45 protein-coding genes and 1 pseudogene (1 of these 46 running past the window's edge) are annotated in these 57,671 nt (G+C 61.1%); 15 read left to right on the top strand and 31 right to left on the bottom strand.

Annotation, left to right across the window (positions count from 1 at the left end):
* A protein-coding gene (locus tag VJ811_RS00810; RefSeq protein ID WP_324070230.1) for a TonB-dependent receptor crosses the window boundary here: on the bottom strand, positions 1-1,800 show its 5' portion. Its footprint begins 561 nt before the window's first position; the window shows 1,800 of its 2,361 coding nt (coding positions 1-1,800); it begins with the start codon at positions 1,798-1,800; the stop codon falls past the left edge of the window.
* Between the two features lie 299 nt (positions 1,801-2,099).
* A complete protein-coding gene (locus VJ811_RS00805) occupies positions 2,100-2,816 on the bottom strand; it encodes a GntR family transcriptional regulator (RefSeq protein ID WP_324070228.1) in 717 nt (238 codons plus the stop codon).
* A gap of 166 nt (positions 2,817-2,982) precedes the next feature.
* Between VJ811_RS00805 and VJ811_RS19385 the strand changes: the two are divergent.
* Positions 2,983-3,186, top strand: a pseudogene (locus tag VJ811_RS19385) (IS5/IS1182 family transposase); the annotation flags it as partial.
* A gap of 1,405 nt (positions 3,187-4,591) precedes the next feature.
* On the opposite strand, the gene VJ811_RS00795 reads toward VJ811_RS19385, so the two are convergent.
* A complete protein-coding gene (locus VJ811_RS00795; protein ID WP_324070226.1) occupies positions 4,592-5,362 on the bottom strand; it encodes a TetR/AcrR family transcriptional regulator in 771 nt (256 codons plus the stop codon).
* A 17-nt stretch (positions 5,363-5,379) separates the two neighbouring features.
* Here VJ811_RS00795 and VJ811_RS00790 point away from each other — a divergent pair, with 17 nt between their 5' ends.
* The 3 genes from VJ811_RS00790 to VJ811_RS00780 all read left to right on the top strand — a co-directional run bounded on the left by VJ811_RS00790 (position 5,380) and on the right by VJ811_RS00780 (position 12,181).
* Entirely contained in the window at positions 5,380-7,518 is a 2,139-nt protein-coding gene (locus VJ811_RS00790; RefSeq protein ID WP_324070224.1) for a TonB-dependent receptor, read from the top strand.
* Between the two features lie 180 nt (positions 7,519-7,698).
* A complete protein-coding gene (locus VJ811_RS00785) occupies positions 7,699-8,577 on the top strand; it encodes an ABC transporter ATP-binding protein (RefSeq protein ID WP_324070222.1) in 879 nt (292 codons plus the stop codon).
* Positions 8,578-8,587: 10 nt separating this feature from the next.
* Positions 8,588-12,181 (top strand): ABC transporter permease/M1 family aminopeptidase, encoded by a 3,594-nt coding sequence (locus tag VJ811_RS00780; protein WP_324070220.1) that lies wholly within the window; start codon positions 8,588-8,590, stop codon positions 12,179-12,181.
* A 727-nt stretch (positions 12,182-12,908) separates the two neighbouring features.
* On the opposite strand, the gene VJ811_RS00775 is transcribed toward VJ811_RS00780, so the two are convergent.
* The 6 genes from VJ811_RS00775 to VJ811_RS00750 form a co-directional block, all read right to left on the bottom strand.
* Positions 12,909-13,565 (bottom strand): TetR/AcrR family transcriptional regulator, encoded by a 657-nt coding sequence (locus tag VJ811_RS00775; RefSeq protein WP_324070218.1) that lies wholly within the window; start codon positions 13,563-13,565, stop codon positions 12,909-12,911.
* Positions 13,566-13,684: 119 nt separating this feature from the next.
* On the bottom strand, positions 13,685-15,016 hold the full coding sequence (locus VJ811_RS00770) for a 3-hydroxyacyl-CoA dehydrogenase (RefSeq protein ID WP_324070217.1): 1,332 nt from the start codon (positions 15,014-15,016) through the stop codon (positions 13,685-13,687).
* A 35-nt stretch (positions 15,017-15,051) separates the two neighbouring features.
* Positions 15,052-15,804, bottom strand: a complete 753-nt coding sequence (locus VJ811_RS00765) for an enoyl-CoA hydratase-related protein (protein ID WP_324070215.1) — start codon at positions 15,802-15,804, stop codon at positions 15,052-15,054.
* 22 nt (positions 15,805-15,826) lie between these two features.
* Positions 15,827-17,047, bottom strand: coding sequence for an acetyl-CoA C-acyltransferase (locus VJ811_RS00760; protein WP_324070264.1), 1,221 nt, complete (start codon positions 17,045-17,047; stop codon positions 15,827-15,829).
* A 28-nt stretch (positions 17,048-17,075) separates the two neighbouring features.
* Positions 17,076-17,918 (bottom strand): NAD(P)-dependent oxidoreductase, encoded by an 843-nt coding sequence (locus VJ811_RS00755; protein ID WP_324070213.1) that lies wholly within the window; start codon positions 17,916-17,918, stop codon positions 17,076-17,078.
* Between the two features lie 12 nt (positions 17,919-17,930).
* Positions 17,931-19,781: an acyl-CoA dehydrogenase gene (locus VJ811_RS00750; protein WP_324070211.1), complete on the bottom strand. Its 1,851-nt coding sequence runs from the start codon at positions 19,779-19,781 to the stop codon at positions 17,931-17,933.
* A 165-nt stretch (positions 19,782-19,946) separates the two neighbouring features.
* Here VJ811_RS00750 and VJ811_RS00745 point away from each other — a divergent pair, with 165 nt between their 5' ends.
* Complete coding sequence (locus VJ811_RS00745) at positions 19,947-20,672, top strand: GntR family transcriptional regulator (protein WP_324070209.1); 726 nt, start codon at positions 19,947-19,949, stop codon at positions 20,670-20,672.
* A 103-nt stretch (positions 20,673-20,775) separates the two neighbouring features.
* On the opposite strand, the gene VJ811_RS00740 is transcribed toward VJ811_RS00745, so the two are convergent.
* Positions 20,776-22,008, bottom strand: coding sequence for an MFS transporter (locus tag VJ811_RS00740; RefSeq protein ID WP_324070262.1), 1,233 nt, complete (start codon positions 22,006-22,008; stop codon positions 20,776-20,778).
* Between VJ811_RS00740 and VJ811_RS00735 the strand changes: the two genes are divergently transcribed.
* Positions 21,937-22,113: a hypothetical protein gene (locus VJ811_RS00735; protein ID WP_324070269.1), complete on the top strand. Its 177-nt coding sequence runs from the start codon at positions 21,937-21,939 to the stop codon at positions 22,111-22,113. The two genes, VJ811_RS00740 and VJ811_RS00735, sit on opposite strands and share 72 nt — an antisense overlap.
* 17 nt (positions 22,114-22,130) lie before the next feature.
* Here the strand turns inward: VJ811_RS00735 and VJ811_RS00730 are convergent, their stop codons facing one another.
* Positions 22,131-23,249, bottom strand: coding sequence for a phosphotransferase (locus VJ811_RS00730; RefSeq protein ID WP_324070207.1), 1,119 nt, complete (start codon positions 23,247-23,249; stop codon positions 22,131-22,133).
* A 153-nt stretch (positions 23,250-23,402) separates the two neighbouring features.
* Here VJ811_RS00730 and VJ811_RS00725 point away from each other — a divergent pair, with 153 nt between their 5' ends.
* Together VJ811_RS00725 and VJ811_RS00720 are read left to right on the top strand one after the other, a co-directional pair.
* Positions 23,403-24,659, top strand: a complete 1,257-nt coding sequence (locus tag VJ811_RS00725) for an acyl-CoA dehydrogenase family protein (protein WP_414711899.1) — start codon at positions 23,403-23,405, stop codon at positions 24,657-24,659.
* A gap of 69 nt (positions 24,660-24,728) precedes the next feature.
* A complete protein-coding gene (locus tag VJ811_RS00720) occupies positions 24,729-25,853 on the top strand; it encodes a cupin domain-containing protein (RefSeq protein ID WP_324070203.1) in 1,125 nt (374 codons plus the stop codon).
* 343 nt (positions 25,854-26,196) lie between these two features.
* Here the strand turns inward: VJ811_RS00720 and VJ811_RS00715 are convergent, their stop codons facing one another.
* From VJ811_RS00715 to VJ811_RS00675, 9 genes are all read right to left on the bottom strand, one after another.
* Positions 26,197-28,425: a TonB-dependent receptor gene (locus VJ811_RS00715; protein ID WP_324070202.1), complete on the bottom strand. Its 2,229-nt coding sequence runs from the start codon at positions 28,423-28,425 to the stop codon at positions 26,197-26,199.
* Positions 28,426-28,466: 41 nt separating this feature from the next.
* A complete protein-coding gene (locus tag VJ811_RS00710) occupies positions 28,467-29,282 on the bottom strand; it encodes an alpha/beta hydrolase (protein ID WP_324070201.1) in 816 nt (271 codons plus the stop codon).
* A gap of 9 nt (positions 29,283-29,291) precedes the next feature.
* Entirely contained in the window at positions 29,292-29,825 is a 534-nt protein-coding gene (locus VJ811_RS00705) for a cupin domain-containing protein (protein ID WP_324070200.1), read from the bottom strand.
* The gene (locus tag VJ811_RS00700) at positions 29,825-30,877 is read right to left on the bottom strand and encodes an aromatic ring-hydroxylating dioxygenase subunit alpha (protein WP_324070199.1); all 1,053 of its coding nucleotides are present in this window, start codon (positions 30,875-30,877) and stop codon (positions 29,825-29,827) included. The genes VJ811_RS00705 and VJ811_RS00700 overlap by 1 nt, the downstream gene beginning before the upstream one ends.
* On the bottom strand, positions 30,874-32,046 hold the full coding sequence (locus tag VJ811_RS00695) for an alcohol dehydrogenase catalytic domain-containing protein (protein ID WP_324070197.1): 1,173 nt from the start codon (positions 32,044-32,046) through the stop codon (positions 30,874-30,876). The genes VJ811_RS00700 and VJ811_RS00695 overlap by 4 nt, the downstream gene beginning before the upstream one ends.
* A 108-nt stretch (positions 32,047-32,154) precedes the next feature.
* Positions 32,155-32,565: a hypothetical protein gene (locus VJ811_RS00690; protein ID WP_324070195.1), complete on the bottom strand. Its 411-nt coding sequence runs from the start codon at positions 32,563-32,565 to the stop codon at positions 32,155-32,157.
* Positions 32,562-34,307 carry an FAD-dependent monooxygenase gene (locus tag VJ811_RS00685; RefSeq protein ID WP_324070259.1) on the bottom strand — a complete coding sequence of 582 codons (1,746 nt, stop codon included), beginning with the start codon at positions 34,305-34,307 and terminating at the stop codon, positions 32,562-32,564. The genes VJ811_RS00690 and VJ811_RS00685 overlap by 4 nt, the downstream gene beginning before the upstream one ends.
* 227 nt (positions 34,308-34,534) lie before the next feature.
* Positions 34,535-35,278 (bottom strand): short-chain dehydrogenase/reductase, encoded by a 744-nt coding sequence (locus VJ811_RS00680; protein WP_324070193.1) that lies wholly within the window; start codon positions 35,276-35,278, stop codon positions 34,535-34,537.
* On the bottom strand, positions 35,275-36,174 hold the full coding sequence (locus VJ811_RS00675; protein ID WP_324070191.1) for an alpha/beta hydrolase: 900 nt from the start codon (positions 36,172-36,174) through the stop codon (positions 35,275-35,277). Before VJ811_RS00675 ends, VJ811_RS00680 begins: the two co-directional genes overlap by 4 nt.
* A 177-nt stretch (positions 36,175-36,351) precedes the next feature.
* On the opposite strand from VJ811_RS00675, the gene VJ811_RS00670 reads away from it, so the two are divergent.
* The 3 genes from VJ811_RS00670 (at position 36,352) to VJ811_RS00660 (ending at position 39,892) form a co-directional block, all read left to right on the top strand.
* The gene (locus VJ811_RS00670; protein ID WP_324070189.1) at positions 36,352-37,371 is read left to right on the top strand and encodes a fumarylacetoacetate hydrolase family protein; all 1,020 of its coding nucleotides are present in this window, start codon (positions 36,352-36,354) and stop codon (positions 37,369-37,371) included.
* A 130-nt stretch (positions 37,372-37,501) separates the two neighbouring features.
* Positions 37,502-39,232 (top strand): FAD-dependent monooxygenase, encoded by a 1,731-nt coding sequence (locus VJ811_RS00665; RefSeq protein ID WP_324070187.1) that lies wholly within the window; start codon positions 37,502-37,504, stop codon positions 39,230-39,232.
* Positions 39,233-39,256: 24 nt separating this feature from the next.
* Positions 39,257-39,892 (top strand): glutathione S-transferase family protein, encoded by a 636-nt coding sequence (locus VJ811_RS00660; protein ID WP_324070185.1) that lies wholly within the window; start codon positions 39,257-39,259, stop codon positions 39,890-39,892.
* Between the two features lie 7 nt (positions 39,893-39,899).
* Here the strand turns inward: VJ811_RS00660 and VJ811_RS00655 are convergent, their stop codons facing one another.
* From VJ811_RS00655 to VJ811_RS00625, 7 genes are all read right to left on the bottom strand, one after another.
* Positions 39,900-40,703, bottom strand: a complete 804-nt coding sequence (locus VJ811_RS00655; protein ID WP_324070183.1) for an SDR family oxidoreductase — start codon at positions 40,701-40,703, stop codon at positions 39,900-39,902.
* 4 nt (positions 40,704-40,707) lie between these two features.
* Complete coding sequence (locus VJ811_RS00650; protein WP_324070181.1) at positions 40,708-41,907, bottom strand: cytochrome P450; 1,200 nt, start codon at positions 41,905-41,907, stop codon at positions 40,708-40,710.
* A 43-nt stretch (positions 41,908-41,950) separates the two neighbouring features.
* Complete coding sequence (locus tag VJ811_RS00645; protein ID WP_324070179.1) at positions 41,951-43,126, bottom strand: CoA transferase; 1,176 nt, start codon at positions 43,124-43,126, stop codon at positions 41,951-41,953.
* Between the two features lie 2 nt (positions 43,127-43,128).
* Positions 43,129-43,941 carry an enoyl-CoA hydratase gene (locus tag VJ811_RS00640; RefSeq protein WP_324070177.1) on the bottom strand — a complete coding sequence of 271 codons (813 nt, stop codon included), beginning with the start codon at positions 43,939-43,941 and terminating at the stop codon, positions 43,129-43,131.
* A gap of 101 nt (positions 43,942-44,042) precedes the next feature.
* On the bottom strand, positions 44,043-44,918 hold the full coding sequence (locus tag VJ811_RS00635) for a LysR family transcriptional regulator (RefSeq protein WP_324070175.1): 876 nt from the start codon (positions 44,916-44,918) through the stop codon (positions 44,043-44,045).
* Between the two features lie 50 nt (positions 44,919-44,968).
* Positions 44,969-45,934 (bottom strand): fumarylacetoacetate hydrolase family protein, encoded by a 966-nt coding sequence (locus tag VJ811_RS00630; RefSeq protein WP_324070173.1) that lies wholly within the window; start codon positions 45,932-45,934, stop codon positions 44,969-44,971.
* A 213-nt stretch (positions 45,935-46,147) separates the two neighbouring features.
* Positions 46,148-46,879, bottom strand: coding sequence for a GntR family transcriptional regulator (locus VJ811_RS00625; RefSeq protein ID WP_324070171.1), 732 nt, complete (start codon positions 46,877-46,879; stop codon positions 46,148-46,150).
* A gap of 280 nt (positions 46,880-47,159) precedes the next feature.
* Here VJ811_RS00625 and VJ811_RS00620 point away from each other — a divergent pair, with 280 nt between their 5' ends.
* From VJ811_RS00620 to VJ811_RS00610, 3 genes are all read left to right on the top strand, one after another.
* The gene (locus tag VJ811_RS00620) at positions 47,160-48,320 is read left to right on the top strand and encodes an alcohol dehydrogenase catalytic domain-containing protein (RefSeq protein WP_324070169.1); all 1,161 of its coding nucleotides are present in this window, start codon (positions 47,160-47,162) and stop codon (positions 48,318-48,320) included.
* Positions 48,321-48,544: 224 nt separating this feature from the next.
* The gene (gene hglS, locus VJ811_RS00615; protein ID WP_324070168.1) at positions 48,545-49,930 is read left to right on the top strand and encodes a 2-oxoadipate dioxygenase/decarboxylase HglS; all 1,386 of its coding nucleotides are present in this window, start codon (positions 48,545-48,547) and stop codon (positions 49,928-49,930) included.
* Between the two features lie 56 nt (positions 49,931-49,986).
* Complete coding sequence (locus VJ811_RS00610; RefSeq protein WP_324070166.1) at positions 49,987-52,860, top strand: FAD-binding and (Fe-S)-binding domain-containing protein; 2,874 nt, start codon at positions 49,987-49,989, stop codon at positions 52,858-52,860.
* Positions 52,861-52,875: 15 nt separating this feature from the next.
* Here VJ811_RS00610 and VJ811_RS00605 read toward each other — a convergent pair whose 3' ends face one another.
* The 3 genes from VJ811_RS00605 to VJ811_RS00595 all read right to left on the bottom strand — a co-directional run bounded on the left by VJ811_RS00605 (position 52,876) and on the right by VJ811_RS00595 (position 56,115).
* Positions 52,876-53,241 (bottom strand): nuclear transport factor 2 family protein, encoded by a 366-nt coding sequence (locus VJ811_RS00605; protein ID WP_324070164.1) that lies wholly within the window; start codon positions 53,239-53,241, stop codon positions 52,876-52,878.
* A 69-nt stretch (positions 53,242-53,310) separates the two neighbouring features.
* On the bottom strand, positions 53,311-55,707 hold the full coding sequence (locus tag VJ811_RS00600; protein ID WP_324070162.1) for a TonB-dependent receptor: 2,397 nt from the start codon (positions 55,705-55,707) through the stop codon (positions 53,311-53,313).
* A gap of 99 nt (positions 55,708-55,806) precedes the next feature.
* The gene (locus VJ811_RS00595; RefSeq protein ID WP_324070267.1) at positions 55,807-56,115 is read right to left on the bottom strand and encodes a hypothetical protein; all 309 of its coding nucleotides are present in this window, start codon (positions 56,113-56,115) and stop codon (positions 55,807-55,809) included.
* Here VJ811_RS00595 and VJ811_RS00590 point away from each other — a divergent pair.
* The gene (locus VJ811_RS00590) at positions 55,996-57,006 is read left to right on the top strand and encodes an NADP-dependent oxidoreductase (RefSeq protein ID WP_324070258.1); all 1,011 of its coding nucleotides are present in this window, start codon (positions 55,996-55,998) and stop codon (positions 57,004-57,006) included. The two genes, VJ811_RS00595 and VJ811_RS00590, sit on opposite strands and share 120 nt — an antisense overlap.
* A gap of 205 nt (positions 57,007-57,211) precedes the next feature.
* On the opposite strand, the gene VJ811_RS00585 is transcribed toward VJ811_RS00590, so the two are convergent.
* Positions 57,212-57,671 (bottom strand): alpha/beta hydrolase family protein (locus VJ811_RS00585; RefSeq protein ID WP_324070160.1); only part of this gene is annotated, 460 nt, incomplete at its 5' end.

Raw genomic sequence — 57,671 nt, 5'->3', positions numbered from 1 at the left:
CTCGAGGTCGAAACCGCGCTGCTTCAGACTCCCGGCATTGTTGATCGTATAGGCGATCAGCGCCGGATCATAGGTGTTCACCTGGAGATCGTTGAACTCATAGGCAAAAAGATTGGCGGTCAGGCTGAGGGCATTATCGAAAAAGCGCCCCTTCGCGCCAAGTTCGAACCCCTTTGCCGTCTCCGAGTTGAAATCGACCGCGCCGATCGTGGTCGATCGCTGGAGAGGATTGGTCATCCCAAAGCCGCCCGACTTGAAGCCGGTGCGATAGGCGAGGAAGACCGTATGATCGCCATCAGGGCGCCAGGTCAGGGTCACTTCGGGAGACAGATTCTCGTCCTTGAACCGGCCTTGCAGGACGCCGGGCTCGCTCGAACCCGGGAAGTTCGTCGTGGCAACGTTGAAGTTCCCAAAGCCGTAGAGGCCGACCTTTCGGAAGCGCTTCTTCTCCTGCGTCCAGCGAAGGCCGCCGGCAAGCTCAAGCGCGGGGACAAATTCCCAGATGAGCTGGCCAAAGGCAGAGACCGTGTCGCCCGGTTGCGTCGCGTAATTGTGAAAGCCCGTGTACCGGTTCTGGGCGAGGTTATACTGCCCGTCATTCAGCTTGTTGTCATTCTCGACGCTGCGAAAACTGTGCTGGTAGAAGCCGCCGAGCAGGAAGTTGAAATTATCTTCGAAATCGCTGCTGAGCCGGACTTCCTGGCTGAAGTCGCGCTGAACCTGATCCTCGTAGACCGTGAGCTGCGAAAATGTCGTCTGATCAGCGCCCGAGAAATAACGGTAGCGCATGTTGCTGAGACCCGTCAGCGAAGAAATCGTCAGCGGCCCGGCATGGTAGCGAAGGTCGAGCGAGCTCAGCCAGAGCTTCATCTTGCCACCCGGCGAACCATCGGGATTGACGCCGCGCCCACGGATCGTGCTGGCAATATGAGCCGGCACGTCGCCGGAGGTCACGCGATTGTCGGGAACGCATTCGCCGAACGGATCGGCAACACCGCTCACGCGTGGATTGGGGCCCGAGCAAGGGCCAATATTCTGGGTTGCGATGCCTGCCCCGCTATCGTCCGAATAGTTGGCCGCCACCTTGAGCGTTGCGGTAAAGTCCGATGACGGTTCGAACTTCAGCGTCAGGCGGCCCAGAAGTTCGGATTCGCCCGGACGCGTATCTGACGCGCCTGGCAAGGTGGCAACCGACGCGGGCGCGCCCGTCGCGGGATTGTAGAAAGGGTTGGCGATCGGGCGCGCGAGATTGCGCAAATAGCCTTCCATATTGCGGTAGCGGACCGCCAGACGTGCACCGAGCGTGTCCGTGATCGGCCCGGATATGGCCGCCTCGGTGATCAGCTCATCCGCGCGAAATTCATAGCCGGCACGAAGCTTCACCTGGAGATCGGGCGTCGGCCCGGCCGTTGCGATCGAGATGACGCCGGCCGTGTTATTTTTTCCGAAAAAGAGGGCTTGCGGCCCCTTCAGGACCTCGACCTGCTGAAGGTCGAAAAAGCCGAGCTGTGTCACTTGCCCGTTACTGCTCTGAATGCCGTCTATGGCGACCGAAACTGCTTGCTCGAACCCGACCTGTGTCGCCGGGGTGCTTATGCCACGAATTGCGATCGAACCGCCGCCGTTGAGCTTATAGTCCGCCACGATAACGCTTGGCGTAAGTTCGCCGATCGCACCGAGGTCGGTCGCATTATAGCGCTTGAGCGTTTCTGATGAAAGCGCGGTAACCGCCACAGGGACCGACATCAGCGTTTCGTCGCGCCGCCTTGCCGTGACCACGATGTCCCCATCGCCGATCACGTCGCCGGATGCCGCGCCGACCTTTGATGCGGCAACTGCACCCGGATCCTCCTGCGCCGTTGCGCCGGTCGAGCAAAAAACTGTCGTTGACGCCAAAAGAATGGCACGCACGCCCATAAACCGCATCTCATCTCTCCCACTCATCTTTATATATTACATGCAATATGTAGTTAGGAGAGAGCTGTGTCAACAGCCTTCCGGAAGCAGGGCCTCAACCGAACCGAAGGCGTGCGCCGTCGACTTCAGATGGATCCTAACCAACTGAAATAAATAGGGTGCTGCTATGGTTCAGTGCAAAATCAGCAGCAAATAGGGGCTCTGGCACTCTCGTGATCGGCATGGGCAGCCGATGCAATCATGTCCGCCGAGGCGAGCATATGCCGCTCCATCAGGTGCCGCACTGCCGTCGAATCGCCTGCGCCGAAAGCCGCTGCGATCTCCTCGTGATGAGAGCAAACCAGCTCGCGATAATCGCCCTCCGTCCAGAAGGAATCGCTGAACGATCGGGGCAATTCTAGCGAATCCAGGAAGCGGATCAGCGTGAGGCTCCCGGAGGCCAGCCATATCGTGCGGTGAAACTCGTTGTTGAGTTCAGCGATCGTGCGGAGCTTCTTCGGAGTCATCTTGCCCGGCGATTCAATTTCCCGCCGCACGCGGCTGCAATTCTTTTCGAGAACCGAGGCAATCTCCGGGCCTCTGTTCAGACAGGCTTGCTCGGCGGCGTAACCCTCAAGCATGCTGCGGATTGCATAGCGATGATCAATTTCACGCCATGCCAGCGGCTCGACGATTGCGCCCCGATGCGCCTCGATCCGAACCATGCCCTCCATCTCGAGTGCCTTTAACGCTTCTCGAACAGGAGTCCGGCTGATGCCGAACATTTCGGAAACGCGCTCTATATTGATCTTCTCACCGGGTCGCAGCTTTCCCTCCATGATCGCGGCGCGCAGGCGATCGCGCGCTAGATCCGAGAGTGAAGCATTCTTGAGACGACCTTCCCCTGCATCCGCTACCATATTTTCCTATGCTCCGATCAGGCTCATTACCTTATCTATAACTGTCGATTTTTCAACAACCTACATTTTACGTGTAAAATGCCGTGCTTCCTCGCGGGAGACCTCGCCAAGGGTCTAACTTGATTTGCGGCGACGACTGCAATTCAGGCGGATGTGAGAGGCCTGAATGAATAGCAAACTGTTTTGGCTGATGGATGAGCAGATGGCCCATCTTCAGCCGTATTTTCGCAAGAACCATGGCCGTGCGGGTCGATGGCCGGCGCATTCTAAGCCGTATCGTTTAGTCAATCGCAATAGGATGAGGTGGCGCAGCGAGGGAGCATGGGCGCAATCAGTAAAAAAGCGGACGCTGGCTCTTCGATGGCGTCAGCAAGACGGCGAGCGTTGCTCGACGTGAAATGGCGTCTGGTTTGCAGGCCGCCCACGAGCGAATTGGGGTGTTTCATGCCCATATCCGACGCGAGAAGTGAGCTCGATAGCCTAGAAAACCGCGGTCAGATAGACCGACAAGACGCGTCCGGCGGCCATGGTGTAGGAACCGGTACCGCGCAGTTCAGAACATTTCCCGCAGCGCACGGCGCCGAGGAGAGCAAGGAGGCCGCCTGCTCCATAGGTCGTCGAGCTTCGCTAGCATCGCCGCGATGCTGTCGACACGCACAGCGCCAGTCGACCATCTGTCGGTCTCGACCGAAATCCGCAGCGCTGCTTCCGCGCTTACGGCGAATCCAGCTCGATCGAGCGCTCGGCGTGTCCATGCGGCCCGAACGCCCTCCCCCTTCAGGCCACCCGGCGGCTCGCCGGACGCTGCAGTTCGAAATGTCCCGCATCCTCGTCGAGGCTGACGGCTTCATCCACATCGTCTCAATCCGCCTGCGGATGCGTGAACTTGTCAACACCTCCTAGGGTGCGCTGAGGTCTATATTGCGGCACTAAAGGCGACCGACAAGCAAGCCCGGCAAGTCGTCCTCGACAACGAAACGCGGTTCGAATTCGATTGACTGATCCTCGCAACCGGGCCGGTCTAAAAATATGTAGTGCACGCCCACTGGCAGTGCAACGCGCCATCGCCAAAAACGACCAACGATGCCCGCAAAATCCGGGCACGCTTGTTACAGAAATTTGAGGACGCCGAGAAAAGCACGACCCCAGTCCGCCGCACCACACTGCTCACCTTCATAGTCGTCGTCGGTGGCCCGACCGGGGCGAGATGGGAGGAACAATCGCGGAACTCGCCCGGCACCCGCTTTGGGACAATTGCCGGCAGTTTGGCGCGCGTCCTTCTCGTCGAAGGTAGACCCCGGCTGCTGACGGCTTTCCCCCAAGGATCTGTCCGACTATACGGCCGCGACACTGCGTAAGAAGGGTGTGAAGGTGCGGCTCGGCGGCGCCTTCGAAGAGATCGACAACAATGGCGGCAAGCTTGCCGGGGCGCAAATCGACGCCGCGACTGAATCTGGGGGCGGCTATAAGAGCTGCGGCTGGTGCCGACTGGATCGAGGGAGAAGCTGAACGGTCTGGTCGCGCCATTGTAGAGCCGAACCTTCCGCTCCCGGGCACTCCCCACATCTACGTCCCTATTGCTTCGTCGCGATGCTGACGGTGCAGGTAGCGCCGACAAGCCTTCAGACTAGTCCGGCGATGCCGACACTCGGTCGAATAGGCGGAATGATTGTAGCTGGAAATCGCACCACGATTTTCGACGATGGCGCACTCGCAGTCACGAACGCATGTGATCCTATCAATGCCTTCGATCAAATGTGCTCTCAAGCCGATTCCTAAGGGTCTTCTTTCCGCCTGAGTTTTTTGGGGGGCGGGACGTCAGCAATTTGTTCAGGGGCTTCAAGCATTTCTGCGCCGACTGGCCACCTTGGCGCAACCAGCATTTCCATGACTGAAACCTTTTCAGTCCATGCTTTGAAGAGATCGAGGCTCGGACTTGCCAAATAATCTTGCGCGCTGCCGAGCGCTATCCATCGGATGGCGCTTCGCGTGGCCTGCAGGCCGAGTGGCATCTCAATCTCACCACTCTCCTGTAGCTTCAACAAAGAATCGCCGAGCAACTCCTCGTCCTTCTCGCGGATCGCGCGCAACTGGGGCGACTCGTCGCCCGAGGTCACAATCGATCCGAGGAATTCCAGTTGGAGCCTGGCATATTGGCGAGCGGCGTCCGACTGGATGGTGAAATGACGCAAACGCAGCAACTCGACGAGGTCATTCCAAGTAGCGAGCGACGGTAGCGCGGCAGCACCTTCGACGATGGATTCAATAGCGGCAACGATGATGTCGCGCTTGCTTGCAAAATGGACGTAAACTCCCCCCATACTCATGCCCGACCGCTTGCAAATGTCTCGAATGGACGTGTCGGTGACACCCTTCTCGAACAATACTTCTGCGGCGGCAGCTGCGATCCTGCGCCGGTCGCGCTGCATATAATCGGTGTCTCGAACTGGCATGAACTCTCCTCGGTTCCGGGCATACGGATGAAAATTTTGCTTGCCAAGCATGAAAAACGAACACATGCTCGTTTTAATAAAAAACGAGCGCACGCTTTTAGGGAGGGGTTATGAGGATTTCCCAGTCGATTCCACGGCCGATCTTGGTTGTCACAGCGTTGTTGGCCACTCCGGCATTCGCGCAAGGTGCCCAGCCGTCCGGCGTCGTTACCGAGCCGGGCGCAACCGTTGCGCGGAGCCGCAGCCAGCCACAAAAAGATACAAACGAAATTGTCGTTACAGCGAGAAAGCGCGCGGAACGCGCGATTGACGTGCCCATCGCCGTCACCGCCATTTCCGGCCAGTCGCTCGAAGAGCGAGGTGCGCGAAACCTTGCCGACGTTCTTCAAGAGGCTCCGGGTGTCGGCATCTATGATTCGGGCAGTGGCGCGTCGAAGATCACGATCCGCGGCATCTCGACTTCACTTGGCGCGAACGAGAATGGTTATTATCTCGACGATCTTCCGTTTACCGGCGTAACGGTGCCGGTTACGCCGGACGTCCGTACATGGGACCTCGATCGCGTCGAGGTGCTGCGGGGCCCGCAGGGCACGCTTTTCGGCGAGGGGTCGATGGGCGGAACCGTCCGCATCCTCACCCGCGGGGCCGATCTCAATGATTGGGAACTGAAGGGTTCCGGATTCCTGTCGAGCACAGAGGACGGTGGTATCAATTTTGGGCTGCGCGGTGCCGCCAATGTGCCGATCATACCTGGCGTGCTTGCCGCACGCGTCGCTGGCACTCACGAGCGGTTCGACGGCTGGATCGATGATCCGACCACCAATCGCCGGAACGTCAATACGCAGGACTTCGACACTGTCCGGGCGAAAGTGCGGTTCGATCCGGTCGAAGGCTTGTCGATCAATGGCAGCTACTGGCTATACGACGCGGATTTTCCTGCCGGTGCTGCATCTGCATCCGATGCAGGCAATGTGCCGCTGACCAACGCTCTGACGAGCAAGGCACGCTACGAACTGTATGGCGCCAATGCTCGGTATGATTTCGGCTTCGCCGAAATCTTCTACGGCTATGCGCACAACGACTTTACGCTTCCGACGCGCGGCGCTCTGCTGGGCGGAACATTGCTATCGGGCGTCGGGGTGCAAGTGGATTCCCACGAACTTCGGATGGCGTCCAATCCCGGCCCTGCGCTGCAATGGACGATTGGTGCCTATCTGCGTGAGTCCAAACGCAACGACACGGTCGTGTTCGCGCTGTTCGGCATCAACAATGGCACCGAGACACGCAGCACCGCGAAATCGCTGTTCGGCGAGGCGACCTACAGCATTAGGAGCATCGGCATAGATTTGACCGCCGGCCTGCGCTACTTCGCCGACGACTTGCGCGGCTCCGAGACCAATGGCGGCGTCGCGGCGAACGTGCCGGGCGACAAGTTCGACTCGTTCAATCCGCGCTTCTCAATCGCTTGGCACCCGGCGCGCAACACGACGATCTATGCCAGCGCCGCGAAGGGCTTCCGCTCCGGCCAACTCCAGCCACTGGTCGCAGTGTCGCTCGGACAACTTTTTGGCCTCAATTTGCCGGCTGCGCTCGGAGAGGATTCAATCTGGACCTACGAGCTGGGCGCCAAGGCGGAGCTCATAGATCGTCGCGTGACGATAGAGGGTGCTGTATTTCACAGCGATTGGGACGACGTAACCGTCCGTATTCCGATCGCGACGACCGGCCTCAATGGATTGATAAACTCGCCCGGCACGCGAACCAATGGCGTCGAGCTCAACTTGGTCGCTCGTCCCGTCTCCGGGCTGAGCCTGCAGGCAGGCGGCGCCTATATCGATGCTGACTACAAGGGCACTGTGCCAGGCACCGGCATCGTCAACGGCGCTCGGGTCGAGGATGTCGCTAAGTTCACATTCAATGCCTCCGGCGACTATCGCTTCGATATCAGCTCCACCGTGCGAGGAAATGCTCGGATCAGCTGGCAGCACACTTCGCCGCGCGATAGCGAGCTGTCGCCGCAGTTCGTGTCGGGGGACACGATAGATCGCATCGACGCGCGACTTGGCATTGATGTCGGCCAAATCAATCTTGCATTGTTTGTAGACAACCTGACCAACGAGAACGGCGCGACGAGCTTCCGTACCGTCCAGCCACTCGCACCGGGGATCAACGACATCACTGCGTATCGACTGCGCCCGCGGACTTTCGGGATCGAAGCGAATCTCCGCTTCGGAACGGCAGTACGCTAGGTAGCGGTGGCAATGCGGGCGGTTATTATCGCAACAGCACCGAGGGTCCGGGCCGCGCAAAGCCCGGCTCCGCCCCGGCTGCACGCGACGTTACGATGCTGGTACGGGCCCAGCATTTGGGAGCGCCCCCTATGCTCGACAAAACCATCCTAGTTTCTATGATTTTTAAGGAAATCCGTAATGCTGAAGCTTAGCAACGTCAGCCACATCTATCCTAACGGTACGCGCGCGCTGGACGACGTAACGCTATCCATTTCGCGGGGCATGTTCGGGCTTCTGGGTCCCAATGGCGCCGGGAAGTCGACCTTGATGCGAACCTTGGCCACGTTGCAGACCCCGACGAAGGGTCAGATTCGGTTTGGAGAGGTCGACGTGATCGGCGAACCCGAGAAGCTGCGGCGGACGCTGGGATATCTGCCGCAGGATTTTGGGGTTTACCCCCGCGTGTCAGCCTATGACATGCTCGAGCACATGGCGGTGCTGAAGGGGATCAGCGCCAGGAACGAGCGCAAAGCGGCCGTCGAGGACCGGCTTCACCAGGTTAACCTGTGGAATGTACGCCGAAAGGCGATTGCCGGCTTTTCGGGCGGCATGCGTCAGCGTTTCGGTATCGCGCAGGCCCTGATCGGCAATCCCGAGTTGATCATCGTCGACGAACCGACCGCCGGCCTCGATCCCGAAGAGCGGAACCGCTTCCACAATCTGCTCGCCGAGATCGGCGAGAATGTCGTCGTCATTCTCTCGACCCATATCGTCGAAGACGTGGCCGATCTGTGCCCGCAGATGGCGGTGCTAGCGGGCGGCCGTATCCTGCTGGAGGGCGCGCCGCTTGCGCTGATCGAGAAGACTCGCGGTAGCATCTGGACGAAGATGATCGATCGGGCGGAACTCGACGCCTATGGGAGTCGCTACCAAGTGATTTCGACCCGGCTGTTCGCTGGAAGGACGGTCATACACGTGCTCGCCGAGACCGATCCGCGCAATGGCTTCGTTGCGGCCCAAGGCGGACTTGAGGACGTCTATTTCTCCACGCTCGCGCAAGCGCGCCGCGCGGCCTGAGGCGAGTCCGATGCTCAACAAGATCGCGGCGTTCGAGGTCCGCTACCAACTCAAGAACCCGGTCGTCTGGGTCGCGACCTGCCTTTTCTTTCTGTTCGCGTTCTCAATCCTCGCCAACGATCGAATCTCGGTAGGAAGCGGAGGTGGGAATACACACGAGAACGGGCCATTCATGATCGCGCAGGCTCAATTGATTCTGTCGGTTTTCTACATGTTCGTGACGGCTGCATTCGTCTCGAATGTCATCGTCCGTGACGATGACACGAGGTTTGGGCCGATCGTTCGATCCACGCGGATCACGAAGTTCGACTATCTGTTCGGCCGCTTCTTGGGCGCGGTGACGATCGCGGCGATCGGCTTTTTGGCGATCCCGCTGGGCCTTTGGCTCGGCTCCTTGATGCCGTGGGTGGATCCCGAGACCTTGGGGCCAAACAACCTCGCCTATTATCTGCAACCCTATCTGGTCCTGGCATTGCCAAACATCTTCGTGACAGGCGCGATCTTCTTTGCCCTCGCCACTGCGACGCGATCGATGATGGCGACCTATCTCGGCGTGGTCACCCTGCTGGTGCTGTGGGTCGTGATCTACGCCTCTCTGGCACAGCTTCCCGAATATCAGCAGCCCGTCGCGATCGGGGATCCCTTCGGCTTGACAGCCGCCAATTGGATCATGCGTTACTGGACCGTATCGGAGCGCAATAGCGAGCTAGTCGAGCTGTCAGGACTGATCCTCTGGAACAGGCTGCTGTGGATCGGAATAGCGCTGGCGTTTCTAGCGCTCGCCTATTCGGTGTATCGCTTCGCCGACAAAGGTGTCTCGCCGCGTCAGAGCGAGAAGGAGCGGTCGAAGGCCGAGACCGAGGCGATCGAACAGCGTTTGTGGTCGAACGCTGTCGTCCAAGCCGCGCCGCGATATGACCGTGCCACCGTGCTCACGATGTTTTCGGCTCGTGCGCGCCTTGAGATGCGTCAGGTCTTCAGGAGCCCGGCCTTCATCGTCCTGATGGCCCTTGGCCTTTTCAACGCGGCAAGTGTGCTATGGGTCGGGGGCGACCTGTATGGTACGCCGACCTATCCTGCGACATTTGCTGTCATTCCTATGCTGCAAAGGGCGTTCGCGCTGATCCCGATCGTGGTCGCGATCTACTATGGCGGCGAACTCGTCTGGTGCGACCGCGACCGCAAGATGCACGAGATCATCGACTCGACGCCGCTCCCGAATTGGATCCTTGCCGTTCCGAAAATCCTCGCCGTGAGCACGGTATTGCTTGCTACGCTGCTAATGAGCGCCTTCACTGCTGTGCTGGTCCAACTGCTCAAGGGGTTCCAGGATTTGGAAGTCCTCGAATATCTTCTCTGGTACCTGATCCCCTACGGCTTCGATGTCATCCTGATCGCCGTCCTGTCCGTGTTCGTCCAAGCGATGAGTCCTAGCAAATATCTCGGCTGGGGAATCATGACGCTCTATATCGTCTCGACGCTCGTCTTTCCGAGCATCGGGCTGGAGCATGGACTCTTCCTCTACGGACAGCATCCCGACGAGCCGCTGTCGGCGATGAACGGTGCCGGAATCTACTGGATCGCGGCATGGTGGTTCCGGCTTTTCTGGGGCGGAGTCGCCGTCATCCTGCTCGTCGCCGCGCACCTGCTCTGGCGGCGCGGCAGCGAGACCCGGCTGAAGTCGCGGCTTCGCTTGGCTGCCGCGCGGATGCGCGGCACGCCGGGTGCAATCGCCGGGATCGCGTTCGTCGTCACGGTCGCGAGCGGCGGATGGATCATCTACAACACGAACGTCCTCAACACCTATCGCACGGCAAAGGATACCCAACGCTATCAGGCGGAATATGAACGCCGTTATCTACGCTTCGAGCAGGTTGCGCAGCCGTCGATCAGCAACGTGGTTCTCAACGTCGCGCTGTATCCGGAGGACATTCGCGCAGACATCACCGGGCGCTATCGACTGACCAACCTGACCGGCCAACCGATCAGCGAAGTTTATGTCCGCAATCCAGACCGGGACCTCAAGCTTCTTGCCATCGACTTCCACGGAGCGCAGCTCGCTTCGTACGACGAGAAGTTCGAATTCAGAACCTATCGGCTCGACCGACCCATGGCTGCGGGTGAGAGCCGCGAGCTGGGATTCCGCACGCGCCGTCAACAAGTCGGTTTCCGCAACTCAGGTGTCGACAAAAAGCTGGTCCCGAACGGCACATTCTTAAACAATACCGAGTTCGCGCCCGCGATCGGGATGGATCGCGGCGGACTGCTGCAGGATCCCGCGACGCGGCGCAAATATGGCTTGCCACCGGAGGTGCGTCCCGCCCGGCTGGAGGATCCCTCAGGTATCCGACGCAACTACGTGGGGCTGAGCTGGACCACTGCCGACATCACGGTGTCGACCGTCGCCGACCAAACGCCGATCGCGCCCGGCCGCAAGGTTTTCGATCGGGTAGAGGGTGGACGCAGGACGGCGCGCTTCGTCTCCGATGTGCCGATCCTTGCCTTCTTTTCGGTTCAATCCGCTCGGTACGCCGAAGCCCATCGTAGCTATCAGGGCGTCGATTTGGGCGTTTATTACCACCCCGCGCACGCCTGGAATGTCAGTCGCATGCTCGACGCGATGCAGCGTTCGCTTGACTATTTCCAAGCCAATTTCGGGCCTTATCAGTTCAAGCAGGCGCGGATTATCGAATTCCCTGGCTACCAAGTCTACGCGCAGGCGTTCGCGAATACGATGCCCTATTCGGAGGCGCTAGGCTTCCTCGCCGACAACTCGAACCCTGATGCGATCGACTATGTCAGCTACGTAACGGCCCACGAGTTCGGTCACCAATATTGGGCGCACCAGATCATCGGCGCCGACAGTCAAGGCAGCACGATGCTCAGCGAGACCTTGGCGCAATATTCCGCGCTGATGGTGATGAAGCATCAATATGGCGACGATAAAATCCGGCGCTTCCTACAGTTCGAGCTCGACAGCTATCTTCGCCGCCGCGGCGGCGAGGGCATTGAGGAGCTGCCACTCTTCCGTGTCGAGAACCAGGCATATATCCACTACAACAAGGGCGCGGTGGTGATGTACCTGCTTCAGCAGCGGCTGGGCGAAGCGGCAGTCAACCGAGCACTTTACCGACTAATCGAGCAGTATCGCTTTCGCAGCGCGCCCTATCCGCGGTCGACCGACCTTATTCGTCTGCTTCGCGAGGAGGCACGCACCCCCGCCCAGCAGATGCTCATCACCGACTTGTTCGAGCTGATCACCGTCTATGATCTGCGTATGGAACAGGCAAGTGCACGCCAGCGGCCGGATGGCCGCTGGGACGTCACGCTCGCGGTCCACGCGCGCAAGCTCTACGCCGATGGGCGCGGCGTCGAGCGCGAGGTGCCGCTGAACGAAGGCATCGAGGTCGGGTTGTTCACGGCGATCCCCGGCCGGGGTGCCTTCAGCCAAGCCAACGTGCTGCTGATGGAGCGCCGACCGATTCATGTCGGTCGGCAGGTGCTGCGCTTCGTCGCTAGCCGTCGTCCGATTTACGCCGGTGTGGACCCATATAATTTCTACATCGACCGTAATTCGGCCGACAACGTCATAGCGGTAAAATAGGCGAAAACATGTGCTCGATGCTGTCACGATCTTTGTCGCTGCGAAGTCGAGATGATCGGGCACGTTGCGGTTCGAGCGCGGCGGGATGATGGATAGGGATGCCATGGATCAGCGGGTTCACCGCAGGGGTCCCCTCCCTGTGTCCGCCAGCGGTGCTCTAGGCGTCCTTGCGGAAATTTGCCTCAGCGGTCTGGGGCCTGTCCTTAATTTCGCGCGGGGCCGATTTTGGCGCTTTCGCCTCGAACCAATCGCGCTACGTCGGTTTCCATACCTTGGCTGCGTGATTTAGACGAGATATCTAGCGGCTTTATCACGACTTGGTCACTTGGGAGTGTGCAAAGTTCTCCCTTGTTGTCGGTCAGCTTGCCTTCCACGGATGCGGTGTGACGCCCGATCGTCCGATCGTCATGATGCGACCTTCGGCTCGCACCGGTCCGCTCGCTTCAGTAATCGCACGACGATACGAAACCTTGAGTTCAAGCGTCGTGTAAGGTTGTCCTCCTCAAGCTTCGAATGAACGGCACAGGCGCACGCACTGTCGAGGATGCTGCAGCATATCCGCCTTGTGCGTTAACCTCCGCGTTATAACCATAAGGCATCGGCATACCCTAGTAGAGTTGCGGCACCGTTGCGCCCGATGTCGCTCCATAACGGCGCCATCTGCCCCACACTCCGGGCAAAGGCCGCGAATCTTGAGCCTTACAGCTGCGTCCGCCGTCTGTCGGTGTTAGCTCGCGCGCCCGTCATGCTGGAGAGGCTCGTTAGACCAAAATGCGAGAAAGACGGTCACGGCGTCCGCGACCTCCTCCGAGCTCTCGCCGCTATCGTCCGACTGACCTAGGAGCTGGAGGTGAAACCGGTCTCTCTGGACGAGACCGACAAATTGGGCGGCAGCCCGTCCAGGGTCGCCGTCGCGAAGGCGACCAAGAGCCATCAAACTCATAAAATAGTTCTTGAGGCGGGCCCTGCCCCGCCGCAACCCTTTTTCGTAAAGCACTTGCGCCAAGGCCGGAAAACGTTCGGCTTCACCGATAACCAGGCGGTGAAGCCTGAGGACTGGTTGAGACGCCATTGTCGCGACAAGAGCATAGCCAAATCGCTCAAGTACAAGCTGAGGCGGCTCGTCGACAGGCAGCGGAACCGAAAGGGCCGCCCCGTAAAGCTCGATAATGTCATCGACGACGGCCGCGAACAGCTGCTCCTTCGAAGAAAAATACGACCAGAGGGTGGTTTTGGATCCCCCGACACGCGCGGCGATCCCCGACATCGTCGTTCCGCCATAACCGTGGGTGAAAAACGCGTCCCTCGCCGCCGCTATGAATGCTTGGCGGCGCCGGGCGGCCGCTTCGGACAGACGGGATCCATATGCGTTTTTGTTACCCACCGTCCACGCAGACTCCAAAGGGAACACGCGCATACCAGGTCATACGCACCATCCTCATCCTCGCAGCTACCCAAATGGCAAGGGATCGAGGTGACGAAACTAGACCTCTATTCATCCCATCAGGCTGCCCCGGCCAGAACCTCGTCGAGACCGCGCCCCTCCTTTGCTCCCTTCGACAATAGCGACCCAAGAACCCAATCTTCCGCCGAGAAGCGGACCTGGAAATCGAGAATTGCCTCCACAATCTTTGCCAGGCCTACCTGCTCCGCCCAGAACATCGGGCCACCGAGATCTTTCGGAAAACCATATCCCGCAGTCCAGACAACGTCGATGTCTCCTGGCCGATATGCAATTCCGTCTTCGAGAATTCGGCAGCCTTCGTTGACCATCGCGTAAAGTAGGCGCGAAACGATCTCGTCGTCCGGGATGGCCTCGCGGCGGATGACCCCGTGCGCGTTCGCGAGCCCTTCGATGATCGGGTCCAAATCCGGATCCGGCACCGCAGTCCGCTCCTCGTAACGATAATAGCCAACGCCAGTCTTTTGGCCATGCCGTCCGCGACGAAACAATTCGTCGACAACGACTCTATAGCTAGGGTTGGTAGGCGCCCGTCCGGACTTTTTCCATTCGATCACGGTTTTCGCGCCAACGTCGATCCCCGCCATGTCGAGCATCCGGCAGGGCCCCATGGCAAAACCCAGCGCCTCGATCGCGGTATCGATCTGCTTCGGGGTCGCGCCCTCAAGCAGCAGATACTCGGTTTCACGCATATAGACTTCCGACATGCGATTGCCGATGAACCCGTAACACACGCCCGAGACGACGGGCGTTTTCCCAATGCGGGAGGCCAAGGCCAGGACCGTGGCAAGAACGTCGGGAGCAGTGCAGCGGCCGCGGACCACCTCGAGCAGTCGCATGATGTTTGCCGGGCTGAAAAAATGGAGGCCGATGAAATCCTCCGGCCGGCCGGACGCCCTCGCGAGACTGTCGACATCGAGGGTCGAGGTATTGGTGGCGATGACAGCGCCGGTCTTTGCGACGGCGGCGATCTCGGCGCAGACTTGCCGCTTGAGAGCGAGATCCTCGAACACGGCCTCGATGATCAGGTCGCACTCCGCAAGATCGCCGTAATCGAGCGAGGCGTGGAGTAGGCCCATCCGCGCCTCCACGTCGGACGCGGACATGCGGCCTTTAGCGGCCGACGCGTCGTAATTCTTGCGCACTAGCAGCAACCCGCGGTCGAGACCATCCTGAGACATATCGACGATCGCGACAGGAATTCCGGCATTCGCGAAGCTCATCGCGATGCCGCCGCCCATGGTTCCGGCCCCGACGATCCCCACTTTTTCGATCGCCCGGAGAGGCGTGGCGCCGTCAAGGCCGGGGATCCGGAGGGCTTCCATTTCGGCATCGCGAACATGGGTGCGGGCGGCTGCGGCTTGATCGGTCATATTTCTTCCTGCGAAATGCAAATGGTCGGGCGCGTTCAGCGGCCGACCCAGTTGGGGGCTCTTTTTCCGATGAAGGCGCGGGGTCCCTCCTTGAAGTCTTCGGTCAGCATGACCCTCGACTGTGCCTCGAGACCCCGCGAGAAGAGCGCGTCATCATCAAGGTCGAGCGCGCTCCGGGCGACACCAAGGCTTTCCCTGACGGCTATTGGCGCGTTCCCGGCGATTCGGACGCCAAGAGCAGTTGCTTCCGCAACCGCTTCCCCCTTGGGAACGACCCGATTGACGAGTCCTAGCTCCGCAGCGCGCGAGGCGGGCAACCGGTCGCCTGTCGCGATGAGTTCCAGTGCGACAGCACGCGGCAAGGCCCGAACGAGCCTATAAACCCCGCCGGCGGCGGCAACGAGGCCACGCGTAACCTCGGGAAGCGCAAAGACCGAATGATCCGCTGAAACGATCAGATCGCAGGCCAGCGCGATTTCGAAGCCTCCGGCAAGCGCAAATCCTTCAACGGCGGCGATCCAGACCTTGTCGCGGGGATGTTTGACGAAACCGGCGAACTGGCCGTCAGCCGTGTACAACCCCTGCATGTTGCCCGCCGATACTTCCTTGAGATCGGCACCGGCGCTGAACGCAACCCCACCTTCCCCGGTCAATATCGCGACCCAGATGTCGGGATCGCTCTCGACCTGCTTGACAGCGCGGTCGAGCCCCGCCGCGACGGCAGCGTTCACCGAATTCCGAGCCTCTGCCCTCCGTATCGTGACGAGGGCGACATGCGGAGCGACCATTTCGACGGAAACGTCTGACATATCAGTCTCCCGGGAAGATTTCGAACAGGCCGGCGGCGCCCATTCCGCCCCCGACGCACATCGTCACGACACCATATTTCGCCTTGCGGCGCCGCCCTTCGATCAGGAGGTGGCCGGCCATGCGCGCGCCGCTCATCCCATAGGGATGGCCGACCGCGATCGCTCCGCCCGACACGTTGAGGCGATCGTTCGGGATTTCGAGCTTGTCGCGGCAATAGATTACCTGGCTCGCGAAGGCCTCGTTGAGCTCCCAAAGGTCGATATCCGAGACTTTCAGTCCATGGGCCTTGAGCAGCTTGGGAATGGCGAAGACCGGCCCGACGCCCATCTCGTCCGGATCGCAGCCGGCTACCGCCATGCCGCGGTACGCCCCGAGCGGCGCCAAGCCTCGCCGGACCGCTTCATCCGACCGCATCAGCACGAGGGCCGCGGCCCCGTCGGAGAGCTGGCTGCTGTTGCCGGCAGTCACCGACCCGCCCGGCTCAAGGGTTTGCCCACCCTTGAAAGCAGGCGGAAGAGCGGCGATCGATGCGGCCGTCGTGTCAGGGCGCATCCCTTCGTCCCCCGCCAGCGTGACGTCCCGGGGAGTCGTGGTGCCGCTGGCCTTGTCAGGCACCAGCGTCGTGGTAGGGAGCGGCACGATTTCGTCATCGAACCGGCCTGCGGCGGCAGCCGCCGCCGCGCGCTGATGCGACGCGGCCCCCAGCTCATCCTGAGCTTCGCGACTGATGCCGTAGCGCCGCGCGACCATCTCGGCGGTTTCGAGCATCGACATGTAAAGGTCCGGCCGCCGCTCGGTGAGCCAGGCATCCTGCGCGCGGTACATGTTCATGTGGTTATTCTGGACGAGCGAGATCGATTCGACGCCGCCGGCCACGACGACATCCATGCCGTCGACCACGATCTGCTTGGCGGCCGTTGCCACCGCCATCAGTCCGGATGCGCATTGTCGATCAATGCTCATGCCCGCGACCGTCGCCGGCAAGCCTGCGCGCAGCGCGGCCTGCCGGGCGATATTTCCCTGGGCCGCGCCCTGCTGCATCGCGCAGCCGAGGACCACATCGTCGATGTCGGCGAGATCCACGCCCGCGCGACCGACGGCATGCTGGATTGCGTGCCCCGCGAGGGCCTGGGGCTGGGTGTCGTTGAACGCGCCGCGATAGGCTTTTCCGATCGGGGTGCGCGCGACAGAAACAATGACGGCTTCGTTGTTGGATGGCATCGGGAAACTCGCAGTCAAGAGAAAATGATCAGGCGACGGGCTGTCCGTCATCGGCGACGAAAATGTCGATCTCGAGCGGCTCGGCGGGATCGAACCGGTAACCACTGAAATCGGTCATGCCCTCTTCGCGGAGAATGTCCTCGTCGAGGACGAAGTTGCCCGAATAGTCCCGGGCCGATCGCTGGAAGATGGCATAAGCGGCGTCGGCCATGATTTCGGGGCGCCTCGACCGGCGCATCATCTCGTCGCCGCCCAGGGAGAATTCGACGGCTGCGGTGGCGATGGTCGTGCGGGGCCACAGCGCATTGAAGGCGACGCCGACCTCGCGATATTCTTCGGCCATGCCGAATGTCACCATCGACATTCCATATTTGCTCAATGTGTACGGCAAATGGTCCGCGAACCAGTCGGCGCGCATCGTCAGCGGCGGAGAGAGCGTGAGGACATGCGGATTTTTCGCCTCGCGCAGGAACGGGACGCAGGCCCGCGAAACCAGAAAGGTGCCGCGCATGTTGATTTGCTGGATCAGGTCGAACCGGCTCACCGCGATGTCTTCGGAGCGCGAGAGATTGATCGCCGACGCATTGTTCACGCAAATATCGATACCGCCGAACCGGCTGGCGGCCTCGTTCACCTGACGCTCGATGGCGTCAGCATCGCGCACGTCGAGGATGAGCGGCATCGCCTTTCCGCCCGCGCTTTCGATCGCCTCGGCAGCGCTATAGATCGTCCCCGGCAGCTTCGGGTGGGGGTCGGCCGTCTTGGCTGCGATGATGACGTTGGCGCCGTCCCTTGCAGCACGCTCAGCGATAGACAGCCCGATCCCCCGGCTGCCGCCGGTGATGAAAAGTGTTTTTCCCGCAAGAGACATTATTGTCCTCTCTCAAAATTCGCTGACGGGCGCCGACAGCACGATGTCCGAAGATGCGAGGACCGGTTCGAGCCAGACCGATACCTTCGGAAGTTCACATTCCGCGAAAAAGCGGCACGCACGTATGCGCCCCTGCAGAAAGCTCGCGTCGAACGCGGAGGAGTCGTCTTGCAAGAAATGCCGGGCCTCGAGCGCCTGATCGAGCCAGAGCCAGCCGACTACCAAATGGCCAAGCGCAAAAAGGACCGGGGTGCCATGCGCCAGCGCGGTTCGACTGTCCGGTTCGGCGAGAAGCACCGCGACCGCAGCTTCGAACGATGCGAGCGCCATCTCGACCTGCGCGCCCACGCCTTCGAGGCCTGTCATCCCTTCGGCGCGCTCGACCGTTGCGCGTATCCTGGCGGCGAGCATCGCAAACGCCGCGCCCCCATCGCGCCGCAGCTTCCGGCCGACGAGGTCAACCCCCTGAATGCCGGTCGTGCCCTCATGGATGGGATTGAGGCGATTGTCGCGATAGAGGAGTTCGACGTCGTGATCGCGCGTGTATCCGGCGCCGCCATGAATCTGGAGCGCGTAATGCAGCGACAGCTGCGCCCATTCGGACGGCCAGGTTTTCGTGACGGGCGTCAGAAGTGCCAGCAGCGTGGCGGCCTCGCTCCGGGCCTCCGGCGTTTCCGCCGTCTTCTCGTCGTCGAGCAAGCGCGCGGAGAATAGCACTAGGCCAAGCGCTCCTTGCGAGATCGCCTTCTGGGCCAGCAGCATGCGTTTTACGTCGGCATGCTCGATGATGGGCACTTGCGGTTCCGCGGCCGTCCCCGAGACTCTTCCTTGCAACCGCTCGAGGGCATAGTCGCGCGATAGTTGATAGCCCCGGACCGCCAGCATCGCGCCCGAAAGGCCGACGCTGATCCTGGCCTCGTTCATCATCTGGAACATCTGGGGCAAGCCCTGCCCCGGCTTTCCGACCATCCAGCCAACAGCCCCGTCCGCACCACTCGGCCGCGCCCTGCCTTCGCCGAAGTTCAGCGCGCAGTTCGGAATGGCTCGGTATCCCATCTTGTGATTGAGACCCGCCACCGCGACATCGTTCGCTTGGCCGTCAGGAAGGATTTTGGGAACAATGAACAGCGAAATGGTCCCCGATCCCGGTTCCAGCTGCCCGTTTGCGCCGGGAACCTTCGCCAGAACCAGATGCACGATATTCGGCGTGACGTCGTGATCGCCCGCCGAAATCCACATCTTGCTACCACGCAGACGATAGCGATCGCCGAATTCGTCGCGTCCATCAGGCACCGCGCGCGTACGGATATCGCCAAGCGACGATCCGGCGTGCGGTTCGGACAGACACATCGTCCCCAGCGCCTCGCCTGCGATTTGCGGCAGGGCAAATTGGGTTGTCTGGGCCCGGCTCGCATGGCTCGTCAGAAGCCGGGCATTCGCGACCGTCAAAAGAAGAAAGGAAGCGGTTCCCAGATTGGCGCTCATCAGCACGCCCATCGTCGCGGCATAGACGATATGCGGAAGCTGCAGCCCTCCCTCGTCCTCGTCGAAAACCATGCCGAAGATGCCGGCGTCGGCAATCTCGCCGACTGCCTTTGTGACTGCGGGAAGCACGTGCACCTGCCCGGCTTCGTTGAGCTGCGGTTCGACCATATCCGACGCGCGCAAATGGGTGGCGAGCTCGCCTTCGCCAAGGTCGCAAGCCAGCGAGACGACCGCATCGACGATCTGCCGGTCGCTGTGGCAAAAGCGCGGACGGTTGAGAAGAGTGTCTACGTCGAGCCAGGCAAAGAGAAAGTCAAAGTCACGCTTGTCAATGATCATGAGTACACCAGAGAGAGAGATCGTCCTACTATTTTGCATGATTGCATGGCATGGTCAATCGCGCGCAATGCTGCTAGCCAGAAAAACGTTGCGCAGCGGGCCTCAGCAGTTATCGCCGCCGGGCAACTATGTGGAAATATGCACAGGTGGCGGGGGACCTGCACTGGACCGCCCGTGCGCGCTGGAGCGGTCCGGGACGAAGCTATGAATTTGGAAGATCGGCAGAGACATTCTGATACGAACGGCGAAGGGGATGCGAACCCGAAAGCCGCCCCGCCCCTCACTCCGTTCGAGCGGGCCTATCGAGGTATTTTGCGAGGTCTTTACGAGGGTAGCCTGGTACCCGGTCAGCGCCTTATCGCCCCGGACCTGATGCATCGCTTCGGGGTCGGCCGCGGCACTATTCGCGAAGTTCTCCATCGCCTGGCTTCTACCGGCGTGGTCACGATCATTCCCAACCGGGGAGCAGTCGTAAGACAATTGACGCGCCAGGAAGTCGGCGACCTTCTCGACGTTGTCGAAGTGATGCTCGGGCTTGCAGCCAGGGGCGCGGCCCGAAACCTCAAGAGCCCCGAAGATCGCCAGTCGTTCAAGGACCTCCAGGCGCACCTGACGCCCGAAAGCAGCGGCGGCAGCTTTCCCGATTTTCTGCGGGTTCGCGAGAATTACTACCGCTTCATCGTGCGCATGTCGCAAAATCAGGAATTGCGCAGCCTTTTCCCCGATGCGCACACCCACATCATGCGGGTGCAGCTCAGAACGTTCGGCCGCGCGGCGGACTCCGAGCAGCCCGGAGACTTCATTCAGCTCACCGAAGCCATTCTTTCGGGAGACGAGCTTGCCGCCGAAGCTGCCGGACGGCGCCATGTTGATTTTACGCGCGCGCGCGTGTCCGCCTTGCCCGATCGTGCGTTCGCACCCGAACCCTAAACGCGGCGAGCCGCGCGGATGCGCGGGCGCTCATTTGCGAAGGACGATCCCAGAGCGAAAGGCCGTCGATCGCGAACGGTCTCCCGGCTATGCGCGATTGCGATCAAAATTCGGCGTCGCGCGTCACCGTTCGCGACGACAGATAGAAAAGCCAGGCGGCCATGGCAGACATCGCAATGACGCAATAGAGGCCGGTGCGAACGCCCCCTCCCTCGCCTTGACGCACGCTCGCCAAATCCGAAGCCATGCCGACTACCAGCGGCCCCATGCTTCCCATGAGATTGATCACCAAGAGAGCGATCGCAGCCGATGTGGCGCGGATCGGAGCGGGGGTTATCCCTTGGATCGTCGCAAAGAAGGGCGCTGCGGATGACGCGAGCGCGATCTGCCCGATCGTCAGCAGGATGAGTGCGACAACAACCGAGTCTGCGGTAAAGCCGGCGACAAAAAAGCCGGCGGCCAGCAGATTGCCGACTATGTTGGGCCACAACGCACGCCGCATGTCAACGCGGCCGAGCGCATCGCTCACATAGCCGCCCAACCAGGTACCGAATGCGCCCGAAAGGCCATATGTCAGGCCGAGCGCGATGCCAAGAAAGCCCAGCGGCTTCATCGCGACCCCGAAATGCGAACCGATCGTTGCAGCGAGCACTCCGATCTCCGCCTCATGGTTGCGCAGAAAATAGGGCGCAGAAAAAGCGGACAGCCCGAACGATACCATGAGGACGCAGCCATATCCCGCACACGCAAACCAATAGGTTCGCTTCACGCGCACCATCCCGAGGGCTTCCTTGAGCGAGACACGATCCGCCGGAATGCGGGACGAGCGCACGCGCGGCTCGCGGATCGTCAGCGCGGCCAGAAGCGCAAGCACGACACCGGGCACGGCTGCGACGACAAACGCCATCCGCCACCCATAGGCCTGCGCCACGAGACCGCCAACGCCCATGCCCAGCAGCAGGCCGAGCGGCGCACCGATCGAATATATGGCGATCGCCGATGCGCGCGACTCGCGCGGAACCGAGTCTACGATCAGGGCATGAGCTGCCGGCGTACAACCGGCTTCGCCGAACGCCACGCCAAAGCGGCAGATCAGAAGCTGTGCGAATGACTGAGCTGCCGAACTCAATCCCGTGAAGGCGGACCAGATAGTGACGCTCCCCGCGATCAACCATGGTCGGTTCATGCGGTCGGCGAGCCGCGCCACCGCGACTCCGGCAATCGCATAGGTGAGCGCAAAACCGATTCCGGTCATGATACCGATTTGCGCATCACTAAGCGCCAGTTCGCGCTTGATCGGTTCGGCGACGATGTTGATCACATAGCGATCGAGCATGTTGAACATGTTGATGACCATCAACAGACCAAGAAGATAGACCTGTCCGCCGGTCAGCCTAGGCCGCGCTCCACGCGCGGCGCCTGCCTGGGCGCCGCCAAGTGAATTATCGCTCACGCCTGTCATGAACGGCCTCCCGGGGCGGTCGCCCCATGGCCAGCCACGGCGATCGCCCAGCCGAGCTTCGCAAGGGGTTCGGCTTTGGCACCGACGTGAGCGGCATCAGCGCTGCTCGCCTGACCGGTTTCGGCGCGGCGGCGGACGCCCTGGAGGATCGCGGCGATACGAAAAAATGCGAACGCCAGATAAAAGTCCCAGTCGGGCCGGTCGGTCCTGCCCGACAGGTCGAGATAGAGTTGCAGATAATCGGGCCATTCGGGAATGCCCATCGCCACCCGGTCAAGATCCGCGAAACCGCGGAACAAGTCGGCTTCGATCCACCAGGCGATGCTATGGTAGGCGAAGTCCGCCAACGGGTCTCCCAGCGTCGAAAGTTCCCAGTCGAGCAGCGCAGTCACTCGCGGCTCGCTCGGATGGAAGATCATGTTATCGAGCCTCAAATCCCCGTGGAAGATGCGCGCCGCCTGATCCTCAGGCAGGTTGCGGGGCAGCCAGTCGATGAGTTGCTCCATGGCCGGAATCCGCCTTGTTTCGCTGGCGCGATATTGCCGCGTCCAGAGCGCGACCTGCCGGCCCAGAAACCCCTCGGCGCGACCGTAGTCCGCAAGCCCGACCCCGGCGGGATCAACCGAATGGAGGCTTGCGACAGCACGGCACATCGCCTCGAACAATGCACGCCGGGCTTCTGGTTCGACACCCGGCATGCGCTGGTCGTAGAAAAGCCGACCTTCGACCAGTTCCATGACGTAAAAAGGCGCGCCCAGCAGTCTATCGTCCTCGCATAAGGCAAATACGCGCGGGGCCGGAACGACGGTGTCTGCAATCGCCTGGAGGACGCGAAACTCCCTCTCGATCGCATGAGCCCCCGGGAGGAGCACGCCGGGGGGCTTGCGCCGCAGCACGAAAGAACCGCTATCGCCATCGAGACGGAAGGTCGGATTGGATTGCCCAAATCCGAATTTGGCAACGCGTCCCCGTCCCGCAAAACCTTCCACATTAGCGGCAAGCCACTGGCTTGCCTCCTGTGACAGAGCGACGGATGTCGTTTCGGGCCGCTGGCTCGTTTCCGGTGCCGCAGCGTCAAGTTCGCCGTACGCCGGTGTATCGATGCCTTCTGCCATGGCGCCCATTCCTCTTCCCTGATCGGCGACTGTCCCGTCACGCTTGCAGATTGTCATTACAGATTGTAGGACATTTAACAAGACTCGGGGAGAGAAGTTATGAATCGGACTCGCCACGATGCGACGGTGACCGCGACGCTGCTTGAGGATTTCATGGCAGCGCACATCTATCCGCAAGAGCGCCGCTATTATCTCGAGGCCGAGCGTCTCGGCCCTTGGGCCGTTTATCCGGTCGTCGAGGAAACTAAGCAGCTCGCACGTGCCGCGGGCTTGTGGAACCTGTTTTTGCCTGCGAGTGAATGCCCTGACGGACTGTCCAATGCCGACTATGCGCCACTCTGCGAAATCATGGGACGCAGCCTGTTCGCACCCGAGATCTTTAACTGTTCCGCCCCCGATACCGGGAATATGGAAACCATTCTCCGCTACGGCACCGACGCGCAAAAAGCCCGATGGCTTGAGCCATTGCTCCGTGGCGAAATCCGATCCGCTTTCGCTATGACGGAGCCAGACCAAGCTTCATCGGACGCCACCAACATAAGCTGCTCGATCGTGCGCGATGGCGATGACTATGTGATCAACGGGCGGAAATGGTACACTACCAACGCAACCCATCCGCGCTGCGAAATCATGATCGTGATGGGCAAGAACGGCGGAGACGAAACCGACCCGTACAGGCGGCAGTCGATGATCCTCGTGCCGCGTGCGACCACCGGAGTTGAAGTCATCCGCGCCCTTCCCGTCTTCGGCTTTTACGGAGTGCCTGACCGGGCGGCCGAAGTCGTTTTCGATGATGTGCGCGTTCCCGCCAGCAATATGCTACTCGGCGAGGGACGGGGTTTCGAAATTGCCCAAGGCCGCCTTGGCCCTGGCCGTATTCACCACTGTATGCGCCTCATCGGACTGGCAGAGCGCATCCTCGAACGCATGTGCCGCCGGGCCACGATGCGCGAACCGTTCGGTCGCCCTCTGTCCGAACAGACTGTCACGCTCGAGCGAATCGCCGAAGCCCGCATCATGATCGAGCAGTGCCGCCTGCTTACGATGAAGGCGGCGTGCATGATGGATTCCGACGGCAACAAGGCGGCGCGTCGCGAAATCGCAATGATCAAGATCGCCGCCCCGCGCATGGCGCAGCAAGTCATAGACTGGGCCATGCAACTGTTCGGCGGGGGCGGAACGAACAACGATCATTTCCTAACTGCGGCATTCGCAACGGCACGTCTGTTGCGGCTCGCGGACGGGCCAGACGAAGTTCACAGAAACCAGCTCGGGCGCCTCGAAATAGAGCGCCACAACAGCACCGATGCTGCGCGTACGGGAGGCTTTGCCGACGTGCTAAGCCTCGCTGATGCACGCAGCCAGGCGGCGAAGGGGCTATGGCCTCGCCCTGTCAATTTCGGCAGGTGAGCGCCGCGCAATTTACAAAATCACAAGCGAGATATATACTACGTGATTGTAGGACAATGGAGAGATGACATGCCTCAGGCCAATGAAGCCGACAATCTCAGGGTGAATGCCCTCATCACCGAACCGCGACCCCCCATCGAATGGTCGGTCGCTTCGCCGCTGGATCTCGAGCGCCTCCGGAACCGGTGGGCCGAAACCGAAGCCTGCCCGGTCGTCTGTGCCAGCCGTGAAGACGGGATCGACCAGTCATGGCTAGGCTTCGACATCCGTACCTATCTGCGCGGGGAACAGAGCGCGGGCCGGCTCAGCGTTCACAGCATCGTGATCGCTCCTGGCGCAGGACTGCCGCCGCACTATCACGATGATCGGGAGACATTTCTGATTGTCGTCGAGGGTACGCCCGAGATCGGCGTTGGTAGCCTTGTCGAAACCGCCGCCCGCTTCACCCTCGCATACGCCCCTCCCCGCACGCGGTTCAGCATCCGCAATACGTCCGACGCGCCGGTCTGGGTGAACCTCGTCTATCAATCCGCCGGACTCGAGCGCGCCTTCGCGGACGCGCATGAGCTTTGGGCGCACAAAAAAGAAAATGACTTCACGCCGTATCGGGCGGTCCTTTCGCGCTACGGCTTCCGGTTCGACGATGCATTGCTCGAAAACGATAGCTTGACGAATAGCGAAATGCCTCCGGTCGAGTTCGAGTTCAGCGGCGAGGGCGATCTCGAAGCTCTTCGCGAAAAGCTGTTCGAGCGCCGCGCGGTCCCGCGGCTGGTGCACACCCCAGAGAGCGAAGTCGCCCTCGACGGACCCGACCCGGGTTTTCGCAAACGCGTTCTCGGAGGTGACGAAAGCGGCGGTACGGCGATGCTCAATTTCGTATCGCGAATTCCGCCCGCACCGAAGCATTATCAGCCCACCGAGGAGGAGATGTTCTTCATTCTCGATGGCCAGCTCGCGATGACGTGCGGAACGGCCGACGTCATCCTCGAGCGCGGCGCATTGGCTTTTGCCCCGCGCAATTGCACACATGCCTTCGGACCGCCAGCGCCAGACATCGATCACAAGTTCATGACAATGAATACGCCCGGCGGCCACGAACATGCCATGGCGGCCCTGCGCGCCAAAGCGAAGGCAGGATTGACCGATCAGGAATTCCGGGCATTCTCGGCAGCGGGAGGATTTATCATACAATAAGCATTGGTGCGACCGAACTCACGCCGGGCGCATCAACGCCGCTCAAGATCCGTCGAGATCGACTGGAATCGCGGTCGCCCATAGAACGGCAATTCCCCCTCGCTCTTGCCGCCGCGCCGCTGCCAGCGGTTAAAGAACCCTGACGCAGCCTGCGGTCGGCCGGCGCCTGCGCATATTCGCAAGGGTCGCGGTGCCGGCCGCTGATATCGGCGCGACGGGCAAAGCTATTCGAGTTCCGATCACCTTCGCGCCCCCTTAGGCAGCTAAACGGAAAAATCCTGGTGGGGCGACGGCCCCACCAGGTTAGTCCGGCTGAGAGCGTGCCGAAGTCGAAAACGCGGGATTAGAATTCGAAGCCGAGGGTCACTCCGTAGGTACGGGGTTCCTGATAGCTGAGCGACGCATTGCCATTGGCCTGGTGGGTCGCGTATCCGATGACGCGCTTGTTGGTCAGATTGCGCCCGAACAGGCCTATCGATAGGCCATTGTCGAACTTGTATTTCGCTGAGGCGCCAAGCATTGCATATTTCGTCTGCTCAAGAATATTGTCCGGCTCGAAGAAATATCCGCTGTTATAATAGATGTTCGCTGCCAGATCGAGTTTTCCGGAGCCGACCTCCGCCGTGTAGTTGAGAGCGCCGCTGAAATTGAACTTCGCGGCGAACGGCAGTTGATTGCCGGTACAATCGGTGCCGATGGTCGTAAGCGGAACCCCGCCCGCGGGCGTCGCCTGCGGGCAGCCTAGGAACTGCTTGAACTTCGGGTCGATCCAAGTCACGCCGCCCGAGAATGTGAGGCCGTCGGCGAGCGCCGCCGTAAAGTCGGCATCAAGGCCGTAGATGCGTGCAGCGGGTCCGTTGATGATGAACAGCGAGTCGTTGAAGAGGCGCTGCACCTGAACATTCTTGTAGTCATAGTAGAAGCCCGAGATATTGGCGCGGAGCCGGCGATCGAAGAGGTCGCTCTTGATGCCCACTTCATAAGCCGTAAGTTTTTCGGCCAGATAGGGTGCTTCGCCCGGCGCGGTCGAGTTGAAGCCGCCGCTCTTGAAGCCGGTATTGAGCGACGCATAGACCATGACCTCGTCCGAGAAACGATGATCGAGGCTGACACGGTAGGTCAGCTTGTTTTCCTTCGACGTCCTGTCAGGATAGGTAATCGGAATGATAACGCCAGGCACAAACTCGAGCCCTAGGGACGCGTTGCGTTCGGAGCGCTTCTCGCTCGTATAGCGGAGGCCGACGGTGAGGTTGGTGTCTTCGCCGAGAGCATATGTACCTTGACCATAAGCAGCATAGGACTTGGCTCCCACGGTATCGAGATAGTTGAATCGTGCGGCGACGAAGGGAAATCCGGTGAGATCGACGACGAAATCCACATCAGATTTGAGATCGAAGTAGAAGAGCCCGACCGTCCATTTGAAATTCGAGCTGTTATCTGAGCTGAGCTGGAATTCCTGGCTAAGCTGGCGATCCTTTTGCGAATAATCGATGAAGGCCAACGACTGCGGCGTGAAGTCGATATCCTGCAGGAGCGGATATTTGGATTCCCGATAGGCAGAAATGCTGTTCAGCGTCACGCCGCCGAAATCCTGCTCCAGTTGCAGCGAGACGCCGCCACCGCTGACCTTGCGTTGAATCTCGAGATCGCTGTCCGCGCCCCACCCGAGATCGGGAGCGATGCGCCCCGTGTAGCCGGAGACTTTGCCAGGGTACGAGATGCCACCACCGCTGGTGCCCGAACCCTCAAAATAGTCGCCGATCAGCGTTATCGTCGTAGCGCTTCCCGGTGTCCAAAGCCATTTCGAGCGCAGGGCGATATTATGGTCAAGCTTGTCCCAGTCGCGCCCAGTCGTCGGATTGAACCCGAAGCCCTTGCCCTGCGTCTTGCCCGAGAAGGCAATGTCGGCGGCCAGGTTGGGACCGAGACCCGCCGAAACATAGGCATCGCCCTGGAGGATCTGATAGTTCCCGTAGCTCACGGAGAATTTTGCCGTCGGATCAGGGCCGGGAACAGCGGTCTTGATATTGATAAGACCGCCGGTGGCGTTCCGACCGAATAATGTTCCCTGCGGCCCCTTCAGCACCTCGACCGACGCGACGTTGTTGAGCTGCGTCGAAAACGCGAAGGGCGCGGCCTGATATACGCCATCGACATAGAGCCCGACGGGCGACTCGACGCCTGCCCCATAGGCTAGTGAACCGACGCCGCGAATCGTGTTGCCGAGATAGATGCCGTTGGTCGCCACGGTGTTGAGCGACGGCGCGACGAGGTTGAGGTCGAGAACATTCTCGATATTGGCAGCCTCGAGCTGCGAGGACGAAACCGCGGTGACGGCTACCGGAACATCCTGAAGCCGCTCGTCGCGCTTCTGGGCGGTGACAATGATTTCGGCAACCTTGGTGCCATCCTCCTCGCCCGATGCCTGGGCCCATGCCGGCGCCGACATCAATGAAGCTGCAGCAACGCCAACCAGAGACGCAATCCGGATGTTATTCATCTTCCTCTCCCGTGGTTCGATCGCCGCTAACGGGCGATTTTTTCGATTTTCCCAAGCGAAGGCTGTCATCATTCCGGCGAAATTGCAAGACTGAAATGTATGACGATTTTGAGTTAGAAAACTTCGCGGGCGAAAGATCGGAGTCGTTGATTAAAGACCTCAGGATTCTGGAAAAACGCCAGATGCCCGGCGTCGGGAGTGATATCGAGGCGCGCGCCTGGAATTGCGGCTACGTGCGATCGAGACAGGGCTTCGGCGACAACGGGGTCGCTTTCGCCGTGGGTGATCATCGTCGGGACCGTCACCCAGCTCAGCGTGTCGTCATAAGGCAGCATCCAGGAGCGGGCGCCTAAGCGCGCAGTCGGGGGCACCCGCATCGCCATATCGAGAAAATGCTCTTCCGCCGCAAGGTCGAGCGTCGGCGCACCGCATAATTTTAGAAAATAGCGGGTTGCGTCCTCCCTTTCAGGCTTGGAGAGAGACAGAAGATTCCTGAGATCTTGGGTCAGACCGCCACTAGCGTCATGAGCCGTCGTCGCTAGCGTCGCGGCCACCAGGTTCATACCGGCAATGCGCTCGAACCCCTTGCACCAGGCATAGTTAAGCGCGACGCGCGATCCCAGCGACCATCCGACAAGAAGCGCCCTTTCTATATCGAGCTCGTTCAGGACGACTTCCACGTCGTCAGCCCAAAGCGACGCATCCTGATAAGCGCTCGAGGCCTCGGGCTTGCCAGAGTTTCCGTGACCGCGGAGATCGAGAGCAACCAATCGGAACGAACTTCCCAGGCTCGATTCGATCTGTCGCTCAAATGCGTCCGTCGAAAAAAGATAGCCGTGAATGAAAATGATCGGCGGCCGCGAGGGCTCGCCGGTCTCGACAAACGCGATGGACGTGCCATCCGAGCTGGTTGTGGTGCCCTGCCTCAACAGCAAGCCTCAGCCTCGCAAAGCGCCGACGAGGACAACTGCAAGCAGCACCGGCCGGTCGCTTCGATTGTGCCACGCGTGCCGGGTTCCGATCTGGATGATCGTATCGTGCTGGCGAAGCAAGATTTCGGCGCCATCGTCGAGTTCGATGTAGATCTCGCCGTCGAGGACGATGACATAATCGATACTCTCGGTGCGATGCATTCCGGGAGCATCGGCTTCCATCAAGGCCGCCATCTCCGGTTGCAGTCGCAACATTTCCTCCTGCGCCGCGACGGGGTCGAAGTCCGGGTTCATCATCACCGATTGTGGAGCAACCTGCAGATAGAGGAACCTGGTTTCCCCCGGAGCCGGAAGAAAGCTTGTTTCGCCCGGCGGTACGATCGCGTCGTTTGACGAAACCGCCGCTGTCGGGCCCGTCTCCCAGATCGGCGCCGTCATCATGCCGGGCATGGCTTGGAATTTCTGGACGCCAGCCGGCTGTCCGTCCGACAGGAAAACGGCCTTCCCGCCCCGGTGACCCGCCACAACTCTTCTGACCATCAAATCCTCCCGATGTTGACTCGCGATTCATTCTCCGTCTGCGCGTCGAGCTTCTCCGCGAAAATCCTTCGCGCGCGGGTTGCGGCCTCGTCGCTCTTAAGAAGGACCGGGCCCATGGCATCGAAGCCCCCCTCACCGATCCGCCGCTGCTGCGCCTCGATCATCGGCGCGTCTTCCGACCGGAAAGCATGGTCGGCGAGCGCGAATATCCGTTCGCTCACCCCGGCATTATCGAGCAGGTGGTCACGCGCGATCTTGAAGAAATAGTGACAGCTTGTTTCCGTTTCCGGTGTGATCAGATGGGCCTGAACGGTCCTCACCCGCTCCGTTGTTTGACCGGCCGGAAACGCATCGAAAATCAAACTGAGATTGGCCGGCGCCTCCCACCTCACGGTCGAAACACGGTCGACGAAATCTGGTGCCTCATCCCCTCCCATGCTGAGACGAAATGCATTCGAAATCGGTTCGCTCGGACGCCGGTTTACAGCGACGATAGCATCGCCGTCGCGCTCGACGGTCACCTTTACCCGGCGATTGAAACCCGGAGTGGCAAGGTCGGGATGCAGAAACTCGGCGTGGCTGAGATCGAGCAGATTGTCGGACACAAGGAGGAAATGCGATTTTACTGGGATATATCCCTCGACGCAGGTCCATTCGTCCGGTTTTCCAAATTCTTCGAAGCGCGGAAGCGTCGTAAAATCGGGCTTTTCGTCACCGAACCATATCCAGAGTATGCCATCGACCTCGCGGATCGGGTAGGAGCGGACCTTCGCGGCAGCCGGCAATACTCCCGCGCCGAGCGGGTTGTGGGTACATTTGCCGTCGTGCCCGAACCGGAGCCCGTGATAGGGACAGCGAATGGCATCCTCGACGACCTGCCCCTTGCTGAGCGGCGCGAAGCGATGCGGACAGATGTCGGTAAGGGCAACTGGCTCCCCCGAACGCAAGCGGTAGAGCGCGATGGGCTCGCCGAGCAGAGTGCGACCGAGAGGTGCGTCTGCAAGCTCGTTCGCCAAGGCTGCGGCATACCAGCAGTTCTGCAGGAAGTTCATGCCCCCACTCCCGATTGCGGCGTGACGAAATAGTTCGAGAAGCCCCCCGCGCGCCGTTCGACCGCCGCGAGCGCTTCGTTAATGTCATCGAGCGCAAAGCCATGATGATCGAATATCGACAGATCCACGCGACCGGCTTGCGCGAGTTCCATCATTTCGCGCGCCTGTGCGCTCGTGAACCAGTTCGATCCCAATATCGACTGCGAGCTCACCATCACGCGTGGCGTGTCGAAGGACGCACGCTGCAAAATGCCCCCACAATTGACGTGGCGCCCGTATTTCGCGAGGGAATCGATGCCGGCTTCAAAAGCTTCGATGCTCGCCTCGGGCGCAAGCGCGTCCAGGACAACGTCCGCGCCATATCCTCCGGTTCGGGAAAAGACCCATTGGGCGAGTGGAGTGTCCTCATTAGTCGAGAAAACCTCGATCCGGTCCGGTGCTATCGCTTTAACGCGTGCGAGGAGATCGGGATCGCGGCCGGCGCCGAGAATGCGGGTTGCCCCCATGGCAAGACCGAATAGGACCCCGCCTATACCGAGCGTTCCGGAGACGCCGTTGATGAGGAGGGTGTCGAAAGGCGTGAAATGCGCGCGCTGAAGCGCCGCATAGGCCGTTCCAAGATACCCCCACCGCGCGGCGAGGGAGAAATCGATGCCGTCCGCCAGCCTCACCAAGCTGTAACCCGGCGCCGTCATATATTCTGCGTAACCGCCGTAGGGGTAGTCGCGAAACATCTGGGCGGATTTCGGCGCGAGACCGAAGTAGCCGTTCAACGTGTAGGAATCACAGGCGAACGGGTGGTCCCTCCGGCAATGATGACACGTGCCGCAGTATCTGGCGGGATTGACATAGACGCGGTCCCCGATTTCGAAACCGTGAACCAGATCGCCTTTCTTGACGACGATTCCGCCGACATCTAGGCCGAAAATGGCAGGCTTGGGTGGCTGGACCGCGATAAAATCGTCGCTGTAATTCAGCACATTCAGCACATTGGGAACCACGCCGCAGGCATGAATTTCGACGAGGACGTCGTTAGGCCGCGGGGACGGCCGTTCGACCGAGTCGATGCGCAGCGGCTGAAGCCTGTCGTGAAGGCGTGCGGCACGCATCGCGGGTACACGCGTTTTGGAATCGCGAAAGTCGCGTCTTTCTGGTTCAATCTGGCTCATCGCCTCTCTCCCGTTGCGAGGCCGCGCCAGTCCCGGTTGTACGCCGCCCGAACTCTGGCAAGCGCAACCGATGTCGTGCGGGCGGCGGCCCCGATGAACTAACTCAGGTCATGCTTCAGCTTTCCAGGCTCGCGCCGCCTCGATCGCCGCATCGGGGCTTGGCGCCGCGATCGCGCGGCGCCGAAGATCGACCTGGCGAGCGGTCTCCGCGGGATCGCCCCCACGCCCGTTCATCATGCTTTCATAGCCCTCGACGTCGCGTGCGAATGCGGATGCCATCCCGCTCGAAGATGTGACCTCGATATGCTCGAGTTCACCGAACGAACCGAATACCCGGTCGACAAATGTCTTGGCTTCCTCGTCGCCCTCCCAGATCAGGACAGCGGTGTGCGGCTTCACATCCTTCAGCGTAATCCATTCGCGGACCACTATGCTGGCCGGTGCCGACCCTTGCCACAAGCAGGCGAGCCATTCATGCGCGCGATCCAGATCAATGCGAAACGTCGTGTGGAAAATCATGCTACTTCCCTTCGGTCGTGTTCCTGGAGAGACAATATTGCGTCAAATGCCGCGCGCAGCGCCGCGTCCGGCTCGTCGGGCATGTGATCGGTTCGCCAAGCAATATAGCCGTCGGGGCGGACGAGCAGCGCTCCGTCGTCGGCTATCCCGCGAAGTCGCGTCCAGTCGCCATAGACATCATCATACTCGCAGCGATATCCGATCTGACGAACGGCAAGGTCAATCCCTAGCTGAGCAGCGAGGCGGTCAGCCGCCGCCGTCCATTGGCTGCCCCCGACGCCGATCAGCAAGGTAAAGCGGCCCTTGCCCACGAGGTCGACACTGGATGTACGCGCGCGATCATGTTCAAGCCAGACATGCGGGACGAAGGCGCCCGGGCGCGTGCTCGGCGCGTAGAAGAGTTCAGGATCCTTTTCGGACCGCACGGGCGGAGTTCCGTCGTCGATGACTGCACTCGATTGATACTGCTGACCCAGTTCGACGCCGAGCGCGTTTGAGCGATAATCCTGTTTCTTGACGGCCGCAGCGAGAGCCGTGCGACGTTCCAATGCCCCCGGGCGGTCTCCGAAGATGTCGTCGATCGACGGGCATTCGTCCGCGTCTTCGGCTGAACCGAGCGCGACTGCGACGCTGTCCTGATTATAGAGGCTCTGGATCGCGCGATTGACGATGGACTTTCCGACCGGCATGCGCTCATCATGATAGGTGTTCAGCAGGCCCTCGCCTGCCTTGCCTTCCAACACGAGCGCGAGCTTCCAGACCAGATTATAGGCGTCCTGCACTGATGTATTGGTGCCTAGACCTCCCGAGGGCGGATGGCGATGCGCGGCATCGCCAGCGAGGATCACGCGCCCCTTGATGTAGGAGGTCGCATAGAGATGGTTGACCTGCCATCCCGATATGTTCTTGACCCGGACGTCGATCGAAGGGTCGCCGACCGCGTTGCGCACCCGGTTGAGCAGTTCCTCCTCCGGGATATCGGCGGTTCCGGGCGATGAAAAAATCCAGTCTTTCCACGGCGACACGTTGATGAAGGCGCCATAGTTCACCCAGCCTCGCTCCTGAGGCTTGAGAATGCTGTAGATGACCGCGGGGCGATGGGCAGTGTAGCGCTCGAGGTCGATGTCCATCCAGACATTCACCATATCGCGAAGGCCCGATTCCCCTTCGAATTCGAACCCGCACTGCGCAGCCACGAGCGAACGGCCACCATCAGCGCCAATCAAATATTTAGCGCGAACCAGATATTCCTCGTTCGCATTGATGTCGAGAATCCGGGCCTCGACGCGCTCGCCGGCATCCTCGACCGCAAGCAGGCGCTCCGAAAATCTGACGTCTGCCCCGCGCTTGCGGGCGGCGGCAAGCAGCACCGGCTCCATCATGTGCTGCGCGCAGTTCAGCGGAACCGTCGGGCTCGCCTGAGCATAGTCGGTAAGACGGTCCGAGCCGCTCCCATAACTCATGTAGCGTGCGAGTTCGGTGCCGACCAAGGACTCGCTCATGACATTGTTGCACAGAAAAGAGAGCTTCTCCGAAACGGCCGCGATATCCGGTTCGATGCCGATATCGCGAAACATCTCCATTGTCCGAATGTTGGTGATGTGCGCGCGCGGCGTGTGGGCGGTTCCGGGATACTGATTAAGCGTGATCGCGCCAACGCCGAAATCGGCAAGCAGGATGGCCGCGGTGAGGCCGGTCGGCCCCGCACCCACAACGAGCACGTCGACTTCTTCTATTCGCACCAACCCCTCCCCCTCCACAAATTGCTATTTATGTATGATGACATTGTAGGACAGTTTTTATCAAAGACAATCCGGTGAAGCAAGGCCTTGCGATGCCCGGTCAATGAACGATGGCCTCGCAAAAACCGGGCGGTCGCGAAGACATCCTGCAAATCCGGCGACACGACGCGCATGCGCGGAGCAACCCAACTGTCCCTATCGAGCGGGCGTGTCATCATCAGGGCCACCTAAGACGCCGCGCGAGCCGAAATTCCACCGTCGACCATCAGCACGGTTCCTGTCGTATATCCCGAGATCGGCGACGCGAGAAAAACGGCGGCGGCGGCGATTTCTTCGGGCGACGCGGCCCGTCCGAACGGTCGCGCCGCGCTGCTCTCGACGGCGCCGAGAAGTTGCTGCAGCCGCTCGGTGGCGACCGGTCCAGGACTGACGCCCACGACCCGGACACCGTGACGATGACTGTCGCTGCCGAGCGACATTGTGAAGGCAGTAAGCGCGGCATTGCCCGTCACCCCGCAGATATAGGAGGGGTCCCGGATCTGGGCGGCCGCACCGATGATGTTCACAACGACGCCCTGCCCGCGCTTCGCCATCGCGTCGAATAACGCTCGCGTCAAATTGATATAGCCGAACACCTTCAGGTCCCAAGCTTCGCGCCACGCCGCTTCGGAAATATCGCCAAGCCGTCCGCCGGGAATGGCGCCAGCATTGTTGACGAGGATATCGACATGCGCCCATTTCGCGGCGACATCGGTGATCGCCTCCGACCGCGAGAGGTCAGCAGCCTCGGCATGGCACCGCGAGCCTGTATCTGCAGCAATCGACGCAGCGATCGCTTCCAGCTGGTCACTGTTTCGGCCCACGATGACCGTCTCGCATCCCTCCTCAGCGAGCTTGCGCGCGATGGCCGCACCGATGCCTTTCGACCCGCCGGTTACGAGCGCCAGCTTGCCTTCCAACTGGAGATTCACGCCCTGTGCTCCGCACGATCACCCATGAAAACCGACTGCCCCGGGTTTGCGCGATTGTCGCGCACCCGCCAGGCGCCGCGCTCCACCGCGGACAGGAATTCGCCTATCCGCCGATTATATTCGTCAGGTTCCTCGATATTCATTCCATGCCCGGTTTGCGGGTGCATCCAGAGTCCAGCACGCGGCAGCGTTCGCTTGAGATAGATGCTCGCTTCTATAACCGGGTCATCCTCGTCGCCGACCGCGAGCAGCACCGGTACGTCGACGGCTTTCAGCCGCTCCTCATAATCATAGAGGCTCGGCCGGAGCGCCTGGTAGTTTTTCAGCGTCAACGCGGAGCCAAGGGCTGAATGCTCGCCCATATAGCGGCGGAACTCTTCCCATCCACGCGGATCCTTGTTGAGAAGCTGGATGCGCGTCGCGCCCATCGCGAGGCCGTGGGCGCCCGCCTCCATTCCCTCGGCCAGCATGCGGTCGGCGCCTTCGAACGTGTCCTGCCTGAACTTCTCGCGCGAGGCGCCGGGAGCGCCCGAGCCGCCGCTGGAGAAGACCAGCGATCGCACGCGATGCGGATATTCGAGCACCACCTGAAGACCGGTATAGGCCCCCATACTCAGTCCGACGAGGTGCGCCTTTTCGATGTCCAGATGGTCCATCAGGCGGATGACGTCGTCGCGGTGACTTACATAGGTATATGCGCCGGGATCCTCGGGCACCGCCGAAGGTGGGTAGCCGCGGGCGTTGTATGTGATGCAACGATAATCGCGCGAGAAGCGACGGACCTGAGCTTCCCACGTCCGATAATCGGCGGCGAATTCATGAATCCAGATGATCGGATCGCCCGCGCCGGTTTCCTCGAAATACAGATCGACGCCATCGCTCTTGAAATTAGGCATCTCTTTCCCCGTGACCAAGCGGTTAACCCGCCGTTTCATCAATGCGCCGGCACCGGATCGCGTTCGCTCCGCCTGCCTTGATAGCCATTTTATGTTACAACACTGTCCTACAATCTTGCAATAGCATCGTCGGCCTAATATGCCCATAACGCTCGGGCAACAGCTCCGGGCCAATGTTTGACAGCCAGCGCACCAGAAACGAGGTCGCGGCCAAGGGAGAGACAGCCAATGAAATTCGTTACATTTGGGCCACGGAACCGCGTCGGGCTGCTCGTGAATGACCGTATCCTCGATCTTGCGATCGCCGCTGGCGCGCATACGCTGGGCGGCGACGCTTGGGTCGCCACCTTCGGCTCGCTTCAGGGCTTGATCGAGTCGGGTTCGCACGGGCTCGACATCGTTGGCCGTCTCGCCGACAAACTCGCGGGGGCCGACCAGCCCTCGCTTTGGCTCGACGCCGCCGAAACCAGTCTCAACGCCCCCTGGCCCGGGCAGCGGTTCTTCCTCGCCGGCAGCAATAACCCCTCGCACCAGTCGGAAGCCTTCACAAACATGGGCGATGCGCTCACGGTCGAAGAGGCCCGGGAGAAAGGCCGCGCCTTGCCGCCGTCCGGTTTCTGGGGCCAAGCTCGCCCAATCATGGGACCCGATGCCGATATCCAGATTCCGAAGCGCGCGAACGGCTATTTCGATTTCGAGGCGGAGCCGGGCATTATCCTCGGCAAGCAGGGCAAGGACATCAAGGCCAGCGACGGTGCTGCCTATGTCTGGGGCGTGACCCTCGTGGCGGACTGGAGCATCCGGATTCCCGAATGGCCTCCCAAGCCCAACCCTCCTTTCATGCCGGTGAAGAATTTCGACTGCTCGAAGTCAATTGGTCCCTGCATCGTCGTCGGGGAGGTCGATGCCGACGATTTCATGCTGTCCACCATCGTCAACGGTACAGTGAGACAGCATTTCAGTTCGAACGAGATGATCTATTCCTTCGCCGAAATCCTGGAATATTATTCTCGCGATTTCACCTTCTTTCCGGGCGATGTGATCGCCGGCGGTACGGGAGCCGGAACGGCGATCGACCAGACAAAGCCGAATGCCGATCGCAGCTGGCCTGTCGACCTTTTCCTGAAGCCCGGCGATGAGGTCGAGATCAAGGGCGAAGGCATCGGATCCCTCGTAAGCCGTATCACGGCCCCGTAACGGTTTAAAGCGGCGGCGCGGGGACGGAAAGCATCCAGCCCGATCGCTGCGAAGACAGCTTAATGACTATATTGTCCTACAATCTCTTGGAAGATATGGGATGGTGATACGAACTTGGGAGATTAAACCGATGCGCACTGAAAAATGCGGGGTACTCGTCGTCGGCGCTGGACCGAGCGGATTGGCGGCGTCAGCCTTGCTGGCGGGATACGGCATCGCGGTCATCGGCATTTCAAAATATGGCGCGTGCGCTCCGACCCCCCGCGCGACCGTCGCCAACGCCCGGAGCATGGAAGTCTACCGCGACCTTGGCATCGAGGATGAGATGAAGACGCAGGGGGTCTCGATGCGGTCGCTGCCATTCAACGTGTTTGCGACCTCGATGGATGGAATGGAGTTCGCGCGCTATCGAAGCTACGGCACCTCGGCCGCGCGGCTATCCGATTATGCCGCCGCATCGCCGTGCGTCGGGTGGAATATTGCGCAGCACAGGCTCGAACCGGTCCTCCTTGCTGGAGCCAAGTCCAAGGGCGCGGATATCCGATATTCCAACGAGATGCTCAGCATCGAACAGCATACCGACGGGGTGGTCGCGGCGATCAGAAACCGCGAGACAGGCGAAGAATATCGGATCGAGGCCGCCTTCGCGATCGGTGCCGATGGTGGGCGCTCCACTGTCGCGGAGCAGTGCGGTTTCGAAATGGAAGGAGCACCGACTGAAAAAGGTCTCGTCAGCATGTGGGTCGAGGCGGATCTAGCCAAATATGCCGCCCACCGGCCCGCCTATCTCTACAATATCTTCCGGCCCGGCCCCCATCAATGGTACGGCGCAGGCAGCTGGCTTTGCGTAACGCCCTACAGCGAGTGGCTCTTCTCAATGGCCGGCACGGCGGACGTCGGCGAGGCAGAGCTTCTTAAGCGGGCGCGCGAAACGATCGGCGACCCCGACGTAGCGATCAAGATCAACCAGATTTACGACTGGCGCGTCAATCACATCTACGCCCGCCAATATCGCAAGGGACGCATTTTCCTCGCCGGCGACGCGGCGCACCGGCATCCCCCCGCAGGCGGCCTCGGCGCCAATACCTCGGTGCAGGACGCGTTCAATCTCGCCTGGAAGCTCGCCCATGTTCTCAAAGGGTATGCGGGCGAGGCGCTTCTCGACACCTATCATGACGAACGCCAGCCGGTCGGCCGCCACCTCGTGGAGCGCGCGAACAAGAGCATGGCGAATAACGCCCCGATTCCCGCCGCCGTGGGCTGGACGGACGAGATGCCCGAGAACGAAGCATGGCAGAAGCTGGAAACCTTGTTCTCGGACACGGCGGAAGCGGCCGAACGACGCGCAAAACTCGACGCGGCCATCGCGCTCGGCAACTATCGTTCGAATGCGATCGGCATGGAACTGGGGCAGCGTTACCGATCCAGCGCAATTCACGATGACGGGCTTCCGATGCCTTCTCCGTCGCGCGACCCGGAACTATATTATGAACCGACCAGCTTTCCAGGCGCCTACCTTCCCCACGCGTGGGTCCAGCACGGCGCAGCGGAGGTGTCGACACTCGACATCGTGGGCAAGGGCAGTTTCTGCCTTCTCGTCGGCCTGGGAGGAAAAGCTTGGGCCGAGGCAGCCGAAGCGGTCACTCGCGAGACCGGCGTGCCGCTCACCGTTCGCACCATTGGCAAGGGGTGCGAATTCGACGATCTGACCGGCGAATGGGCCGCGGTGCGCGAAGTGAGCGATCATGGCGCGCTGCTGGTGCGTCCCGACCGCTGGGTGGCGTGGCGATCGACGGATCTGCCTCCCGATGCCGTAGCCGGTCTCACCGATGCCGTACGGCATGTCCTGTCGCTGGCCTGAGGAACCGATGCGGGAAGAGAGTATATGAACATCAAGCTCTATTATTTCCCCAACACCTGCGCGCTCGTGCCGTTCGCGGCGCTGATCGAGGCGAACGTCGAATTCGACGTGGAGGTCGTCAACCTTCGCAAGCGCGAACAGCATGGCGACGCGTTTCTTAGCATCACACGCAAGCATGCCGTGCCCGTACTCGCTATCGGAGAGGATCGGCTTACCGAAAATGTGGCCATTCTCGAATGGATCGCCGATCAGTTTGCCGACGCGGCACTTTTGCCGTCCGGATTTGACCGGTATCGCAGCATTTCGCTGATGGCCTGGTTCGCCTCGGGCGTGCACCCGCCGCTTTCGGCGTACCAGGTGCCAAGGCATTTCTGCGACCTCGAAGCGGCCGAGGCAGCCGTCCGTGAGCGTGCGGTTGCTCGCCTCCAGGAATTCTCCGACATCGCCGAAGACATGCTGGCCGGGCGCCAATGGCTCTTCGATCGCTTTTCGATCGCAGACATCTATCTTTTCTGGTGCCTGCGGCGAATGGTACAGCTGGGGATCGGCATCGACGAACACCCCCGGTGCAGCGCCTTTTTCGAGCGCCTTGGCGCGCGGGAGTGCATTCGCAGGACCCTGGAATTCGAAGCCGCGACGCTGGCCGCCTTGCCCGGCTGAGAGCTGGTCACATTGCGGAAATTCCGCCGTCGAGCTTCATTTCTGAGGCCGTCATGAAACGCGATTCATCCGAGGCCAGATAAAGGATTGCGCTGGCCACCTCCTCCGCCTCGCCGAGACGGCCAAGCGGAACCTGACGCGCAAGCTTGGCCAGGACCACATCGCGCTCCTTGTCTCCGACCAGGTCGTCGAGGATCGGCGTCTGGATGAAGCTCGGGTGTACCGAGTTGCAGCGGATGTCCCAGCCGTTTCGCGCGCAATGCAGGGCGACGGACTTGCTGAGGAGCCATACGGCAGCCTTCGAGGCATTGTAATTCGCGAAGGTCGCCGATGCGATCAGCCCGGCGATCGAAGAAATATTGATGATCGATGCAGGCTGGCCTTCTCGCAGCAAGGGCAGCGCAATTTTGCAGCCAAGAAAGACGCTGTCGGTATTGACCGCCATACCGTGACGCCATTCCTCAAGGCTGAAATCCTCGACACTGCCCGTCAGGACGATGCCTGCATTATTCACCAACACCGACAGTCCGCCCATCATCTCGCTTGCGGCCTGAATCGCCGTAGCCCAGTCCTCTTCTTGCGTTACATCCTGGCGGGCGGCGAAGGCAACGCCGGGCCCGAACTCGGCGTTGATCTCTCCTGCGCGCTCCTGAACGGCATCCTCGTTGCGATCGGTGAGCAGGATCTTCGCCCCTTCGGAGGCGAGCAGGCGCGCAGTGCAGGCGCCGATCCCCTGCCCTGCACCGGTTACGAGGGCAAGCTTGCCGGCGACGCGGCCCGCCTTCACCCCAAAGCGCTTCGACGGTTCCATGGCGTCAGGCCGGAAGCAGCCGGATCGGCATCGAGCGAATGCCAATAACGCCGCGATTGGAAAGCGGCGTCGGCGCATCCACCTCGATCGCGGCGGCATGCTTGACAAGCGCTTTCAATAGCGCCTCCATTTCCATCTTCGCCAAATGCTTTCCGGCGCAAATATGCGGACCCGCACTCCATCCGAGCTGGTCTGCCGGATTACGCGCTACGTCGAAGCGTTCCGGATCCTGATATTTGCTGGGATCCCGGTTTGCGGCCCCGAACAGCAGCATCACGCGTTCGCCGGCAGGAATGAAGACATCGTCGGCGCGATAGTCCTCGACGGCGACGCGCGAGAACCAGCGGACGATCGTGGTGTGGCGCATCGCCTCGAGCACCGCGCTCGGGATCAGCTCCGGCTCGGCGCGAAGGCGCTGGTACTGGTCGGGGTTGGTCCCGAGGAGATAAAGCAGATTGCCGGCGGCGTTGATTGTCGTATCGAGGCTCGGAAGGACGAAGGCCCGAAGGCTGACGCGCGCATCGCCGACCGTCATGCCGCCGGTCTGCACTTGCTCGAAAAGCTCCGCGGCCCATGAACCGGGTCGCAGCGAGGCCGGATCAAAGGTCTTCAGATATCGGATCACCTCGCCGGCGGTTGCCAGATCGTCGATGAGTTCGGGGATCGGCTCGCCGTCACGGTCGATAGGGCCAAGCACATTGAAGCTCGAAGATGCCCATTTCAGCATCTTCTTGCGGTCCCCCTCGGGCAACCCCACGAGTTCGGAAATGACATCCACCGGCAGAAGACTGGCGATCTCGGAAATCGCCTCGCGCGTGCTTCCATCTGCAAGGGCGGCAAGCTTGACATCGGCTTTCGCATCGAGGTCGGGACGGATGGAGGCGAGGACCGGCGGCGCAAGATATTTCATGAGCGGCATGCGCATCTTGCGATGGCGGGCTCCGTCGGACGCCAGAACGCCGGGCTCCGCGACTTCCTGGTTGATAAAGGCGTTGAACCCGGTGCCCTTCCCGGAAATCAGCGCTGCCGGTGACTGAAGCGCGCGGGTGACGTCGCGAAAGCGGCTGAGCACGAGGACGTCGGGATTGGGCGCTCGCAGCCGCACCACCGGACCAAGCTCGCGGATCGCGTCATAATGCGGAAAGGGGTTGTCGAGATTTTCCTTTGTAAAAAGATCCACATCATAAAGTGGAACATCCGTCATTACCTCTCTCCTATTCGCCGCGTCTTTTCCCGCGTCCGATCCTTCAGATCACGCCCCTGTCGCGAAGCGATGCAATTTCTCGCGCTTCAAAGCCCGCTTCGGTCAGAACTTCGTCGGTGTGCTCGCCGAGACGTGGCGGCGGCCGCAGGAATTGCGCCGGCGTGCGGCTCAGTCCGATCGGCTGGCCGAGTATTTCGACCGTCCCGAGATCGGGATGATCGAGCGGCTGCACGATCCCCGTTTCCTTGACCTGCGGATCATCGAACATTTCGTCGAGCTTGTAGATCGGTCCGGCCGGCACACCCGCTTCGTTCAGTATCTCGACCCATTCGACGGCCGTCTTCTTCTGCGTTGCCCGGTTGATGAGATGGTTCATCTCGTCGCGATTGCGTTCGCGCGTCGGAGCATCCACAAACCGCGGGTCCGCGCCGAGTTCGGGGGCGCCGATGGCTTTGCAAAGCCGCAGGTAGCTGTCATTGCCCACGGTAGAGAGCGTGAAATAGCCGTCGCTCGCTTCATATACGCCGGTCGGCACGATTTGCGGATGGTCATTGCCGCGTTGCAGCGGAATGCGCTTGTCCATCAACCAGCTCATCGCCTGATAGTCGAGCATCATGATCTGCGAGGCCAGCAGGCTGCTCTGGACCCATTGCCCCTTGCCCGAACGCTCGCGCTCCTGAAGCGCGACGAACGTCCCCATAGCCGCGAAGATACCGGCGCAAAGGTCGGCCGGCGAGATACCCACCCGAAGCGGCCCCCGATCCTGGTAGCCGGTCAGCCACATCAGCCCGCCCATTCCCTGGGCGATCAGATCGAAGCCCGGCCTTGTACGATATGGGCCGCTTTCGCCGAATGCCGAGATCGAGGTGTAAATGAGGCGCTCGTTCACGGCGGCCATCGATTCATAGTCGATGCCGAGACGAAACTTCACGTCGGGACGGAAATTCTCGACGAGGATATCAGCATCCTTCACTAGTCGCTTCAGGACCTCTACCCCCTCGGGCGTCTTCAGATCCAGCGTGATGCCGCGCTTGTTGCGCTGCGCGTTCACATAATCCGACGAAAGCCGATTGTCCCCCATCGGGTCGCCCTCCCCGTCGGTTCGTTCGATCTTGATCACATCCGCGCCGAAGTCGCCGAAGAACTTTACGCACGTCGGACCGGCGCGGACCCGGGAAAGATCCAGGACCTTGAGGTGCGACAGAGGCAGATCGCCCATCTTCATTCCCCTTTGAAATCGGGCTGGCGCTTCTCGAGAAACGCATTGATGCCCTCGATATAGTCTGCGCTTGCAAAGCAGCGATCGGTGAGATCCTCGCAAAGCGCCATGTCAGCCGTGTCACTTGTGACGGCCAGTTCCTTGATCACGCGCTTGGCGGCCTGAATGGTCATCGGAGCGTTTTTCGCAACGGACGCGGCGTAGCTGGCAGCCTCCTCGGCGATCTTATCTGCGGCGAACAACCGCGTCACGAGTCCCTTTGCGAGCGCCTCGGCGGCGTCGTATCGCCGCGCGCTGAGAAGGATATCGGATGCTGTCGCAACGCCGACGGCATCCATCAGACGCTTGATCTCTGCGGGCCCGTAGCCGAGCCCGAGACGCCCCGCAGGAATTGCGAACAGGCTGCGATCGGTGGCAAGACGGACGTCGCAGCACAGCGCCAACGCCATTCCAGCACCGATACAATAGCCCGAGATGTGCGCGATCGTGGGTTGCGGCAGCGCATAGAGGCTGGTCATCGCCTCATAAGCGGCCTTGTCATATTCCTCGCGCGCCGCTGGCTGGCGTCGAAGCGCCTTGAACTCAGAAATATCGGCCCCCGATGCAAATGCCCGGCCACCCGCCCCGGTTACGACCACGCATCGCGTCTGTGCGTCGATCTGCGCGACAGCGGCCCCTAGCTGCTGCCACATGGCGAGCGATATCGCGTTCATGCGCTCGGCATTGTCGATAGTGATCGTCGTCACGCCGCCGGCCGACGACACGGAAATGCGTCCTTCGCTCACCAATCCACTCCCTATGTTCTTGTAGGACAATTGTGTCTAGCAAAGGGGGAACAATTGCAACCCCTATGTTCGTCCCGAAGGTCGCCGGGACGCGCGATAAATGCTGTCGGCGTAACAAAGTGTCGCGCAGCTCAGGGCGCCCCGCTGCGGAACCGCGTAGCTTCCTCGACGAGCCAAGCCCTGAATGCCGCCAGGGGCTGATGCGAGGTCCGGGCTTTTGGCCAGGCAAGATAATAGCTTTCCTCGCCAGCGATCGGCTCGACATCGACTGCAGGTACCAGCTCCCCGCGCCCGAGTTCCGCGGCAATCAGGAAGGTCGGCATGAGTGCCACCCCGACGCCCCCGGCAACCGCCTGAGCAGCTGTCGCGAACTGGTCGATCATCAGCCCGTCGATCTGCCCGGCCCGGACCTGCATCGAGCCGAACCAGTTCATCCAGGCACGGGGGCGAGACACCAGATGAATGAGCGGCGCACGCAGAAGGTCGCCGGGCTCGGCGAAACCTGCCTCGCGCCGCAGCGCGGGCGAACAGACCGGGATAACCTGTTCTCCCATTAGATAGTCGAGCCCGGCGCCCGGCCATTCGGGCAGGCCGAAATGAATTGCGGCGTCGATCGACTCGAAATGAAAGTCAAAGACGTTGAGCCGTGTACAAAGATTGATCGTGACCCCGGGATTATCGGCAAGAAAGTGGCCGAGGCGCGGCGCGAGCCAGCGCGTTCCGAATGTCGGCAGGATAGCCAAGTCGAGCGACCCGCCGGCGCGATTTGTCGTGATTTCAAGTGTGGCTCGAAACAGGGCTGCCAGGATCGGCTTAACCTCTCGGTGATAGGCTGCGCCCGCGTCGCTCAGCATCACCTTGCGGCGGTCCCTCACGAACAGGAGACAGCCCAGCTGATCCTCGAGGACCTTGATCTGCCGGCTGACCGCGCTCTGCGTCAGTTGCAGCTCGTCGGCCGCTGCGCTGAAGCTCAAATGGCGCGCAACGGCATCGAAAGCCGCGAGCAAGCTCGTCGCTGGCAGCAATCGTCTCGGGAACATCGACCTAGTCCGGCGCGCTAGCCGACAGGGCCATCATAAGCCACTATCGTCGCCGAAAGCCTCCCCAAGCCCGAGGCCGAAACCTCGACCTCATCGCCGACGCGCAAGAACAGATCGAGGGGCAGTTTCCCGTCCGGCTCTGGTACGGTGCTATCAGCGGCGGTTCCCGGACCGGTTCCGCCCGACAGCATATCGCCGGGAAGCAATGTCAGGTCCTCGCTGATCTGCGCGAGCAATTCGGCATAGCTGTGGATCATGTTGCCGCTGTTGAACTTCTGGCGCAGCTCTCCGTTCACCCGCGTTTCGACGATGCAATCTTCCGGATCGACTTCATCGACCGCGATCCACGGTCCGATTGATTTCGAATTGTCGAAGACCTTATGTGCGTAGAAAGGCCGCTTGTTCGACAGCAAGTCGTGATTGCGTACGCTCCAGTCGATCAGCAGGGTGCTGCCCCAGACGCGCTCCTTCCAGCCTTCGGCCGGCACCCCTTTGCCGCCACGCGCCAGAACGATTGCCACCTCGCCCTCGAAATCGAAGAGTCCGTGCGAAGACCGCGGATATGGAATGTCGGCGCCCGGCGCAGCGGGGATGGAAACCGACCAGAAGCCGCCTCCAAGCCCCTCCCGGGTCCGTTCGCGCACGTCCTCCGGCGTTGCAGGCCGGCCCATGTTTGTCCGCCCTCGCGATACATGGTCTGCGTTGTTGCTGCCGGCCAACGCCAGGCGACGCCCCGGGAAAGGGGCATGAAGATACGCCGCATCGAGCGCCGTGAAAATCTCAGGATCATCGCTCGCCGCAAAATGCTCGAGCAATGTCCGCGCCTCGTCGAGCCCGCGATCTCCGGTTTCGATCAATTGCACGAGGGTCGAGAACGCCTCGAACGGCTGCGAGCGCCGACGGGCTGCCCGGTCGAGATCGAGAATGCGCGAGCCGTCCAGCACACCGAGCCGTCCGTCACTTCCAAAAAGGACGAATTTCATAACCTGACTCCCCGCCAGCAGCACCAGTGGCGGAGCGTCCGGCCATGCGGAATTTAGTCATGCTATATTGACCGACAATCAGGAAACCCACAAGCTATTTCACCCTGCCACCAGACCGATCCGGTAGCCGCCCAACCGGCGAAGAAGCCGGAGCGATTTACAGAAGCCGCGATAGCGGGGCGGCGATCTCAGCATCGAGAAGAGCCGGGCGAACTAGTGCGCGAAATGTTCGTCCGACAACTCCTGTATGCTGGTCGACCAGGAGCGGACATAATCGCGCCCAATTTGCGCAGCGCCTTCCGCATCGCGCGCGAGGATCGACCTCACCATGCTGTCGAAGGCGGCGACATCGGCGTGGGCGTTCTTGACGCTGAAGGTTGCGCGAAACTGCGCACGGATGATTGTCGCATCGAAACGCGGGAGGTGGCGGCTCAACTCCTTGTTTTTCGTGAGCTTCACGAGTTCGCGCATAAAATCGAACCGGAGGCTCGCAAGATCGAACGCGTTACCTTCCCCGATGGAGTGGGCCATTTTGGAAACAACAGCGCGCAGTGCGTTGACATCCTGGCTCCGTTCGAACCGCTGCGCCGCGAGACTGGCGGCCAACGATATGATCGTGGCGTTGATCTCGAGGATGTCGCGCACCTCGTCACGGCTGAAATGCCGGATGCGAAACCCCCGGTGCAGGCTTGCGACCACCAGACCCTCGGCCTCGAGTCGCCGTAACGCTTCGCGTATGGTGCCGCGTCCGACACTGAAACGGCGCGTCAGATCTCCCTCTATCAGCTTCTGCCCGGGGACGAAGCGTCCCTCGTAGACGCCGCGGACGATCCCGAGGACGATCTGGTCGACCGATCCGACACGATTGGCAGAATCGACTCTCTCCTCGCCTGCATCGGCCGTGTCGGACATTTTGCTCGGCTTACCGTAGACCAATTCGTCCATTTCCTCAGACAGTTTCATAATTCGGACACCCCAAGCATTCCCTGTAAATACGGCACTTTCAAAGCAAATTCGGGTAGCCCCGCCCCACTTCACGGCCATCACAGCGCATGGGCCTACAATAGGCCGTCCATTCTGTCGAGGTTAGGGCTCAAGAATGAGAACTTTTTTGTCATACCATTTCATCTTGCAAAAAATCCTCCTCTGTGAAAAATTCCTGAACACAAGTCCGGTCACGAAATCGGGCATTGCCGGTATGCGGCTGGGATGAGGAGGAAAATATATGAGCATCGACATGGCGGAAATCGACGGCGATCGCGTCGGGACCGCGGTGCACGAGACGATGCGAGCGGCCCGATATCATCGCGTCGGCGCTCCCTTTTCGGTGGATGTGATCGATCGGCCATCGCCTCGACCGCACGAGGTTGTGGTTCAGGTCCACGCCTGCGGCCTTGTGCCCAATTACGCGACGGTACTCGAGAAGCTCAGAGACCATCCCGCCATTTCCGCGCCGACACTCCCGGCCATCTACGGTCTCGACCCTGCAGGCGTCATCGTCGAGAAGGGATGTCTCGTGCACGGGCTCGAAATCGGTGACCGTGTCTATGCCAACCCCCTGCGCTATTGCGGAAGCTGCCGCGCCTGCCGGCGCGGGCAACCTACCGCTTGCGATTATGGCGCGCTCAGCAATTATTTCGGCTTCGGCCCGAAATCCGCGCAGACACTCGCGGATTATCCCTATGGCGGCTTCGCGGAATTCATGGTCGCGCCGCAAGAAAGCATCGTCAAGCTCCCGCCGAACGTACCGTTCGAGGTCGGAGCGCGGTGGGGATATCTCGGTACGGGCTATGGCGCGGTTCGGGCAGGTAACGTCGATGTCAACACCACGGTGCTGATCAACGGCGTATCGGGAACGCTCGGTCTCGGCGCGGCCTTGTTCGCGTTGGCGATGGGGGCCCCCAGAATTTTCGGGGTCGGTCGCAACCCGGAGCTTCTCGAACGGGTGAAGGCGCTCGCACCCGACCGGATCGATGTCCTCTGTGCCGGGGAGGGATCGATTAGCGAGCGCGTGCGCGCGCTGACGGGGGGAGAAGGCGCCAACGTCGTGATCGACGCACTTTCGACAGGATCGTCGGCAGCCGCCTACCTCGATGCGTTCGGCGGGCTTGCAAAAGGCGGTACGCACGTCAATGTCGGTGGTGTCTTAGAACCGGTCCCGCTCAATATGCTCATGCTCGTCAACGAGGCACAAACCCTCATAGGCTCGCTCTGGTTTTCGACAGCGCAGGGCCAGGAAATGGCCGATCTGGCCGCAATGGGGCGAGTCACCTTCGACATGTTCGACACCAAGGTCTTTCCGCTCGAAGGACTGAACACCGCGCTTTCGGAACTCAACTTCGGATGCGGCGGCTTCACCAACTACGTGATCTGCCCGCAGCTTTAAGGGAAAGACTCCCCGCCGCGCGGGCCGGTCGGTGCAGTTATCCCGTAGCGCTTCCGGCCGCTAACCCGCTGGCGCGCGAGGGCGCGGCACCACCGCCGCGCGCCTTTCTTATTCCGGTTCGGAATAAGATGCGTCGGATTCTTGATTTTAGTACTCGAGTCCGCCGCGCTAGAAGGCCTGTATCCCGGACACTCAACGTGCCGCAAACCCGAGACAGGACGGACATGCCTTATTCCAATCTGGTCCAGGATGATTTCATCCGGAGCCTTTTCGCGAATGCGATGTCGGCAATGTACCGCGAGGAAGTTCCCCTCTACGGCACCCTGCTTGAAATCGTCGACGCCGTGAACAGCGAGGTTCTCGAAGCGAAGCCAGCGATGACATTCGAACTTGCACGGCACGACGAACTCGCAAGATTGTCTCAAGAATATCATGGTGCAATCCGGTTGGGGCGCCCCGACGAACTCGCAATGATGCGGCGCCTTTTCGCGGTCATGGGCATGTACCCTGTAGGCTATTATGATTTGACGATGGCCGGTGTGCCGGTTCACGCGACTGCTTTCCGGCCCCTGCGTCCGGGAAAGCTGAACAAAAACCCGTTTCGCATCTTCACCTCGCTGCTTCGGCCCGAACTGATCGACGATGCCGATATCAGAGACGAAATCGACCGCCGGCTCGCCGCTCGCCGGATTTTTCCGGAGGCAACGATCTCACTGATCGAGAAGTTCGAGCATGAGGGCGGCCTCGACGAGAGCGAGGCGCGTCTGTTCGTTGCCAGCGCCCTCGAGATATTTCGCTGGCATAGCGAGGTAAATGTCGACGTCGCGCTCTACAATCGGCTTCATAATGCGCATCGCTTGGTCGCGGATATCGTCTGCTTTAACGGGCCGCACATTAATCATCTCACACCGCGCACACTCGACATCGACGCAGCGCAACGCAAGATGCTCGCCCGGGGCATGCAGGCCAAGGACCTAATCGAGGGACCGCCGGCACGCGCCCATCCGATTCTGCTGCGCCAGACGAGCTTCAAAGCGCTCGATGAACCTGTGCGCTTCGTGGACGGGAACAAGACGCAAAGCGGTACGCATACGGCAAGGTTCGGGGAAATCGAGCAGCGGGGCATGGCGCTGACCCCGAAGGGGCGCCAGCTGTATGACGAACTGCTCGCCGAGGCGCGCGAAGAACCGAAAGCGTATGACGCCCGGCTCTCTTCAGCGTTCGAGCGTTTTCCCGACGATCTCTGCACCCTTCGGCGGGAGGGCCTCGGCTATTTCGAATATCGTCTTTCGAGCACCGCTGAAATCAACGGCTATGAACCTGACGATGTGGAATCCCTGGTTGCCGCCGGTCTCGTCGACGCTTTTCCCATCACTTATGAAGATTTCCTGCCGGTGAGCGCGGCGGGGATATTCCAATCGAATCTCGGCGATCAAGGGCCGAAGTCCTATTCGGCTGCGGCTGCACAGTTAGCGTTCGAAGCGATACTCGGCACCCCCGTCGCCGATCCTTTCGAACTCTATGCGGAACGACAGCAACAATCGATCGAGCAGGTCCGCCGGAAGCTTTCGCAGGCTCGGCGAATGGCGCTCGGGCGCGCCGACGCGTGAGGCCCGACGATCTCCGTTTCGCCAAGTTCGCCGACGCGCTCGCAGGCTCGGGATTTTTGGGCGACCTGGAAACAGGAGCTGGCGCTCGCGAAGTCGCGGCGACCGACAATTCAATCTATCATCTTCTCCCGCTCGCCGTCGCCTATCCGCGGTCGGGCGAGGACATCAACCGGATCGTCCGCGAGGCTGCACGCGCGGGCGTGCCCATCTGCGCGCGGGGCGGCAACACAGGCACCAACGGGCAATCGCTGAGCCGCGGCCTCATCGTCGATTTCGCTCGCCATATGAACCGGATCATTTCCGTCGAAAGCGACGAGACGGGTGCCCGCGTCCGGGTCGAACCTGGCGTGGTCCTTGATCAGCTCAATGCCGCGCTTTCCGAACGGGGATTGTTCTTCCCGCCCATGGTCTCGACGGCCAGCCGGGCCACGATCGGCGGGATGGTCGGCACCGATGCCTCGGGCAAGGGGTCGCGGCGCTACGGCAAGACGTCGGATTATGTCGAAGCCGTCGAACTGGTCCTGTCCAACGGCGAGGATTGGACAGCCGAACCCATGACCGCCGCTAGGGCCGAGGAGTTGGGGGCCACCGTGGATATGGTCGGCAATATCCACCGCGAGGTCCTGCGTGTCGTGCGCGAGCAAGCGGACGAGATTGCCCGCGTCTTTCCAGAGATGAACCGGGGTCTCACCGGATATAATCTTCAGAAGGTGTACGAGGAGCCGCTCGACCGCTTTTTCCTCGGCTCTCTCCTCGCGGGCTCGGAAGGGACGCTGGCGGTAACCAAGGCGGTCACGCTGCGGGCCATTCCCAAGCCCCGAGCGAAGGCGCTTGCGGTCGTGCGCTACAGCGGATTTGAAACCGGGCTTCGAGACGTGGCGCGCCTCCTCGACGCCGACCCGGTTGCCATCGAAATCATCGACGACAAGGTTATCGGCGTCGCGCAATCCGACGTTGTTTGGAACGGCATCGAGACCGTGCTTGGAGACGATCCGGACGCGCTTACGAAGGCGATCAGCTTCGTCGAGTTCGCTGGTTCAGCCGGCGAAGTCGAGAATGGGCTTGCCCTGCTCGCGGGACTTGCACAGGCCGCCCCGTCCGAACAGATCGACATTAAGATCGTCCGCGACCTGGAAACCATCGCCGGCTTGTGGCGTCTCCGCGAAAAATCCGTAGGCCTGCTGGCGAGGATCGGAGGCGGCGGCCAAGGCATCCCGTTCGTCGAGGACACGGCGGTTCCGCCAGAACGGCTCCCGGAATTCGTCGCCAGGTTTCGCGGCACCCTCGACAGATACGGTCTCAAATACGGCATGTTTGGCCATGCCGACGTCGGATGCCTCCATGTGCGCCCGTTCATCGACATGAAGGACCCGGCACAGGCCGCGCTCATTCGCCCGCTGTCCGACGAGATAGCTGCCCTGACGAAAGCGCACGGCGGGCTCCTATGGGGCGAGCACGGCCGCGGCTTTCGGGGAGAGTATTCGCCATTTTTCTTCGGACCCACCCTTTATGCCGAATTGCAGAATATCAAGCGCGCTTTCGATCCTGCGGGCCTGCTCAATCCCGGAAAGCTCGCGAGCCCCCCGGGGGGAGACGCGATCGACCGCATCGACGCGATACCCTTCAGAGGAACGCTCGACGCCCGCATCGACGAGGCGTTGAAGCAGGAGTTTGATCGCGCAATCGCCTGCAATGGCAATGGAGCCTGCTTCAGCTGGGATACCCATGACGCCATGTGCCCTTCCTATAAGGCGACACGCGACCGCGCGCAGTCGCCGAAAGGACGGGCCGCCCTGCTCAGGACATGGGCCAGGCTGGCAAGCGCTGCGGCCCGGACCGGTTCGACGTCTTCCGATCTGGCCGCGATCGAAAGCGCAACCGCAGCCTCGCTGGCGACATGCCTGTCGTGCAAGGCCTGCACGACATCCTGCCCCGTGAATGTCGATATTCCGACGATGAAATCGCGCTTCTACGAGCGATATTACGCCCGCCGACCAAGGCCTCGCCGCCACGGGCTGGTGAAGCGGCTCGAGCTGCTCCTCGCCGTGGGAAGACGGGTGCCCGCGCTTGTCAACTTCGCGGCTGGATCCAAACCCGTTCGCGATGTCATTCGCGCCTTCGGCGGCTTCGTCGATCTTCCACGCTTTGCGCCAGCCGCCGGACCGTTGGTTCCGCCCGTCGTCGATATCCGCTATCTTCGCAGCCTTGGCGCCGATGAAGCGGCACGGACGGTGGTGCTGATCGAGGATAGTTTCACCGCCAGTTTCGACGGGGCCGTGCTCGCGGCGGCGGCCGCCGTTCTCGGGCACGTTGGCTTTCGCGTCCTGCGTCTGCCACCGAAACCGAACGGCAAGGCGCTGCATCTCCTGGGCATGCGGCGCGGCTTCGCCGATATTGCGCGTCGTCGTGTCGCCGAGCTCGAGGGTTTGGCGGCGACGGGCGTCAACCTTGTCGGACTGGACGCGGCGACCTCGCTGATGTTCGAGCAGGAGTATCGCGAATTCACTGGCACATCGGTACGGCTGTCCGGCCTCGAGGACATAATCCTGCGCGGTCTCGACCATTTCTTGCCTGCAGCCCCCCCACCCTTCCCCGGCGGATTCCGGCTCCTCAGCCACTGCACCGAGGCGGCATTGCGTCCCACGGCGGCGGGGAAGTGGAAGCAGGCTTTCGCGCAATGCGGACTCGCTCTTGAGCCGCAGCGGACGGGCTGCTGCGGTATGGCGGGCATGTTCGGTCACGAAGCAGAGAATGAGGCGATATCGGAACGACTGTTCGACCTGAGCTGGCGGCCCGCATTGGCGAAGGAGGACGCGGTTGCCGTCGCGACCGGCTTCTCGTGCCGCTGCCAGTCCGCGCGTCTTACCGGAAAGCGGCCAGCCCACCCGATCGAGATCATCCGCGACAGGTTATGCCCAACGCGGATATGAGCTGCAATCCAACGCCTAGCTTCCGTCCTTGCGCGTGACCTGGGTGGTGGCAAAGCGCCATTCGCCGCCGTCACGGACGGCCAGTTGGAGCGCGACCAGCGCCGACCTGCGATCCGCGAAGACGTTATATTGCTCGCCGAGCAGCTCGGCCACCGGACCATGGAGGCGCACGCTGAGGGATCCGCGCTCGACGAGGCGTGGATTTGCGGCTGCGGCCGGAAGATAGGTCTCGAGATCATCGATCCGCCCGTTGGCATGCACATGACGATAAGCGGGCGACAGGATCGAACGCAATTCTTCGACATCTCCCTTCCGGAGCGCAGCGCAGCGTCGTTGTTCGAGTGCCAGAAGGGCAGCGACTTCCGGATCGGTTTCTCTCATTTCATCTTCCTCTCTTGCTTGGCGGCGGTACGGCCCGCGAAGACATACCGCCGCCGCCCCCTTTGGATGTTATGCGCCCGGCCGCAGCGTGATCCGCAGCCTGATCTCTCGCCCTCGTGTCGTGTAGGCGACGAAATCGGAAGGGGCGCCAATCGCAGTACCCGTCGTCGCCGCGTTGCCGCTCCCGAACGCCTGTATGCCATGCCCTCCGTATCGCTTGTTTGTCAGGTTTTTCCCGACGATCCCGACTTCCCAGCTGCCGCTGGGCGAGCCGATGCTGAAGCCGGCGTCGAGGAGATAGGTCCGCGGGTGGATACCCCAAGGAATATTCTCCTGGGTCAGGAAGCTTGGCGATTCATAGGCCAGATGTCCGTCGAGGCCGAGCTTCAGCCCGCTGCCGACATCGGTCGAGAGGTTGAAGCCGGTCGATGCCGACCATTTCGGTGCCTTCATCAACGGCTTGCCGGCAAGGCTCTGCTGATCGGGCACCGTCCCGGCATCGACGCTATCGATTGTGCAGCCCTGGGCCAATGTCTGGCCCACGAAGCAACCGGCGATGAAATCCTGATAGCGGGCGTCGTTATACGCGACGGTCGAAAAGAGGCGCAGGCCCGGCACAGCCCGCGGCGAAAAGCTCGCGGAAAATTCCGCGCCCTTGACGCGCGCCGACGACGCGTTGCTGATCCGCGTCGTCGCGGTCTGCGGATCGAGAGCGCTCAATTGCAGACCTTTGTACAGATAGGAATAGAGCGTACCCTCGAGGCGAAGCTGCCGGTCAAGAACCGCCGCTTTGAAGCCTCCTTCGAAGCCCTCTACGGTCTCGGGCTTGTAGGAATTGTCGATAAGCGTCACCGCCGGATCGGCAATCGCGCCGAGAAAGGTGAGCGAACTCACCTGGAAGCCGCCCGATTTATAGCCTTGCTTATAGGAAGCAAAAATGTTGAGACCGCTGTTCGGCCGGTACGCCACGGTTAATTCGGGCGACAGGTCGGTGAAATGGATCTTCGGAAGAAATTTTCCGCTCAGACTGACCGTCTGGCGCTTCGTATCGTCAGTGTAGCGGACACCGGCGGACACATTCAGCGCGTCGACAACGTCGAGCGACGCTTGCGCGAACGCGGACAGCGCGCGCGACCGCACGTCCCAGGTGGCGCTAGGAAGCGAGGTGAATACCGCCGTCGCGGGATTGTACCGCAGGACATGCTCGATATTCTCAAGATCGTTATACTGGTAGAATCCGCCGAACATCCAGCTGAAAGAAGAGGATGAATTGTCCGACGCCACACGCAATTCCTGGCTCAGCACATATTGATCATTCGCCCCGGCGGAAGTCAAAACCGGAAGGCCGAGGGCGTTGTTATCGGCATAGGATGCATCATTCTTGTAGTACCCCGACGTCGACGTCACCATCACGCCATCGAACGGCACGAGAGTGGCCTCGAGCGAAAGCAGCTTCTGGTTGAGCTTGGAATAAGGCTTCCCGTTGTCAGGAAACAGGCTGTCGCCGACGATACTGCCGGTGTTCGGCGGGAAATCCCGCCGGTAGAAGAAGCGGTCATAGGTACAGTCGGTTTCGCTCGGCGTAACCGATGCGCCCGCGGGCACGCCGTTCGGGCAGTAGACGCGCTGCAGGCCGGCGAAGGCGCCCCCGCTCACAATGCGGTTGAAGGTTCCCTTGAGCTTGAAGGTCAGGTCGGCGCCCGGCTCGAACATGAGCGTTCCGCGAATGCCGACCTCGCGCGGGTCGGGACCATGGCGCTGCTGCGCAAAGCGATAGCCGTTCGTGAACTCGCCTTCCTGTGTGCTGACCTTGACCGCGAGGCGGCCGAGCAAATTGGCTGCGATCGGCCCGGAGACAACACCCTCGGCCTGCATCTGCCGTGCCCGCAATTCATATTCGCCCCGCACCATCATCTCAAACGCGTCGGTGGGCTCCGCCGTGGTGAGCGCAATGATGCCCGCCGTGGCATTCTTGCCGAAATAGAGCGCCTGCGGTCCCTTGAGCACTTCCACCTGGCCGAGGTCGAACTGTCCGAGCTGCATTGCGCCGCCCGTTCCCACGGGGACGTTGTTGATGACGACGAGGACCGCAGGGTCGGTCGCGGCGTTTCCGGTCGGGCTGGTGATGCCGCGGATCGCGCTGAAGCCGCCGAACACGCCGACGTTGCTGAATGTCTTCAGCTGCGGCGTATAGGTTGCAATGTCTCCGATGGAATTGACCGCCGCGCGCGAAAGCTGCTCGGCGGAAAAGGCGTTGACGACGACCGGGACTTCCAGCGAGACCTCCGACCGGCGACGGGCCGTCACAATGATATCACCGCTGGTGTCCGCCTGCTGTGCTTCCATCGGCTCGCCGGATTGCGCAGACTGAACCTCGGTATCCGCCGCGTTTGCACCAGCCGCCCACCCGGCAAGGCCGTAACCCGCCATCGCCGCCCCCGTCATCAGCCGCATAAACATCTGCATAATCCTCTCCCGTTCGTTGTTCACATCCGGCGATCAGCGCCGATAAAGTGACTGGCAATCTAGTGCCCGACACGATAGTCATACAATTATGCACGAAGATCAAGATTGGATCGCTCTTCGGCGGTCGGCTCGACGAATTTTCAGCCGTCTTGCGGAGAGGAACCCGGTCAGGAAGGGCAGAAGCGCGATGGCGATCCGGCGTGCGAGGCGAAGGAATGACAGCAACCGCGCACCGAAGCCATGGAAGAGGAAGGAAAAGCGATGGAAATTCGGAATCGGCAGTGGATATTGAAACGGCGGCCGAAGGGCCTTCTGCGCCGCGACGATCTCCTCCTCCGGCGAGGCGCGGAACAGGAGCGGCCGCTTGCCGATGGCGAGATTCGTATCCGCAATCTCGCCTTCCATCATGCACCCACGATGCGGAATTGGATGTCGGGCGACGAAAGCGGGCTCCACCGCACGATCGCTCTCGGATCACCCGTGACCGCGCTGGCGGCGGGCCGGGTAGTGGAATCGCGTGCGAGCGCTTATCCGGTCGGCGCCCGCGTCACTGCGATGAGCAAATGGAGCGAATATGACATCGTTGATGTCAGGGGCTGGGCGCCCACGCCGATCTCGCCTGGAACGACGGCGATCGAAGCAATGGGAATATTGGGAATCAATTCGCTTACGGCCTATTTCGGGCTGCTTCGCATCGGCGAGCCCCGCAGCGGAGAAACGCTTGTCGTTTCGGGAGCGGCGGGAGCCACCGGCTCGGTTGCCGCCCAGATCGGAAGGCTACAGGGATGCAGGGTCATTGGCATCGCCGGCGGCGAGAACAAATGCAACTGGCTGCGCAACGCGTGCGGAGTCGATGCGACGATCGACTATAAAAGCGAGGATGTCGGCTCCGCCCTCGATCGGCTGTGCCCGGAAGGAATCGACATTTTCTACGACAATATCGGGGGCGCGATCCTGCAGGCCGGCGTGGATCATATGGCGCGCCATGGCCGGATCGTCCTTTGCGGCCAGATATCGGGATATAATGAAGAAGGGCCGGTCGCCGCCTTCACCGACATGATGCGCCTGATTTACGGGAGCATCAGGATGCAGGGGTTCCTCTTCACCGACTATGCACCGGAGATTCCGGCAGCGATGGAGCAACTGGTGGGCTGGATCCGGTCAGGCGCCATCGTAACAAGGCAAGATGTACGCGAGGGTTTCGAGAATCTCCCCTCTTCTTTCAATGCCCTCTTCGACGGGACGAACGAGGGGGTTCTGGTCGCTATGATTGATCAAGATGCAACGAGCGTCGATTGAGGAGCGGACAGCTTGGCGGCTCAGCTCTCAGAAGCCACCGCCTTGGAGATGGTGGTCAAGACCAAGTCGGGAACGCCGGTTGAAGCAAATTCAAGCATAGAGGCAGTGCGCCGACGCCCTCATCCGACACCGGTGCGGCCGCGGCTGCACTGTGATTGTCAAAGACAGTTCAGCGCCATGCCGCCGATTGGAAATACGCTATCCCCTAACGGTCAGCGGCGCCCTTCAAATATTTGTCAAACCAAGCGATCGTCCTCTCGGCAGCGTCGATCTGGTTCTCCCGTCGCATGAAGCCATGACCTTCCTCGGGATAGACTTTCGAGTCGACGGTCTTCCCGATCTCGCGCAAAACTTTGACGATTTGCTCTGCTTCGTGCGCAGGGACGCGGATGTCGTTTGCCCCTTGAAGCACCAGCAAGGGTGCCTTGGTGTTGCGCAAATAGGTGAGAGGGCTCACCCGCTGATAAACATCCTTCTCTTTCACCGGATCGCCGATCAGTCCGCGCTGATACTCGCGAAGCGCCGGCGAGCCTCGCTCCCACATTGTGTGCCAGTTGACGATGCCATATTGCTCGACGCCTGCCGCCCAGAAGTCCGGCATTCGCCCAACCGCCATCACGGTCATGAAGCCGCCGTAGGAACCGCCGGTAATTCCGATCTTCTCG

It is taken from the genome of Sphingopyxis sp., assembly GCF_035250425.1.
Taxonomy (GTDB): Bacteria; Pseudomonadota; Alphaproteobacteria; order Sphingomonadales; family Sphingomonadaceae; genus Sphingopyxis.
Note: the sequence above shows the minus strand (reverse complement) of the source record. Positions and strands in the feature narration are given on the sequence as shown.

What these genes read in the sequence shown, in the direction of transcription:
- VJ811_RS00805 (WP_324070228.1), bottom strand. Translation starts at nt 2,816, where the DNA reads ATGGTAGCGGATGCAGGGGAAGGTCGTCTCAAGAATGCTTCACTCTCG.
- VJ811_RS00790 (WP_324070224.1), top strand. Translation starts at nt 5,380, where the DNA reads ATGAGGATTTCCCAGTCGATTCCACGGCCGATCTTGGTTGTCACAGCG.
- VJ811_RS00785 (WP_324070222.1), top strand. Translation starts at nt 7,699, where the DNA reads ATGCTGAAGCTTAGCAACGTCAGCCACATCTATCCTAACGGTACGCGC.
- VJ811_RS00780 (WP_324070220.1), top strand. Translation starts at nt 8,588, where the DNA reads ATGCTCAACAAGATCGCGGCGTTCGAGGTCCGCTACCAACTCAAGAAC.
- VJ811_RS00770 (WP_324070217.1), bottom strand. Translation starts at nt 15,016, where the DNA reads ATGACCGATCAAGCCGCAGCCGCCCGCACCCATGTTCGCGATGCCGAA.
- VJ811_RS00765 (WP_324070215.1), bottom strand. Translation starts at nt 15,804, where the DNA reads ATGGTCGCTCCGCATGTCGCCCTCGTCACGATACGGAGGGCAGAGGCT.
- VJ811_RS00760 (WP_324070264.1), bottom strand. Translation starts at nt 17,047, where the DNA reads ATGCCATCCAACAACGAAGCCGTCATTGTTTCTGTCGCGCGCACCCCG.
- VJ811_RS00755 (WP_324070213.1), bottom strand. Translation starts at nt 17,918, where the DNA reads ATGTCTCTTGCGGGAAAAACACTTTTCATCACCGGCGGCAGCCGGGGG.
- VJ811_RS00750 (WP_324070211.1), bottom strand. Translation starts at nt 19,781, where the DNA reads ATGCAAAATAGTAGGACGATCTCTCTCTCTGGTGTACTCATGATCATT.
- VJ811_RS00745 (WP_324070209.1), top strand. Translation starts at nt 19,947, where the DNA reads ATGAATTTGGAAGATCGGCAGAGACATTCTGATACGAACGGCGAAGGG.
- VJ811_RS00740 (WP_324070262.1), bottom strand. Translation starts at nt 22,008, where the DNA reads ATGCTCGATCGCTATGTGATCAACATCGTCGCCGAACCGATCAAGCGC.
- VJ811_RS00730 (WP_324070207.1), bottom strand. Translation starts at nt 23,249, where the DNA reads ATGGCAGAAGGCATCGATACACCGGCGTACGGCGAACTTGACGCTGCG.
- VJ811_RS00725 (WP_414711899.1), top strand. Translation starts at nt 23,403, where the DNA reads ATGGCAGCGCACATCTATCCGCAAGAGCGCCGCTATTATCTCGAGGCC.
- VJ811_RS00720 (WP_324070203.1), top strand. Translation starts at nt 24,729, where the DNA reads ATGCCTCAGGCCAATGAAGCCGACAATCTCAGGGTGAATGCCCTCATC.
- VJ811_RS00715 (WP_324070202.1), bottom strand. Translation starts at nt 28,425, where the DNA reads ATGATGACAGCCTTCGCTTGGGAAAATCGAAAAAATCGCCCGTTAGCG.
- VJ811_RS00705 (WP_324070200.1), bottom strand. Translation starts at nt 29,825, where the DNA reads ATGGTCAGAAGAGTTGTGGCGGGTCACCGGGGCGGGAAGGCCGTTTTC.
- VJ811_RS00700 (WP_324070199.1), bottom strand. Translation starts at nt 30,877, where the DNA reads ATGAACTTCCTGCAGAACTGCTGGTATGCCGCAGCCTTGGCGAACGAG.
- VJ811_RS00695 (WP_324070197.1), bottom strand. Translation starts at nt 32,046, where the DNA reads ATGAGCCAGATTGAACCAGAAAGACGCGACTTTCGCGATTCCAAAACG.
- VJ811_RS00690 (WP_324070195.1), bottom strand. Translation starts at nt 32,565, where the DNA reads ATGATTTTCCACACGACGTTTCGCATTGATCTGGATCGCGCGCATGAA.
- VJ811_RS00675 (WP_324070191.1), bottom strand. Translation starts at nt 36,174, where the DNA reads ATGCCTAATTTCAAGAGCGATGGCGTCGATCTGTATTTCGAGGAAACC.
- VJ811_RS00665 (WP_324070187.1), top strand. Translation starts at nt 37,502, where the DNA reads ATGCGCACTGAAAAATGCGGGGTACTCGTCGTCGGCGCTGGACCGAGC.
- VJ811_RS00660 (WP_324070185.1), top strand. Translation starts at nt 39,257, where the DNA reads ATGAACATCAAGCTCTATTATTTCCCCAACACCTGCGCGCTCGTGCCG.
- VJ811_RS00655 (WP_324070183.1), bottom strand. Translation starts at nt 40,703, where the DNA reads ATGGAACCGTCGAAGCGCTTTGGGGTGAAGGCGGGCCGCGTCGCCGGC.
- VJ811_RS00650 (WP_324070181.1), bottom strand. Translation starts at nt 41,907, where the DNA reads ATGACGGATGTTCCACTTTATGATGTGGATCTTTTTACAAAGGAAAAT.
- VJ811_RS00645 (WP_324070179.1), bottom strand. Translation starts at nt 43,126, where the DNA reads ATGGGCGATCTGCCTCTGTCGCACCTCAAGGTCCTGGATCTTTCCCGG.
- VJ811_RS00630 (WP_324070173.1), bottom strand. Translation starts at nt 45,934, where the DNA reads ATGAAATTCGTCCTTTTTGGAAGTGACGGACGGCTCGGTGTGCTGGAC.
- VJ811_RS00625 (WP_324070171.1), bottom strand. Translation starts at nt 46,879, where the DNA reads ATGGACGAATTGGTCTACGGTAAGCCGAGCAAAATGTCCGACACGGCC.
- VJ811_RS00620 (WP_324070169.1), top strand. Translation starts at nt 47,160, where the DNA reads ATGAGCATCGACATGGCGGAAATCGACGGCGATCGCGTCGGGACCGCG.
- hglS (WP_324070168.1), top strand. Translation starts at nt 48,545, where the DNA reads ATGCCTTATTCCAATCTGGTCCAGGATGATTTCATCCGGAGCCTTTTC.
- VJ811_RS00605 (WP_324070164.1), bottom strand. Translation starts at nt 53,241, where the DNA reads ATGAGAGAAACCGATCCGGAAGTCGCTGCCCTTCTGGCACTCGAACAA.
- VJ811_RS00600 (WP_324070162.1), bottom strand. Translation starts at nt 55,707, where the DNA reads ATGCAGATGTTTATGCGGCTGATGACGGGGGCGGCGATGGCGGGTTAC.
- VJ811_RS00595 (WP_324070267.1), bottom strand. Translation starts at nt 56,115, where the DNA reads ATGATGGAAGGCGAGATTGCGGATACGAATCTCGCCATCGGCAAGCGG.